Raw genomic sequence first — 57,671 nt, 5'->3', positions numbered from 1 at the left:
AAGTCGGATGATAAGCCCGAGTTCAAAGAGTTGCGCGATGTGCAACTGGCGATATTTTTGAATGGTTTAATCAATAAAAAACGCGGCAAGCGCGAAGGCGAACAGCCTGAGCCGGAAAAAAAACTCAACAACAATATTATTTTGCGCAAATTAAAAATTGCGCTGGATTTTAAAGATGAGCAAATCCTGGAGATGATGGAATTGGCCGGGTTTCCGTTAAGCAAGCACGAATTGAGCGCATTTTTCCGCAAGCCGGGTCACAACAATTATCGCGAGTGCCAATCGCAAGTGTTACGCAATTTTCTCAAGGGTCTGCAAGTTAAAATGCGTGGCAATCTCACCGATGCAACAGAGACTGCTGAGCAATAGTCTTAACTATTGATTCTGTTAAGCTCTTTTTAGGTCTAAACAAACAGCTTCTTCATAACAATTGCTTCCGTGCTTGATGAGATTGCTGGATTACACTTTGAATGTGATCCAGCAACTGCGGAGAGTTATTGGCTATGCGCACTTATATTCGTCACCCCACATCTATTCCCATTCAAGTCTGCGCCGGTGGCGATGAAGATTCGCGTGTACGGGTGCGCAATTTAAGCGCAGGCGGGCTGTGTTTTATCACTGATAGACCGGTAAAGGTGGGCACCTTGGTGGAGTTTGATATTCCTGTCATCAATCCTGATTATCACGGGCGTGGGGTGATAGTGTGGCGCCGCGAGCAGTCGTCCAAATCCTATGAGGTGGGTGTACGCTTTACCAGTGATGATGAATTTTTTCGCACGCGCATGGTGGAGCAGGTCTGCCAAATTGAGGATTATCGCCAGCGATTGGCACTAAAGGGGCGACAGTTGAGCAGTGAAGAGGCGGCGCTGGAGTGGATTGAACGCTATTCGGCAAGCTTTGATGGCACGGCGCAGCACTAGCAGTTATTGCATGAAGAAATGCAGATAAAAAAATCTCCGCCTAGTGAGCTGCACCTTACTCAGTTGGGCGGAGTGTCCAACTTTTGGGGTGCAGTTCAGAGCTTACTGCGGATTTTGCAAGCGACGATTAATGAGATCGCTTTCAATATTTTTCATGGTTTTATCGTTGAGTGGATACCAGAGCACAAACAGTGTTCCGAGCACGCCAATCAGCGCTGGAATACCACTCATTAACAGTACCATGCCGTCAAGGGAGCCGGTAATCGCCTCTTGAACGCCCGCTTGGTAGCCATAGAGCGTCAATACAATTAATACCATCGCACCCGCAAAGCCGTGGCCGGTTTTGTTGATGAAGGTTCCTGCTGAGTAAATCAAACCGGTAGCGCGACGGCCATTTTTCCACTCGGAATAATCTACGGTATCGCCCAGCATGCTGAAGAAAAGTACCGGCATCATGCCTGCGAAAAACTCACCGATAGTTGCTAGTACCATCATCGCGGTGACATCTTGCGGGCTCACAAAATAAATCGCGCCGTTAAAAATGGCGCCGAGCGAAAAGGCGGCAATCATCAGTGTGCGTTTATTGAAGCGGCTCGATAACCAGCCGGTGGCAACAGCGGCGGCAAGTGAGGCAATCAAGGTGATGGCAAAGTAGTAGCCGATTAGGTCCGGGCGATTCAGGTAGTATTTGAAATAGTAACTAGCGGCACTCGGGCGAACTACCGTAAACAAACCAAACATAATGCCAACGGCAAGTAAAATGAGCCACGGCTTATTGGTTAGCAGGTCTGCTAAATCTTTTTGCGCGTTGGTAAGTGTTTCAATCGGACGATTAATTAATCGGTTGCGCAGGAAAACCGTAAAGGCAAAGCAGCCCAGCATAAACATTGCGGCGGCGATTTTAACCGTCGCACTCCAGCCTTCCATTGCGAGGCTGATAATAAAAATACTTATCCCAAAAACCGGAATCAAAATAACCGGCAGATTGCAGAACAGATCTTTCATTTCCTCGCCGAAACTTTTATTTACTTGGACTGGCGGGGTGATGCGCTCTTTGGTGGTTTTGTAGGTGATTAGCAGGAAAATCACCAGCAAGACAGCAAAAATCCACATGGTGCGTTGGTAGCCTACCGCTTCGCTGCCATTACCCAGCTTGTCTACCAAAAAGGGCAGGGTGCTCATCACCAACAATCCACCGGAAAATGCGCCGATAAAACGGAAGCTGGATAAACTTGCGCGCTCTTTTACGCTGTCAGTCATCACGCCCATGAGTGCACCGTAGGGCACATTGTTGGCGGTGTAAGCGAGGGTTAAGCAGAAATAAATGACAAAGGCGTAAATAAGTTTGCCGGTGTAACTGAAATCGGGCGTGGTAAAAATGAGCGCGAGAAATACCGCGAGAACGGGTGTAGACCATAAAATCCAGGGGCGAAATTTACCCTGTTTGGTATTGGTGCGGTCGGCGATGGAGCCCATCATGATATCGGTAATGCCATCTGACAAGCGCACCAGCAAAATCAAAATAGTGGCATGGGCGGCGGCCAAGCCGAAAGTGTCGGTGTAAAACACCGGGATAAAAAATCCGCTGCGCCAGACAAAGTTGGCAGCGGCATCACCCATTGAATAACCAATTTTCTCTCGTAGCGAGAGTTTGTGAGTGGATTCCTGCATGGTCTTAAAACCTCGTGTTGTTGTTCTGCTCAGAATGGTTTTTATGATGGATAACTGGTTGTATTCTGATGCACTTCCCTGCGATGACGTAAGTCAATCTGGTTTTTTAACTGCTTTTGGAACAGGGGCTAGTGTTGAGCTAGCCCCTGTGATCTCTCTCACCTGATCAAGCGGTTGATACTGCTTTTTCGGTATTGTTATTGTCTGCCGTCTATGCGGCTTTTTTACAATTATTTGCCGGCGTTATAGGTTTCAGCGGCTTTCACAATTTCTGCGCGCGCTTCTTCCAGATCACCCCAACCAGCTACTTTTACCCACTTGCCTTTTTCCAGATCTTTGTAGTGCTCAAAGAAATGTTCAATTTGCTTGAGGGTAATTTCCGGCAAGTCTTGCAGGCTTTTTACATTGCTGTAAAGCGTAGTCAGTTTGTCGTGTGGAACTGCAACAATTTTTGTATCTTCACCGGCTTCATCGGTCATCTTCAGTACACCCAGTGGGCGACAGCGAATCACGGAGCCCGCTTGCACTGGTTGCGGGAACACTACCAATACGTCAGCGGCATCGCCATCACCGCACAGGGTGTTGGGAATGTAACCATAGTTGCAGGGGTAGTACATGGCCGTGCTTACCAAACGGTCAACAAATAGCGCATTGCTGTCTTTGTCGATCTCGTACTTGATACCGGAATTCATGGGGATTTCGATAACCACGTTAAAGTCATCGGGCAGGCTTTTGCCCGCAGGGACAAGTTCAAAACTCATGGTGTGTTCCTGACGTCTATGGATTAAAAATTAAAGGGTAGTTGCAGCTAATGGTTTCAAAGTGGGTGAAGCACGCATTCTTTGAGCTAATAGGCGGCGGATTCTACCACAACAAAAAGGCGGCGATAGCAGTGGCCAGTAAGGCGGCGGCGATCAGCGCCAGCCATGCGTTGCGGCGACCGCTGTTTAAATTGGGTTCAATACGATTGCCAGGTGAGGTGGGGCGAGTTTTCCAGCGTTTGGGCTCGCTGCTGGGCAGTTTGCGCTCAACCGGCTTGCTGAGCTCATCGATGGGTTTGCGAATGCGGGTCTTATTTTCTTCCAGGTCCGGTGCCACTATGCGAAAGGTGTACACGTCCAGGCGCAAACGGTCACCGTTATTAGCGGTGGCATTATCAATGCGCAGCTCGTTGAGGAAAGTGCCGTTGGCCGAGCCAAGGTCTTTGATACGCAGATGATTGCCTTCGACGCTAATCTCGGTGTGGCGGCGCGACAAATGGGTGCCCGGGATAACTATGTCGCACTGGTTGCCGCGCCCAATCACGGTGCCGCGCTCGGGCAGCAGAATAAAATGTTTACCCGCCAGCCAGCTGCTGTCGGAAACCAAGCGCCAGGGCGCAGTGTAGGTATCTTTGGTTTTATCGGGCAAACTGCGTGGATCAAGTACGATAATTTCACAGCTGCCAATTTTGATAATATCGCCGGGGAAAATTTCTTTTTGGGTGATGCGCTGGCCGTTGATAAAACAGCCGCTGGTGCTGTTGTTGTCTTTGAGAAAATATTTGGTGCCTTCTTGAACGACTTTGGCGTGTGCCGGATCTACGCCTGCTTCATCGATCACTAGATGATTGTCTGCCGATCTGCCAATTGAGAACAGTTTTTCAACAACCCACAGGGGTGGGCGTCGGTTGTCCTTAAAGTGAAGTTTGAGCATGGCAGATTCCATTTTTGTCGTATAAATAATCTTTTTTTGCCGTTATCTACCCTGAAATTGCCTATTTTGGCGCCGATCCTGTGATCTGAATGACCTTATCATCGAATTCTATTAACTCATACCCCAAAGGGCAATCAAATGACTGATATTACTGAGTATTCGCTTCCACAAGCAAAAAATAAAGTAGTTATTCATTACTGCAATATGTGCCGTTGGATGTTGCGCTCGGCTTGGTTGGCGCAGGAGCTGCTCAGCACCTTCGATGGCGAGTTGGATGAGGTGGCGCTGCACCCGGGTACAGGTGGCGTTTTTCACGTCTGGCTCAATAACGAATTGATTTGGGATAGGGTTAGCGATGGCGGCTTTCCCGAGGCCAAAGAACTAAAACAGCGGGTACGCGATCTCCTTTGCCCGGAGCGTTCGCTTGGCCATAGCGATGGGCACAGCAAGAAAGGCTGACTTTTGTAACAAATCGTTTCTGCCGCCCTGAGTTGATGGGCTTTTTACTGTTTTACCCAAGGGTGGCTGGCATAATGGCTGCCCTCTGGCCGATGCACTACTGGCGGATCCCGAGTGCGGCTTTGTCACCCAGTCTTTTTTGTTCAGGGAAATTCACCAACCGGATTTTTTCATGCAGCTATTTTTACGTTTTTATTCGTCGCTTAATCGTCTTTATCGCGCGCTTATTATTCGTCGTCCCTATCATGTGCTGACAGCATTGGCACTGCTCACTTTGCTGGCTGTAGCGGGAATGACCAACTTCAAGTTGGATGCCTCGGCCGATTCCCTCACGCTGGAGCACGATACCTCGATCGACTATCTACGTGAAATTTCCAAGCGTTACCAAAGTGGCGATTTTTTGGTGCTTACCTACGCGCCGAAAGCGGAGATGTTTTCCGATGAATCGATCAATACCCTTAAACAGCTGCGCGATGAGTTAGCGAGTGTTGATGGTGTGGCGAGTGTCTACTCCATGATTGATGTACCGCTGCTCTATAGCCCCATGCGCCCACTCGCGGAGCAAAAAGAATCGACACGCACACTGCTCACGCCCGGAGTAGATCGCGCAATGGTCAAACAGGAATTTTTAACTAGCCCGATTTATCGCGATATGTTGTTGAGCCCCGATGGAACTACCTCGGCAATCCTGCTCAATTTAAAAGTAAATAATCACTATATCCAATTGGCGCGTCAGCGCGATGCACTGCGGATGAAGCGCGACAAAGAAGGCCTGACGGAAAGCGAGCAGCAAGAGTTGCTGCAAGTGTCCGCCGAGTTTTTGGATTACCGTACTAAAACCGCAGCGCAGGATGCCGCGCGTGTAGAAATTGTGCGCGAAATAGCGGCCAAGTACCGCGATCGCGCGCAAATTTTTCTCGGCGGCGTGAGCATGATCACCACCGACATGATCGCCTATATCAAAAGTGATCTAGTGGTATTTGGCAGTGCACTGCTGGCGTTTATTGTATTTATGTTGGCATTTTTATTTCGGCAGTGGCGCTTTGTGGTATTGCCGCTCGCGGTGTGTTTGATGTCGGTCACTTTAATGCTCGGCTGGTTGAGTTGGATTGATTGGCGGCTTACGGTTATCTCCTCTAATTTTGTTGCGCTGTTATTAATTATGGTATTTGCATTCACCATTTATGTGGTGGTGCGCTATCGCGAAATTCATGCCCTCAATCCCGCCATGGAGCAGGCCGACATAGTGTTGCAAACAGTGCGCGATATGGCAGTGCCCTGTTTGTATTCTGCATTGACCACCATAGTGGCGTTTATGTCGCTGGTGATGAGTGGTATACGCCCGGTGATTGATTTCGGTTGGATGATGACGATTGGTTTGATGGTCGGTTTTGTACTGGTGTTTATAGTGCTGCCCGCAGGTTTGATGATTCTGCCTAAGGGTGAAGCAAAAGATCGCGGCGATAATTCTGCCGCACTCACCGTGCGTTTTTCCAAGTTAGCTGAGCTTCATGGCAGCAAGATTTTATTGTTCGCGTTATTCATTACTGCTATCAGTGTGTGGGGGATTAGTCGGCTGGAAGTGGAGAATCGTTTTGTCGATTATTTTAAAAGCGACAGCGAAATCCATCAGGGTCTGAGTGTGATCGATCGCCAGCTTGGCGGTACAGTAACGCTCGATATAATTCTGGATGCTGATAAAAATACCATCGATATTGTTGATGCAGAAGCGAGCGATGAAGAAGATCCCTTCGCGGAAGATGAAGATCCGTCTGCAGAAGATGCGTTTGTAGCCGACGACGAAGATCCCTTTGCGGAAGCTGGTGACGAAGACCCATTTGCTGATAATTCTAGTGCCGCCAAAAACGCACCTAGCTATTGGTTTAGTGTGGCGGGTCTGGATCAAATCAAACAACTGCACAACTATTTGGAATCCTTGCCGGAAGTGGGCAAGGTGCAATCGCTCGCCACTGTGTATCAATTGGCGCACGATATCAACAAAGGCAAGTTGAATGATTTTGAGTTGAATGTGCTGCGCAATATGCTGTCCGATGACATCAAAAACTTTTTGATCACACCTTATTTGGTAGATGAGGCACAGCAAACTCGTATCACCTTGCGTGTAATTGAAACTACGCCCAATTTAAAACGCGCAGAGCTGGTGGAAAAAATTCGTCACTACGCGCTTGCCGATGTCGGATTTAAGCCAGAGCAGGTTAATTTCACCGGCATGTTGGTGCTCTATAACAATATGTTGCAGAGTTTATTTGCCTCGCAAATCTCAACAATTGGTGTGGTGTTTATCTCCATTATGCTGATGATGATGATTTTGTTCCGCTCAGTAAAAATTGCGCTGATTGCCATTTTGCCGAATATTCTGGCGGCCGGTACGGTGCTTGGTGCTATGGGCTTGGTAGGGATTCCGCTCGATATGATGACCACTACCATCGCTGCAATTGTGGTGGGCGTAGGTGTGGATCAGGCGATTCAATATTTTTATCGCTTCCGTATTGAGTTTGCTCAAGATCAGAATTACGTTGCAGCAATGCACCGCTCTCATGCATCCATCGGGCGCGCCATGTATTACACCTCAGTCACTATTATTGTGGGCTTCTCAATTTTGATGCTGTCACAATTTATCCCATCAATTTATTTTGGCGCACTCACTGCATTTGCGATGCTGATGGCGGTAATGGGCTCATTAACTCTTTTGCCAAAATTGATTTTAATGTTGAAGCCATTTGGCGAAGGAAAGTAATTCTTTGCTGAGCCGTTGTCGGTGACAGAAAAACAAAAGGGCGCATTTTTTGCGCCCTTTTGTTTTTTCGGTAATGGCCTTACCAATCCATCAATGCTTTTAATTGCGGTGTTAAATCCTCTGCCATAGCAGCATGTTGCGCTTTGGTTGGATGAGCGTCCTGCGCATCCCCAGGATAATGTGGCGAGGTTACTTGATGCACTCGAGTGCCGTTGACGCGCGAAATGGTTTCGCGAATGTAGTCAATGAGTGCCGCCTTTTTGTCGCCATTTAAAATGGCACCCTCGGTGAGTGCGATATGCGCTTGCGGGTAATCTGTTAATAATTTATTCACTAACCTAACGTAAGTGCTGACATAGTGTTCGCGTGCGGGAATTCCCTGGCTGAAATCATTCGTGCCTATGGCGCTGATAATTAAATCAGGTTGGTAGGCCGATTTGTCCCAACTAACTGGCGCCGCTTGATCGGCAATGGTTAACGGATAAAAATCCGGCAGATTTAATTCGTCGGTTTTACCGTTCCAGCTGCGCACCAAACCCCGGCCACCGTAACAGACTAGCTGAACTTGTGCATTGAGTGCGGCGGCGGTCAGCATGCCGTATGACTCGCGCGCATTAGACCAACTGGGATTGGCTTTTTCGCCTGGGATGCGATCAATCATTTCAGCACAGGTTACCGAATCGCCCAAAAATAATAATTTTCGTTTGGGTAAGGGCGATGCGCCAAGCAGTTGGCCTTTATCGGCAATAAACCCGCTGATAGTGTTTATACCCTGCCAGGTTTCAGTGCGGTTGGTGATGCGCACTTTGTGTTTTCCCGCTTCAGAAAAACGAAATAATTCATAGGTTTGGGGTGCCGATGTTAATTGAATCCGCTTGGGTGCTGCGTCATCCACAATGACATCAATCCAGCCGTTGCCGGAATTGCTGTGCCCGGACATTTGCAAGCTTGCGCCTTCCACATTTAAAAACAGGCTGACACCTGGGTAGGCAAAACGCAGGCTGCCATCGCCCTGTTGTTGCGCGCGCCCCATCAGGCTAATGCGTGAATCATTGGCGGTTACCGATTCCGCGCACAGGCTATTGCTCATTAATATGGCTGCGATCAATACACTGAGTGAAACAAATATCTTATTCATGGTTTCACCTGTTTATTTCAATAATTGTTGAATGTCGGGCAGCATGGCATCGGCCCAAATTTGATAGCCCTTGGATGTGGGGTGTAAAAAGTCTTTCATGATTGCGGGCGAAATATTGCCGTTTTTTTGCAGCAGTAAGGGGCCGTAATCTTTATAAAAAATGGTTTTGCGGTTATCGAGCTGCGCGATAATTTGATTTACTTTTTTCACCTGCTGGCGACTTACTGATGTCGCTTGTTCATCAAAGGGAAATACGCCATTAAGCAATATTTTGCTGCTTGGCCAGGCCAGTTGTAGCTGCGCAACTACGTTGGTAACGCCGGCGGCGACTTGCTCGGGCGTTTCGTGAAGGTGACCAAAATTATTTACGCCGATCAGCAGCACAATCACTTTGGGTTGCATATTGCCGATGGCGCCGTGTTGTAAACGCCAGAGTACATTGGCGGTGTGGTCGCCACCGATGCCGAAATTGGCAGCCTTCAAGGGTTTGAAGTTTTTCTCCCAGATTTGCCAATCCCAACCTGCCGTAATCGAATCGCCGAGAAATAATACGTTGACGTCTTCATACTCGGCGATGACCTTATCTTCTGCGTGCATTTTGTCCCAAGCGGCAACAGGCATCCAATCGTATTCGATAGTGCGTTTGCTGGGGCTGGTGCCGGAGGGAGGCGTTGGGGATAGGGCGCTAGCAAATTGACAGAGCGCAGTAAGAGTGAGTGCTGCACAGGATTGGATAAGTATTTTTTTAGCCTGAATCATAGAGGGTATTCCTGCTCAATAGCGGTTGAAAAATATCTGCCATGGCTACTCATTGCAAAAAATGATTATTGGCAGAACTGTATTGCAGGCTGTGTGTTTTTTCGTTTACTTAGGTTGCGCACATTGGTGCGCTTATTATTAGTTTTTCAAGCTTAGTCGCTCATTGTGCAGATTCAAACTTTGCACTCCGGCGATATTTAAAATCAAATCTAGCAACTCATCCCAGGGTTCGGCATTGCGCATGCCTTTTACTGCTTTATCTATGCCGTTAGCTTTGCGCAGCAATTGCTGCAGTTGTGCGGGTTTTAAGCGGCGCAGTGCGGTTTGCATGAGCGGTTGACGTTTGTCCCACACACCGGCTTGTTTTGCGGCCCATTCAAAATGTTTGCCCTGCGCCACGGCTTGGGAGATTTGCACCAGCGCGCGAATTTCGCGGGTCACCGCCCAGAGGATGTTAATCGGTTCGGTGCCTTCGGTTTTTAAACCTTGCAGTGTGCGCACAGCGGCGCGGGCGTCGCCGTGCAGGGCTTTATCGGTGAGGCCAAATACATCGTAGCGGGCGCTGTCGGCAACCACCGACGCCATCAACTCATAGCTGATGCGGTTGTCAGTGGCGAGCAATTTTAATTTTTCGATTTCCTGGGCGGCGGCGAGCAAATTGCCTTCGATGCGTGAGGCGAGTAAATCGATGGCATCACTATCGGCGTGTAAACCGGATTGTTGCAAGCGCACGCCAATCCAGCGCGGCAATTGCGCGGGGGCAATCGGCCAGATTTGGATATGTTGGCCGGCATCTTCAATGGCTTTAAACCATTTGCTTTTTTGTGTGGCGCCGTCGAGTTTTTCGGTGACGATTAACAGCAAATTATCGGGGGCGGGTGACTGCGCATATTCCTGTAAAGCTTTGCCGCCTTTATCGCCGGGTTTGCCGCTGGGCATGCGCACTTCAATAATTTTTTTCTCGGCAAACAGCGAGAGACTGTTGGCGGAGGCGAGCAGTTGGTTCCAATCAAAACTTGTATCTATGTGGTACAGCTCGCGCTCGCTAAAACCATTTTTGCGCGCGGCGGCGCGAATCTGGTCGCAGCACTCTTGAATCAGCAGTGGCTCATCGCCTGAGACTAAATAAATAGGTGCCAGTTGCTTGTTGAGTGCGGCACTGAGTTGCTCGGCGCGTAGCTTGGGCATCTTATGGTGCCGCTGAGGTTGCTGGGGCTTTTACGCTGAGGTTTTTAACTCGGCGCAAAATGCTGTTGGCCAGTTCGCGGCGCATTTCGCGCAGCACTAATTCTTCTTCTTGCGCGGCACCGTTGGCATTGTTGACGTTGTAATTGTAGGTGCGCGAGATGCGTGCATTGGTGTCGCGCGGGGTGATGACGCCCTGTGCATTGCTGACGCTGTAATCCACGCGCAGGATAATTTCATAGGCGCTGGTGAGTGCGTCGCTGCCGACACCGGCGGTGCGTTTATCCAACACTTCGCGGCTTAAGTTCAGCGTAAGTGTATTGGCTGTTGCGCTGGTTAATTCATTGATTTTATAGCCGGGCAGGGATTGGCGCAGCGCATTGATCAGTGGGCTGTGATCGTCTTTGGTGGCGATCACTAAGTCTAGCGGGCTAGTCATCGCCAGTTTATCTTCGCCGGTTGCGGAGCCGCGCAAATGCCAGCCGCAGGCGGAGAGGCTAAGCACTAATAAACTGACGATAATTTTTTTCATAACTAAATCCGTAGGGCGGGTTCGCCTAGCAACCCGCCATTGATGATCAATTGGCAACAATGTTCACAAGCTTGTTGGGCACCACAATCACTTTGCGCACGGTGACACCTTCAAGGAAACGCTGCACATTTTCCTGCGCGAGCGCATCGGCTTCGAGCTGCTCTTTGGGTGCATCAACTGCCGCATCCAACTTGCCGCGCAATTTGCCGTTTACCTGAATCACTACCTCAATGGTCGAGCGCACCAGCGCACTTTCGTCAAGGGTTGGCCATTTTTCATTGAGCGGAATGCTCTGGTGGCCAAGTGCTTGCCAGAGTGAATGGCTGATGTGCGGCACGATAGGCGCAAGCAACAAAATTGCCGCTTCCAGCGCTTCGCGTTCAACGGCTAAACCCAGTGGATTAGCGCGGTCGGCGAGTTTGCTGGTTTCGTTCAGTAATTCCATGGTTGCGGCAATCGCGGTGTTAAAGGTTTGGCGACGGCCATAGTCATCGCTGACTTTTTGAATGGTTTCGTGAGTTTTGCGGCGCAGGTCTTTCTGTGCTTGCGGCAGAGCGTCTACATCCAGCTTGCCCGGTGTACCGGCATTGATGTGGCCTTCAACGGCTTTCCACAAACGGCGCAGGAAGCGGTTGGCGCCTTCAACACCCGAATCGCTCCACTCCATGCTCTGCTCTGGCGGAGCGGCAAACATAGAGAAGAGGCGTACGGTATCGGCGCCGTATTGATTGATCAGCTCTTCCGGGTCAACCGTGTTGCCCTTGGATTTACTCATCTTGGTGCCGTCTTTTAATACCATGCCCTGGCAGAGCAAACGGTCGAAGGGCTCATCGCAGCTGACCAAACCTTCATCGCGCATCAACTTGTGGAAGAAGCGCGAATAGAGCAGGTGGAGGATGGCGTGTTCGATACCGCCTACATACTGGTCAACGGGCAGCCAGTAATCGGCCGCGGCTTTGTCGAGCATGCCACCTTCAAAATTCGGGCAGGTGTAACGTGCGTAGTACCAGCTGGATTCCATAAAGGTATCGAAGGTATCGGTTTCGCGTTCCACTGCTTGGCCATCCAGCTCGGCTTTGCGCCATTCGGGATCGGCTTTAATCGGTGAGTGAACACCGTTCATTACCACATCTTCCGGCAGCAATACGGGCAGTTTGTGCGCAGGAACGGGAATTTCGCCGCCGTTGGGCAGGTTGAACATTGGGATAGGTGCGCCCCAGTAGCGCTGGCGCGATACACCCCAGTCGCGCAGGCGGTAATTCACTTTTACCTGACCCTTGTGCGCCATTTCCAAGGTGCTGGCGATAGCATCGAAGGCGGCATTAAAGTCCAGCCCGTCGTATTCACCGGAGTTCACCAGCACACCTTTTTCGGTGAATGCGGCTTTGCTCAGGTCGATAGCTTCACCATTCTGCGGCGCAATCACTTGCGAAATCGGCAGATCATATTTCTTGGCAAATTCATAATCGCGCTGGTCATGCGCCGGCACTGCCATCACCGCGCCTGAGCCGTAATCCATCAATACATAGTTGGCGATCCATACCGATACTGGCTCACCAGTGATCGGGTGCAGGGCTTTGATACCAGTATCGATACCGCGTTTTTCCATGGTCGCCATATCAGCTTCGGCAACTGATTGCACTTTGCATTCGGCGATAAATTGCGCCAGTTCAGGATTTGTCTCTGCGAGCAATTTGGCAATCGGATGCTCAGCGGCGAGGCTGACGTAAGTCACGCCCATGATGGTATCGGGGCGGGTGGTATAGATGTCGAAGCCGGTAAATTCGCCTACGGGTGCGGCTAGGCTAAAGTGCATTTCCAAGCCGCGGCTCTTGCCAATCCAGTTGCGTTGCATGGTTTTGACCTGCTCTGGCCAGTTGGGCAGCTTGTCCAGGTCATTGAGCAATTCGTCGGCATAGTCGGTGATTTTGATAAACCACTGCGGGATCTCTTTGCGCTCAACCAAAGCGCCTGAACGCCAGCCGCGGCCGTCGATCACCTGCTCGTTGGCCAGTACAGTGTGGTCAACCGGGTCCCAGTTCACGGTCGCCATACGCTTGTACACCAAACCTTTTTCGTACAGGCGGGTAAAGAACCACTGTTCCCATTTGTAGTATTCCGGCTTGCAGGTGGTCAGTTCACGCGACCAGTCAAAACCAAAGCCGAGTTGTTTCAGTTGCCCGCGCATATGGTCGGTGTTGGAGTAGGTCCAAGCGGCGGGCGCGGTCTGGTGTTTGAGTGCGGCGTTCTCCGCTGGTAGACCAAACGCGTCCCAACCCATTGGGTGCAATACATTTTTGCCCTGCATGCGCTGATAGCGGGCGATCACATCGGTGAGGGTGTAGTTGCGCACGTGCCCCATGTGTAGCTTGCCGCTTGGGTAGGGGAACATCGCTAGACAATAGAACTTTTCTTTGCTGCGATCTTCAATAACCTTGAAGCTTTGGTGTTCTTCCCAGTACTGCTGGGCTTGGGCTTCAACTTCTGCGGGAGTGTATTGTTCTTGCATGGGGCGCTCTTGCATTGGAATCTAAGGCCTATACTAAAGGTGGAGTTTTTACTGGGCGTAAAGGTTACCAAGTAAAAAGTTGCGAAAGGCGGTGATTATAGAGGCTGTACTGCCTGTGTGGGTATAAATATCTAAAACACGAGCTGGAGCTAAATTCTATGAAGCTATCTGACGATTCAGGCAGCCAGTCTGCTGCTAACCCTTTTCACACATCCAAGGCTACCTCCTCTTTGGTAGGTGATAGCCCAAGTGCATTTGGCACCCTCAAGGAGGGGCTTGAGCACGAGGTGGATGACCTGGTCAAACTTGAACTTACCGCCGAGCAAATGCTGGGTGAGGAAGTTGATCTGGCTAAGGCCTATATAAATGACGATATCCACGGTGTTTGGGCGGAGATAAGTGGTGGGCTTTCCCAGTGGGAGCTGATTACAGGCAAGTGGTTATTAAGTGCCGCAGACCCCACCCGCGTCGATTGGCAGTTGCATCACTGGTGGGGCGATGAGGAGTCGCAGTTTCGTCACTGATGCTTGGCGTGTTTATTTATATTACTAACATGCTAGACTCGTGCGCGTTTTATAACTAGCGAGAGCGAGTGACATTGCCATGTATTTATCTCCGGGTCGCACTTTGGGTGTGCTTGCTCTGTTCTTTTGCTTGCCGATTGTTGGAGTTGCCCAGCCTGTGAGTGAATTACCTATCGATCCTATCTATTTGTGGGATGAAAAGCCTTTGGTCAGCCCTGACCGCGAACATATAAAAGATCAGCGTGTTTACGCGGTGGATAATCCCGCCATGATTCCCTATTGGCCTGAGGCCGATAAGGCCAATGGCACTGCAGTGGTGATTTTCCCCGGCGGCGGTTATGTGCGTTTGGCGATTAATCACGAGGGGCACGATATCGCCAAGTGGTTCGCCGCGCGCGGCGTAGCGGCCTTTGTGGTCAAGTATCGGATGCAAGAGTACGGCTTTCCCGCGCCATTGCTAGACGGTCTGCGTGCGGTGCGTCAGGTGCGCAAACATGCAGATGAATGGGGAATTGATCCTGCCAAAGTGGGGGTGATTGGGTTTTCGGCGGGCGGGCATTTGGCGGCGAGTGTTGCAACCCGCTCCGATTTTACGTTTGCATTGGACGATCCGCTTGGCGACATCAGTGCGCATCCTGATTTTGCGATTTTGGGTTATCCGGTCATCGCACTTTATGGGCCTGATGCTCATGCTGGGTCGCGCAAAGCGCTCTTTGGTGAGCATCCCGAACCTAACAAGCTGCATGAAAACTCGCTGCAATATCAGGTGAAGGCGAACATCCCGCCGGTATTTATGCTGCATGGTATTGGCGACCAGTCGGTGCCGGTCGGCAACAGCCTCGCGTTTTTTGCCGAGGTGCAAAAGCATAATAAGCAGTCTGAGCTACATATTTACCAAACTGGAATTCACGGCGTGGGCATGATTCAGGGGCAGGGCAGTGTATCGGAATGGCCAGGTGCTCTTGAGTGGTGGCTAAAGCAAAACAACTGGATTCAGTGACTAAATGATGATTAGCGGAAGGAATATACGCGAGATCCGTTTGGAGGCTTTCGATAATGACACGTGATAGCTTTTTGGCTCACCAGCATTCGGTTGAGGTTGCGCAGCATTTAATCTGCGAAAAAGCCTCGGCAATGTATCGCCAGCTTCCCAACGTATTAATTTTTACTTTTGTCGCCGCCTCTGCTTTAGCGCTCTATTTTCAAGGTGCTGCGAGTCAGTTGTCGCTATTTCTTTGGTGGGGTGGGATGCAGCTAGTGAATGTATTGCGCCTTGGCAGTTTATGGTGGTGGCATCGAACATCGCGTCAGCAGCGTCAAAATCCTGCGCAGATGGTCCGGCTATTTATGATTGGATCGCTCGTGTCCGGTGTGGGGTGGGCAGCCTTTTCGATCGCCTATTTTCACGATGCAACAACCCCCCAGCGATTGGTGATTGCATTGGTGATGGCAACTATCGCTGCGGGCAGTATAAATGTTTTAGCGCTGGTTCCTTGGGTGAGCCGCCTCTTCATGATCATGCTTATCGGACCCTTGGTAATACTGTTTGCCACCACTGGAGCGATGAGTGATTTGGTCGTGGCTGGTTTAGGTCTTGCACTGTTCATTGGTCTTAGTGGTTTCGCCCGCGTGTCGCGCGATACTGCTTTTCATCTATTTGTTGCTGCGCGTGATAAAGATCGCATAACGGCCGACGCTGCTGGTAATTATGAAGAGCTGGCGCGCGCCAAAGATAATCTGGAGTTGCGTCTTGCGGAGCAAATAGAAACGCTGGAATTTGAAATCGCTCTCAAGGAGCGCTATGCGCAGGAGCTGGCGAGGGTGGCATCGTCCGATCCACTGACTGGATTGCTGAATCGCAGCTCCTTTGAGCGGGAGTTGTGCCAGCAGATTGAGGTGGCTCGCACCAACCGTGGATGCGTGGGGGTGTTTGCGATCGAGGTGCTGCGCTTTGATGTTATTGAGCTTCAGGGGGCTGTCGTTAGCGAGCAGATTTTGTTGGTGTTGGCAGAGCGGCTGAAAAGCGTCATGCCTCCCGGTAGTCTAATTGCCCGCTGGGGTGGTTCCGAGTTCGCTGTCACCATGACCAGCCAAGGTCGCAAATGGGCGCAGGAGGCGGCGCTCTTGCGCGGGGTGTTTCAGCAGCCGATTGAAACTGGTGCGGGTGTTATGCGCATTGATGTCATGATTGGGGTCTCCGTGTTTCCCGGTGAGGCACGCGATGCTGAACAGCTGCTTTATCAGACCTCCATTGCTCGCCACAGTTTACGTCAGCAGGGTACAGGAGGCGTTAAGCTTTTCGATTTGGCATTGGATGTAGGTATTCAGCAGCGCCAGCGTTTGCGTCGCTCTTTGCACTCAGCGTTAGAGGCTGACGAGTTATCCTTGGTGTTTCAGCCTATTGAACCATGTGGTTACTCAGTAGCGCGAAAGATGGAGGCACTGTTGCGCTGGGATGAGCCCGAGCTGGGAACCATCTCGCCTCTTCTATTTATCCCGGTGGCAGAAGAGAGTGGCTTGATTGTGCCGCTTGGGCGCTGGGTTCTTGTGTCTGCTTGCAAAGCGGCGGCGCACTGGCCTGGCGGGACAGTAGTGAGCGTCAATGTCTCAATTCACCAGATCCTGGGAGGTGATTTGTTGGCTGATGTCAAAGCTGCATTGGCGATATCTGGGTTGGCGCCCGAACGGCTGGAGATCGAAATTACGGAGAGCGTTTTCTCTCATGATATTGGTCTGGTGTGCTCGGTGCTCGAGCGAATCCGCACACTTGGCGTCAGTTTGGCTATCGATGATTTTGGTACGGGATATTCATCGCTGGCGTATTTGCGAAAGCTGCCGGTCAATATCATCAAAGTTGACCGCAGTTTTATTGCCGATCTCGATCATGATGCGCGCAAGTTGTTGTTGGCGATTGTCGGTATGGCGCGCGGACTGGGGTTTCGTATTGTGGTTGAAGGGGTCGAAACCGAGCAGCAGCGAAATCTGCTGGTAGCCATGGGGGGGGATTATTTACAGGGCTACCTTATATCCCGTCCTATTGCAGCTGGTAGCGTTGCAGATTGGTTGTCTGCACCTAATTTACTATCGAGGTGAGTGTCGCTTTTGCTTGCGATCCATTGGCCATTTGGCATACAATCGCCGCCCCTGAAAACCGGTATACGACGCTAGTCCCAAACGCCCAGGCATGTCGCCAAGCTACTTCGTGTCGTCCATGTGTTTATTGGAGCAAGGTAAAAAATGAGTGCATACGCAATTTTTGAAAGCGGTGGCAAGCAACATCGCGTAGTTGTGGGTGAAACCCTCAAACTCGAAAAAATCGATTTCACCACTGGTGGCGTTGTTGAATTCAACAAAGTGTATCTGGTTGCCAACGGCGCAGACGTCAAGATTGGCGCTCCTGTTGTTGAAGGTGCAACTGTTACTGCTGAAGTGGTTGCTCATGGCCGTGCCGACAAAGTGAAGATCATCAAATTCCGTCGTCGTAAGCACCACATGAAGCGTCAAGGTCATCGTCAGTGGTTCACCGAAGTGAAAATCACTGCTATCAAAGGTTAATTGAGGAGGCTAGAAAATGGCTCACAAGAAAGGGGTTGGTAGTTCTCGTAACGGTCGCGATTCAGAAGCGAAACGCCTTGGTGTTAAAGCCTACGGCGGCGAGTTGATTTCTGGCGGCAGCATTATTGTTCGTCAACGCGGCACCAAGTTCCACGCTGGCGTAAACGTAGGTCTGGGTAAAGACCATACTTTGTTTGCGAAAGTAGACGGTACCGTTAAGTTCGAAATTAAAGGCGCTTTTGGCCGTCAATACGTAAGCATCATTCCTGCTGCTTAATATTGCGCTAAAGTAATAGCCAAGCTTACTGCTTGCAGTGGGCAAATGAAGAACAATAAAAAAGCCCTGCCGATATCCGTCAGGGCTTTTTTATATGCAGATTAAATTTTTGTTTTTTTCCTCTGGAGTTAGCTGTGAAATTTGTTGATGAAGCACCCATTCATGTCGAGGCCGGTAATGGCGGCAACGGCTTCATGAGCTTCCGGAGGGAAAAGTTTATTTCCAAAGGCGGCCCCGACGGCGGCGATGGCGGCGATGGCGGCAGTGTGTTTTTGGTTGCCGATGAAAACCTCAATACGCTGATCGATTATCGTTTTGTGCCCAAGTATCGCGCTGAGAATGGCCAAAAGGGTGGCAGTAAAGATTGCACCGGCGCTAAGGGTGCCGATCTGTTTTTGCCCGTGCCGGTAGGTACTACCGTCATTGATACCGATACCGAAGAAGTATTTGGCGATTTAACCGAACACGGCCAAAAATTAAAAGTCGCGCAGGGCGGTTTCCACGGTTTGGGTAATACCCGCTTTAAAACCAGTACCAACCGCACGCCGCGCAAAACATCGCCCGGAACTGAAGGCGAAATGCGCAACCTGAAACTCGAACTTAAAGTGCTTGCCGATGTGGGCATGCTCGGTTTGCCCAATGCCGGTAAATCCAGTTTTATCCGCGCGGTCAGTTCCGCCAAACCCAAAGTGGCGGATTATCCATTTACAACGCTGGTACCTAATCTCGGTGTAGTAAAAGTGCAGCAGCACCGCAGTTTTGTAATCGCCGATATTCCCGGTGTAATCGAAGGTGCTGCAGAAGGTGCTGGTCTTGGTGTGCGTTTCCTCAAGCATTTGACCCGCTGCCGTGTACTCATGCACATGGTTGATATGGCGCCGGTAGATGACACTAATCCCGCCGATAATGTGCGCATCATCGCCAATGAGTTGGAAAAATTTAGCCCGACACTCGCCACGCGCGATCGCTGGTTGCTGCTCAATAAAATTGACTTGCTGCCGCCAGATGAGGTGGAAGCGCGTTGTCAGGCGGTGATTGATGATTTGGGTTGGACTGGTCCAGTATTCCGCATTTCGGCGTTGAATCGCGAAGGCACTATGCCGCTTGCAGGCAAGGCGATGGAATTGTTGGAAGCGATTTGGGAAGAAGAAAAAACCAATCCGGAAGCGCGTGAACGCGAGACCGAATTGCAAAATCAAATGGCACAGGAAGCGCGCGATCGCATTGAAGAATTGCGTTTGGCGCAGCGTGAGGCGCGTCGTGCACGCGGTGAAGATGACGATGATAATTTCAACGAAGATGATTACGACGTTGAAGTTATTTACGTTAATCACTAATACAAGTCGATTAGCGTCAAGCGCAAAATAGTGTAACCTCACGCCCGGCCCATGCTCCGGGCGTGTTGCATTAAGAGCCAAGAGTTTTGCAAAAAATCGCGAATTATCGAGCAGCAACTTCTCGCAAGAAAAAGAAAAGAGACGTGAGTAACGAGACATGAATAAAAGAGACATTATTCCCCAAGCAAAACGCTGGGTGGTAAAAATCGGCAGCGCACTGTTGACCAATGATGGCAAAGGGCTGGATGCAGAAGCTATTGCCGGTTGGGTCAAACAAATGGCCGAGTTGCGTCTGCGCGGTATTGAATTGGTATTGGTCTCGTCCGGTGCGGTTGCCGCAGGTATGCGCCGTTTAGGTTGGGCTGCGCGCCCAACGGAAATTCATCAACTGCAAGCTGCTGCTGCAGTGGGGCAGATGAGTTTGATTCAAAATTATGAAGTTGAATTCCAGCGCTACGGATTGCTCACTGCGCAAGTGCTGCTGGATCACGACGACCTTTCATCGCGCCAGCGCTATTTAAATGCGCGCTCTACTTTGAAAACCTTGATTGGTTTTAATGTGATTCCTGTCATTAACGAAAACGATACGGTTACTACCGAAGAAATCCGTTTTGGCGATAACGATACGCTCGGTGCACTGGTTGCGAATTTATTAGAGGCCGATTTGTTGGTGATTCTCACCGATCAAAAAGGCATGTACGACAGCGACCCGCGCAACAACCCCAACGCACAATTGCTCAGCGAAATTGCTGCCGGTGATTCGCGCCTCGAACAAATGGCGGGTGGCACTGGCGGTGCATTGGGTCGTGGCGGCATGATTACCAAAGTGCGCGCTGCGCGAGTTGCTGCGCGTTCCGGTGCCGATACGGTGATTGTTGGCGGTCGCATTGAAAATGCCTTGCTGCGAATTGCCGCAGGCGAAAACCTCGGTACTTTTTTGTGGGCTGAACAGCAGCCACAAGCGGCACGCAAACGCTGGATCTCCGGTCAATTGCAAACCCGCGGCACCATAGTGTTGGACGACGGCGCAGTGCGCGTAGTGCGCGAGCAGGGCAAAAGTATTTTGCCAGTCGGTGTTAAAGCCGTTCGCGGTGATTTTACTCGCGGCGATATGGTGATCTGTGAAGATTTAACCGGCAAAGAAATCGCGCGCGGATTAATTAATTATCACGCCGATGAGGCACGCAAAATTATCGGCAAACCCAGTAGTCAAATTTTCGAAATTTTGGGTTATGAAGACGATAACGAATTAATTCATCGCGATAATTTGGTATTGAGTTAAGTTATTTTTTGCTACAAAAAGCCCGGCGACCGCTAAGTCGCCGGGCTTTTTTATTCTTGTGCTTTTACTTTTGTGACTGCGACAATCTCGTACGTAAAACCAAAATAGCCAACATGCCAATTAACAATAACAAACTCGATGGTTCCGGTACTGAAATAGTGTTGATATTAATGCGGGTGCCATTGATGCTATCGAGCGCTACATTGTTGCCGTAGGCGTCACCCAGGGCGTTGGCGGTTAGGGAAAAATCGCCGCTGCCTATAGCAATGGCGTTTAGCAGGATGCTGAACAGGGTAAATTCTCCTGCTTGGTAGTTTTCCAAATCCGTCACCGCATCAAACGATAATTCAAATAGGTTTAACCAACCGCTGCCGCTGATGCTGTCTTGCAGGCTGCCAAAGCCAAGCAGGTCCAATTGATTGCCTTGCAGTGAATCGCCCCAGCTGATATTGCCAAGGCTAAACAGGCTTGCATCGTAGTTAAAATTCACATCGTAAACACCCAGTGCAGTGCTGCCATCCAAGCCGCTGATGCGGACTTGAACTTCAACGCTGTCGCCAAGGTTGATGGCATTGTTGTCGGCAATTAAATCGATGCTGATTGCATTGGCGTTGAATGATGCTGCAATGCAGACTATTGAAAATACGCGTAACAGGGTTTTCATTGTTATCTCCTTAATCTGGTGTGGTGATTAGTTAGTGGCGCAGCCGGGGCGAGTGCATTGCAGCGTGAGTGCGCGGGCATCAAGTGCATTGATAACGCCATCGCCATTTACGTCGCGCTGATCAAATGCTGTTGGTGTGGCTCCGCGGGCGCTGGTGATGATTTGCACATCGTTTTTATCCACATCGCCATCGCCATCCAAATCGATTACTAATTTCAGCGATATCAACAGCGGGTCGTGATCCGATGAACGATAGGCATCAGGCGCGTAAAAATTATTAATCTGCGCAGGGGATTTAAATTCGGTGTTGTAGTCAAGGCTGATGGGTTCGTCAGCGTTGATATGCCAATCAGATGCGAACAATACCTGCGGAGTGAGTGAATTGCTGGCGAGGCCGTGATCCAAATAGCCCGCTTGGCCATCAAACACATAAGAGTAAGCGCCGCTGCCGCCAAACAAATTGATCAAATCGCTGTAGCCCGCGTTAAGAATCTGGCGGATAGGATCTTCTTTGGCGTAAGCATTTAAATCGCCGATGATTAAGTAGTCGGAATCATTCACGCCGGTAGGGTGAGTGCTCAGCCAATTCACTAGCGCAGTGGCGGCTTGGGTGCGAGTGATATTGCAATTGCCTTGACCATCGCCGATGTCTGCATCACCCAGATCATTACAATCCGAACCTTTGGATTTGAAATGGTTGACTACGGCAGTAGCAATGGCGCGGTTGCTATTCACGCGGAAACTTTGTGCCAGTGCCGGGCGGTTTTTGGTATCGATAAATTGTGCATCCACACTGGAATCCAGAATCGCTGTTTGGCCAATGGCGGTGGTTTTATCGCTGCGATAAATAAAACCAACGGCAATTTCATCGGTGCCGATTTTGTTTACGCCTGGGTTAATAAATTTCCACACGTTGGTATTGGTCGCTGTATTTAATGCGGCGGCCAATTCTGCAATCGCACTGGTATTGCTGTAGCCATCGTTTTCAATTTCGATCAGGCCGATCACGTCAGCATTTAAACCAACCAGTGCACTGACGATTTTGGTTTTTTGGCGGGCGAATTCTGTTGTGTTGTTTGCGCCGCGTGAGGTGGGGAAGCCGCCGCCGGTGCCGTTACCATTAAAAAAGTTCAGTACATTAAAACTGGCGATTTTTAAATTCGCAGCGGAATCAGCAATAGGGGCTAAGGGGCGTGGGTTGCTGTGAATAAATTCCGGTGCGACCGTTGGCAGAATGCGATAGCTGCCAAAATCGTAAGTGATCACACCGCGCAAATTGGCCAGTGTATCGCCGCTGCGCAGAGTATTTTCAGCCGATAAACCCGGTGCCGGGAAAATAACCGGATCAGGATTTTGCAGATTGCTCCCATCATCCATCATCAATTTATTTAAATTGTTTTGCGCTTGCAGGGCGTTGGCGGCAGCGCCTGGTTCGACCACATTGGTGGGTTGTTGCAAGCGGCCATTGGCCAGCAGCAGTTGTCCGTAGCGGCCCAGCTGATAGGTTTCATTTACCGTAAGTGTTTGTGCAATCGCCACTGACATACCTTCGATGCTTTCAAATACATTCAGTGATGTGACGGGCAATGAAATAGTGGTTGGCGTTGGAAGCGGTTGATTGCTGGCGCACACTGTGACTGTAGCGGTGTTGAGTTGGGTTAGCTCAAATGTTTCTGCAACCGTTCCGTTTACGCGTACGCGATCCCCCACTGCGACCGGCGTAGTGCTGGCGATATAAATACCTTCCGATGTTGCAGGATTGCTATCACTATCTGCATCTTCTTCCTGAATAAAAAATCCGCCGAGTTGATTGGTATTTTGAAAGTCGGCGACCACGATTGCTTCGATAGTGACGTTATTGCCAACGAGTGGGCTCGCGCTGCCTGCGCCTTGAACGCTGGCGATCCGCGTGGCGCTTTCACCACATTGGCCATTAGTGCTGCCACCATTGTTGCCGCCACCATTGGTGCTGCCTTGATAGGTGCCCAAGTGGTCAAAGGTGTCTTGCGCGTAACCTTCCCATTCCAGTGCTGGATCAAAGCTGTCGTTGATGATGGTGTCGCCGCTGGTGATGGAGGTTTTGCGGCGCAGGGTGTTGTCGGCAGTGCTGGTGAGGCCTGTGCCCCATTCGCTGCCGGGGTTGTTACCAACTTGGCCGATGCTATCCAAAATAGTGCTGCCGTTTTTTAACACTATGGCATCGTTGCCGTTAAACCAGCTGGCGCTGCTGGTTTGATTGGCGACCGCCAGAATGGTCCCATTGGCGCTGCCGTGCGCCAGTACAAACACGCCTTGGGCGGGAATAGTGCCGCTCAGGTTGATGGTCAGTCCGGCGCTGTTGCTACCGTTGAAATACATCTCAACTTTGTGGCCGCTTAAATTAATTGCGTTGTCGCCGCTGTTGTAAATTTCCAGTGCTTTGTTATTGCTGCTGCCTTCGATGTATTCGGAAAAATACACGTTGGCACTGGCGGGCAATGCGCATAGGCAGCTAATGGTAAGTGCGAGTGATGTGTGGAAAAACTTCATGATTGGCTCCCTGAGCGGATGGTTCCGATATGGATGATCGGAACGCAGCTTAGGGAGTCTTTGTTACGGAGCTGTGGCGTTAAGAGGACGGTTTGGTGATGATTTGATGACGTTCGGTTTCCTGTTTCGCAATTGCAGCCTTTTTCTTTTTATTCTTTTTCAATGGTGCGATCCAGTGAGCCCAAATCCAGGTAGGGCGATGCATCTATATCTTCGGCGTCCATCATTTCGGCCAGTCGCTGTAGTGAGGCGATAATCATGTGTTGCTCCCAGCTCTGCAGCTGGTCGAACTTGCGCACAAAGCTATCTTGCAGTGGGGTGGGGGCTTGGTCGAGCAAGCGGGAGCCGGTCTCGGTCAGGCGCGGATGGATTTTGCGCTTATCGGTCTGCGAGCGAATGCGTTCCAGCAGGCCGCGATCCTCCAGTCGATCCAAAATGCTGGTCACTGTGGCCTGGCTCAGGCTCATGGCTTCAGACAGTTCGCTGGCGGTGGCATCGCCTTCGCGGCGGATCAGTTGCAACAAGCGCAATTGTGGCCCGGTGACACTGACAGTTTTTACTAATTGCTTTGAGTGCAAATCAATTGCGCGTATTACGCGACGAAGGCTGGTAAGTACTTGATCTATCTGGCTCATGAAGGATTCTGCGGATTGTCACGTAATATGGGGGTTGGATAAGGCGACAGCATGCCCGTTCTTGCGTGTCTTGTCACTTTATCGTCATTGTCCTGTCATGGACTTTTCATGAAATACTTAGTATACTAATGAAATAACTTGCATCGAGGCAATAAAAGTTGCCGCTGATGAGCCCCTACCCCGTGTTGCTGGGGGCTCTAAACATCACCCTGTTTAACTGGGTATTTTAATGGTTAGTGTTGTAATAAAAATGCCTACAGCATGATGCATTTAATAAAGACGCGCTATGGAGGTTTAATGAACACCAGAAACGATCTTTTTGAGGACAAGTTGGAGTTGCGTCATCCCCGTGCCACCGACGGTTTTCATCTCAATCAATTAGTAGCTGCTAGCCCGCCACTGGATACTAACTCGGTTTACTGCAATTTACTCCAGTGCCAGCATTTTGCCGATACCTCTGTCGCCGCTGTGATCGATGGCAAAATCATCGGTTTTATCTCTGGCTATCTAGTACCAAACGACCCTGAGACGCTGTTTATCTGGCAGGTAGTGGTCGATGCTAAATTCCGTGGCCACGGCTTGGCCAAACGTATGCTCAATTGGTTGGTTGCGCAAAGTACAACGGAAAATGCACGCCATTTGATTACCACCATCACGCCTGACAACGGCGCCTCTTGGAAGTTATTTGAAGGTCTGGCGCGGGATTGGCAAGCGCTAATGGCAAAGGATGTGTTCTTTGAGCGCGAGCGTCATTTTGCTAACCAGCATGACGACGAGTACCTGCTTCGCGTTTCCCCTCTGCCTAACCGCCCGCAGGAATCGCTCGCGCATTCCTATTCCGATCTGCGCAATAGCTTGGGCCTGTCGCCTAGTAGACGCTGGTTGGACTAAGTAACTCACTAACCCATTACATTTTCCTATCGAGCAGGCTCTCAAGCCTGCTCACGGGACACTTTTAACCAAAATGAGGAGCTGGACTATGCAAGTTTTCCAACAGATGGAGTCTGCAGTAAGGTCTTATTCACGCAATTTTCCGATTGTATTTCAACGTGCTCGCGGCAGTTACCTGTTCGACCAACAAGATAAACCTTATCTGGATTTTTTAGCCGGTGCAGGTTCATTGAACTACGGCCACAATAATCCACTGCTGAAAAAAGCCTTGCTGGATTACATTGAAGCCGATGGTGTTGCCCACGGTTTGGATATGCACACCGGCGCCAAGCAAGAATTTTTGGAAGTGCTGCGCGATGTGATTTTGCAGCCGCGTGATCTGGATTACCGCGTGCAATTTACCGGCCCTACCGGCACCAATGCGGTTGAAGCGGCAATGAAAATTGCGCGCAAAGTAAAAGGCCGCGAAAAAATTATCGCCTTCACTAATGGTTTTCACGGTGTATCGCTAGGCGCGGTAGCGGCAACCGGCAATGAGCATCATCGCAATGGCGCTGGTGTTTCACTCGGCAATATTGAGCGCATGCCTTTTTGTGGTTACCACGGTCGCGATGTTGATACGGTCAAGATGATGGACAAGTTATTGAGCGATCCATCCAGCGGTGTGGATTTGCCAGCAGCGGTTATTGTTGAAGTAGTGCAGGGTGAGGGCGGCTTAAATGTCGCAGGCGATAGCTGGCTGCAAAGTTTGCAAAAACTGTGTCGCAAACACGACATGCTGTTAATCGTCGATGACATTCAAGCGGGCTGCGGCCGTACTGGTAGCTTTTTCAGTTTTGAATCCAGTGGTATCAAACCCGACATAGTGACCTTGTCTAAATCACTCAGCGGTTTTGGTCTGCCTTTTTCGCTGGTGTTGTTAAGCCCGGCGCTGGATGTGTGGAAGCCGGGTGAGCATAACGGTACTTTCCGTGGCAATAACCATGCATTTGTTACTGCAACCGCAGCGTTAAAAACCTACTGGAGTGACGAGCGTTTTCAGCAGGATATTAAACATAAAGCCGAGATTATTACCCGCAGTTTGCAAGCCATAGTCGATGCCAATAAGCCGCTGGCGAGAATGGTGCGCGGGCGTGGTTTTATGCAGGGTATTGAATGCTCCAGCGGTGAGATTGCCGATTCGATTTCCCAGCATGCATTTGAGCGCGGCATGATTATTGAAACCGCAGGTAATCAAGGGCAAGTGGTGAAATGTTTTTGCCCGCTGACGATTAGCGAAGATGATTTGCTCAAAGGGTTGAATATTTTAGGTCGCTCTTTTAAGGCCGCACTGCAGGAATATCCATCGCTGAAAAGCGCATAACAATAATAATCTGCCGGAAAGATTTTCAGAGCTGAATGTTGGTAGTGAGAAGGCGCGCGTGTTGTAAAAAGACAAAACGCGCGAGTCACTGAAAAACAAGAAGAGGTAAGTGTACCTATGTTGATTAGACGTTTAGCGGATGCTCCGCTGCAAGGACGCAGTATTAGTGCGCCAGGTTGGGAAAGTAATCGCCTGTTATTAAAAAGTGATAATGCCGGTTTTTCATTTCATATCACCCGCATAGTAAAAGATGCCGAGTTGGCGCTGCATTACCAACACCATATTGAAGCGGTGTACTGCATCAGCGGTGTAGGTGAAATACTCGACATCGCAAAAAATGAAACCCATGAAATCAAACCGGGCACGCTTTATGTGCTGGATCAACACGACAAGCATATTTTGCGCGCGTTTGAAGAGTTGCAATTGGCCTGTGTATTCAATCCGCCGCTGAATGGGCGCGAAGTGCACAACGCTGAAGGCGCTTATGAATTAACTGCGGAAGAGATAGCATGAGGCAAGACTCCGCTTTTAAGCGGGCATTTATTTTATTGCTGATTGTATTGTTACCCCTGTTATTTGCGGCGGGCATTCAAGCTCAGCCCGTTGCAGCGCAAAGCGAAGAAACTAAAGCAGCTGCTGCCGAGCGTGCGCAACAACAGGTGGAGCAGTTGCAAGCGCCGCTTTACAGTGCGTTTACTGAACGTTATGTGTTGGATGAATTAAAAGCGCTGCGGGTGGATATGGCCGCGCAACGCGTGGAGTTTATTCAACAGATAACGGATCGCCAAATTGAAGCAGTAGATCGCAGTGTCAGTTATGCGACTAATACAGTATCCAATTTTTTCTACATCATTGCGGCGGTGAGTTCGGTATTAGTGATTGTCGGTTGGACATCGATTCGCGAAATGAAAGAAAAAATGGGCACCCTGGCCGATAAAGAATTGCGCAAATTAATTGGCGCCTATGAATATCGCCTGCGCGAAATTGAGCAACAGCTGCAAGAAAAATCCACCAATATCGATGAAAACCGCGAGGCAATCGAACGCACCAAAGATATTCACGCGCTCTGGTTGCGCGCCGCGCAAGAAAATAGTCCCGCCAATAAAATTGCGATTTACGATCAAATCCTCGCGCTTAATCCGCAAGACTGCGAAGCCATCACCTACAAAGCGGATGCCGCACTGGAAACCAATGAGCCGCAATGGGCGATCAATTTATGCCAGCGCGCACTGCAGCTCGACTCTGCCAATGCCCATGCGTTTTATCAGCTCGCTTGCGCCCATACCACACTGGGGCATTTTGATGATGCGATAAAGTTTCTTACGCAGGCGCTGATTAAGGGTGATGCGCGGCTGGATGATTTTGCCGAAGACCCCGCGCTGCAGCCGCTGCATCCGCTGCCAGCGTTTAAGCAGTTGTTGGATGAAACCATGGCCAAAACCGTTAGGCCGCATAATTAATTATGTTGATTAGTTTTGTTATTTGCCTGTTGTTATTTTTGCTGGTGGGTTTAGCTTCCAGCCGTTTACAGCGCAATAACCCGCAGGATTATTACCTCGCCAGCCGCAGTGTTCCGCCCTGGTTGGTGGGGCTATCGGCGGTGGCAACTAACAACAGTGGCTACATGTTTATCGGTGTGATCGGCTACACCTATGCGGTGGGTTTGTCGGCCGGGTTATTAATGGTCGGCTGGATTCTGGGGGATTTTCTCGCATCGCTCTGGGTGCACAAACAATTGCGCCGCGTCGCCCTGCAATATAAAGAATCGAGTTACCTCGGTGTGTTGCACCAGTGGGCGGGTTTTGGCGATAACCGCTTCCGCAAAATAGCGGCGCTGATGGCGCTGATTTTTTTACTGGCCTACGCCGCCGCACAATTAGTGGCGGGCAGTAAGGCGCTGCAAGTATTGCTGCACTGGCCCACTTGGTCGGGTGCAATTCTGGGGGCGGTGCTGGTGCTGGCCTATTGCCTGGCCGGTGGCATTCGCGCCTCCATCTGGACCGATGCCGCCCAGTCGTTGGTGATGATTGTGGCCATGGCGGTGATGCTGTTTAGCCTGGTGCCGGAGCTGGGTGGAACCGAGGTGATTATGGCGGCCTGGGCGGATATTCCCGGCTTTCTATCTCTCGCACCGGCAGAGGTGTTAATCACCGGTTATGGCGGCGTGGCCTTATTTTTTATCGGCTGGCTGGTCGCTGGTTTCTCGGTGGTCGCCCAGCCGCACATTATGGTGCGGTTTATGGCGCTGGACAGCGAAGGCGGTTTGGTGCGTACCCGCTGTTGGTACTACTTTTGGTTTATTGTGTTTTATTGCATGGCCACCGCAGTCGGTATGCTGGCGCGGCTGTATCTGCCCAATACCGCGGGCTTTGACGGTGAACTAGCGCTGCCCAGTATCGCCATGGAATTGCTGCCGCCGGTTGTGGTCGGGCTGGTGCTGGCGGGTATTTTTGCCGCGACTATCTCCACTGCCGACTCCCTGTTGCTGAGCTGTTCATCCTTCTTGAGTCAGGATTTATTCCCGCGCCAATTTGCCTCGCGCTACGGCATCAAAATCGCCACGGCGCTAGTCACTTTGGTGGCCTTGGGCTGGGCGCTGCTCAATCGCCAATCGGTATTTGCACTGGTGATTTTCTCATGGTCGGTACTGGGCGCCTGTTTTGTGCCATTGATTCTGCTCCTGCTCTGGCGTATTCGCATCTCTACCTTGCAAGCCTTAATGCTGATGCTGCTCGGTGCGGGCAGTGTATTGTTCTGGCGTTTCTTTGGTGCTGATTTGGCCTTGAACGGCGGCGATGTCTACAAGGGGTTACCGGCGTTGCTCCTGTGTCTGCTATTCATTGTTGTTTTGCTCCTGTGGCGGCGGTTAGCGCATCACCAACCGGAAGTGACTGAGCAATCGTAAAGGTAATGGCAATTTGCGTGTGAGTGGCTATAGCAATTCAATCTATTGGAGAAGATAGAATTGGGAACCTTGGCAGAGTTTGGGGAGTCGGAGTTAACCAGAATTCAATTTTGAATGGCTCCTGCTGATTGGCAGCTCTGCCCGGATGCAGGAAAGATGCGATATGGAGGTTTAGATGAACGCCAGAAACGATCTTTTGCTCGACAACATCCAATTTCGCCATCCGCTCACCAGTGATGGCGATGCCCTGCAAGCCCTGCTCGCAACCACCCCCGTACTCGATGGCAACTCAGTGCAGTGCACACTATTGCAGTGCGGTCACTTTGCCAAAACCTCGGTCGCCGCATTTTGGCAGGGGCAATTGGTCGGTTTTGTCTCCGCTTATTATCCGCCCACCGAACCCCAGACTTTGTTTGTCTGGCAAGTGGTGGTTGCACAAGAGGTGCGCCATTTAGGGCTGGGCAAAACCATGTTGCACTGGTTAGTCGATCAACCCGCCTGCGCCCAAGCCCTGCGTTTAGTCACCGCGATAGGGATTAAAAATTCCATCTCCTGGTCGATGTTTGACGGTTTTGCCCGCGACATAGGCGCGCTGCCGATTAAATCCTTTGTCACCCCTATCACCTCATCACCAGCACAGCAGCCAGAGGAATACCTGCTGCGCATTGCCCCGCTACCCAATCGCAGCCAACAAGCGGTCAGTAATTCACTCGACCATCTCAAAACCAGCGGCTCCCATATCTCGGCGATGCGACGCTGGTTGGATTGATCTTTGCCGCGCAACGATTCCACTATAGCGACAACAGAGCGCAACCCTGCGACAATTTGTCACTGTGCGGGTTGCGCTAAAACACTTAAGGTTCCACCCCTAAATTAAAATCATAAGTGGGTGGAGTGAGTGAGAAATCTGAAATCCTTGCTGGCGATTGCCATCGCCAGTGTGAGTGCAGCCGGTATGGTGCATGCGCACGACGATGTGCTGAAAAAAAAGCGCAGTAAAAATCCGCAACAAGTTGAAGAGGTAAAAGTCTGGGGCGAGGCGCGCGACAGTGCAAGCTCCGGCTATACCAATCCCACCAGTGTGTTGACGCAGGAAGATATGGTCAGCATTAACGCCACCACTACCGAAGATCTGGTCAAGTACGAGCCCAGCATCGTCATTCGCAAACGCTACATTGGTGATTCCAACGGCACCCTCGGGTTGCGCGGCTCCAATATGTTTGCCACTCCGCGCTCGATGGTATTTGCCGACGGTGTGCCCCTCCATTATTTGCTGCAAACCCGCTGGAGCGGCGCGCCCCGTTGGACCATGGTGAGTGCGAGTGAAATTGCGCAGGTTGAAATTCTGTATGGGCCTTTTTCGGCAGAGTACAGCGGCAATTCCATGGGCGGTGTGATCCTGATTGAAACCGCGATTCCACAAGAGCGCAAAGTGCATGTGGATCTGGATTATTTTGTACAGGATTTTTCTGCCTACGGTTTTAATGACACGCTTGAAGGTTACAAAACCTTTGTCTCTTATGGCGAAAAATTTGACGATTTAAGTGTGTATCTCTCCTACAACCGTTTGGAAAATAACAGCCAGCCGCAGTCTTATTATTTTGATAGCAAACGCACGCTCAATAATGCAACGCCGGTAACCGGATTAATTACCGATACCGATGTGTACGGCAATGCCGCTTACTATTTTGGCGATACGGGTGTTGAGCAAGCGGTTACCGATAATTTCAAAATCAAACTCGGTTACGATGTTGAAAATTGGTCGAGTTTATTAAATATCGCTTACGAAAATCGCAATACATTGCGCGATTCGGCCAATTCCTATTTAACCAATGCTGCGGGCGATAGTGTGTGGTCGGGCAATTTTATCCAGGATGGAATTGCAATCACTGTCCCCGCTTCGCGTTTGGGTGCGAGCGAATTGGATCGCCGCAGTTTATCCACTGGTTTGCGCATTAAAGGTGAATTAACTGAGAGCACGCATTTTGAAGCGAATATGAGCGACTTCCGTATTTTGGAAGATAACAGCCGCGCCTCCAGCCATGCGTTGCAAGACCCTTTATTTCAAGGGCGTGGTTTAACCACAAATTATGAAGATACCGGCTGGCAAACACTGGAAGGAAAATTTACCTTTTCTGAAGTGGGGGTTGATGGCCTGGAAGTAATCACCGGCGCGCGTTATGAAGCCTATGAATTAAATTTGGATACTTATAATTCTGCCGCTTGGACCAGTGGTGATTTCGCTGGTTTTACTGGCCGCAGCGGTGGCAAAACCCATATCAGCGCCGCTTTTGTGCAAATGAATTGGGATATCAACCCGCGTTGGGATCTGGCTTTGGGTGGCCGTTACGAGCGCTGGCAAAGTGAAGACGGTTATTACAGCAAAGATATTGCAGCAACGCCTGAATTCGATTTGGTCGATGTAGTTGAAGCATCCAGCAATCAATTTTCGCCCAAGTTTTCTCTCGGTTACGTGCCAGCAGAATCCTGGTTGGTACGCTACTCCCTGGCAAAGGCTTATCGCTTTCCTATTGTGGAAGAACTCTTTGCCCAGAGTGCATCTTATTCAAATGCGGTAGAAGCGCGCCCGGATTTAAAACCAGAAAACGGTTTGCATCACAACTTGATGCTGGAAAAACAATTCGAATCCGGTTACGCGCGAATTAACTTTTTCACTGAAACCATTCAGGATGCGATTGAATCGCAAACCACACTTCTGCCGAGTGGCTCGGCAGTTCCATCAATCACTACTTTTTCGGCTGTCGATGAAGTGAAAACCGATGGCGTGGAATTAATTTTAAATCGCTACGGCGTGTTAGTGCCCGAGTTGGATATTCGCTTCAATATCGCTTACACCAAATCGATTATTACCGATAACAGTACCATTGAAGATACCAATCCCAATGTCATCAGTATTGAAGGCAATGACTACCCGCGTATGCCCCGCTGGCGCGGTAATCTAATGGCGACTTATCACGCGAGTGATCGTTGGAATCTGAGTGCAAACCTGCAATACGCGGATAAAAGTTTTGGTCGCCTGCAGAACGATGACACGGCTGAAAACGTGATGGGCGCGCAAGATGGTTACACCCGCATCGGCGTAAAAACCACCTACGATCTGCGCGATAATCTGGAGTTGGGTTTTGGTATCGATAACGTCACTGATGAGATCAGTTATGTCGCTCACCCTTGGCCGGGCAGAAGTTATTATTTAAGTCTTTCTTACGATATGTAATTTATTTAATTTAGTCGGGAGTCGTCATTCCCGCTTGCGGGAATCCAGCTTTTTAATAACATGGATTCCCCTGCGGGGAATGACGGCTTGCCCTTAGCGAGCTTTGCCATGAATTCCAATCACACCATTAATATTCAAACAAATAATAAAGCTCTCTACCGCACCATTTGGCGCTGGCATTTTTACGCAGGCATTTTTTGTATCCCGTTTGTAATCATTCTGGCGCTCACCGGCGCAATTTATTTATTTAAACCCTATTACGAAAGCTGGCAAGAAAGTCAGTTTCACCAGATAAATTCAACAGCTGAACGCTTGCCAGCTAACCAACAAATTCAAGCGGCGCTGGATGCAATCCCCGGTGGAAAATTTCTCAGCTATCGCCTGCCACAAAACTCTACTGAGTCGGTGCTGATTAAGGTGCAAGCGGAATCCAATTGGCAGGTTTTTGTAAACCCTTATACGGCTGAAGTGGTTGGCAAACAAGAAACCAGCTGGCAATTAATGAATATTGTCAAAACCATTCACGGCGAATTACTGATCGGCAATGTCGGTTCTATTTTGGTTGAGCTGGCGGCTTGCTGGGCAATTGTGTTGCTGATGACCGGTTTGTATTTGTGGTGGCCGCGCAACGCAAAAGGTGTGGAGGGTGTTTTGTATCCGCGCCTGCGCGATGGCAGTAGAACATTCTGGCGAGATATTCACGCGGTTACTGGTATTTGGATTTCCGCACTCGCGTTATTTTTATTAGTGACGGGGTTACCTTGGGCGACTGTATGGGGCGCCGCCTTAAAAGAAGTGCGCGCAATCGATTTTTCCGCACAGCAAGATTGGACGCAAAGCCGTGCAGAAGAACATCAACACTGGCGCGCACAAGCCAGTGAAGTATTTGATTTAACACCGGCAATTTTAACGGCTGCGGAAACAATCCAACTGGCGCCACCGGTTGAACTAAGTATTAGCAATGCGCATCACAATAGCTGGAAAGCCTCATCGCAAAGTCAAAATCGCCCCGCGCGCGCCGATGTCTGGTTGGCGAGTGATGGCAGCATCGAAAAACAAAGTGGTTTTGCTGAGAAAAAATTATTGGATCGCGCTATTGGAATAGGCGTTGCCGCGCACGAAGGTTATTTGTTCGGGTGGTTTAATCTGCTGCTCGGCGTGCTCACCTGTGCAGGGTTAATTTTGATGAGCGTCAGCGGCTTTATTCTCTGGCGTAAACGCAAACCCGATTCGGTATTGGGTGCGCCACCGGCAATGCCAGCCCGGGTTGGTGTTGCGGTGGTGGCGATTACCCTTGGCTTGGCGGTATTTCTACCGTTATTAGCAATTTCACTGGTGGTGCTGTTAGCGCTTGAGTTTTTAGTGTTGCGGCGTATCAATTCGGTGAATCAGTGGTTGGGGCTGAGCAAATAATTGCTCAGCGTTTAACGCTCACATAATCATCTATTTCGCGATGGGGCATATCAGTCCAGTTGTCGGCGGGCAATTCGGGAATAGGAGCCGGTGTCGCCAGAGGTGGATGTTCTATTGCCAGCAATTCATCCAAATGCACCAGTACCGGATCGGCAATTGCTTCACTCGGGCTTAAAAAGATTTTATGTTCGCGGGTGCTGCGCCCCCAATCCAAACTACTGGAGTAGCGCACCAGGGCCGATGCCAAAATCAACCCGGTGATGACCGGTGTTAACCACCAAAAAAATATCGGGGCATAGGTGTAGGTCATTGCGCCCCAGACCAGCGCGGCGATGGTCATTTTAGAGGTGCGCGCAATGCATTCCCCCCAAGGTAAGAGGCGGCCTTCGCGATCTTGTGAATCCCAATTGACTTTAAAACCGAGCAAAACCGAAATCACAAAATAGGCGTGGTAGACCATCATGATCGGTGCAATCAGTACCGCAAAAATGGTTTCAATAAATGCGCCGTTGATAATCGCTTTCGCGCCGCCAAATTGTTTACGGCGATGCACCAGCGCGACCACTACGCCGAGGAATTTTGGCCCCATCAAGAGTGTGGTGGTGAGCAGAATCAAGGCTACGATCAATTCGGTTTTGGCAATCGGCCAGTTGGGGTACAACTGGTAAACCTCGGTGAAATACACATTGGAGTTGATCGCGCGCACTACGGCATCTGCGGTGCTGAGCACTAGCATCAGCAGCCAAATCAGCGAGGTGATATAGGCAATCGCACCTAATAAAAAATGCATGCGGCTGATGGGGTGTAAATCTTTGGTATCGACTATGCCCAAGTGCTGAATATTGCCTTGCACCCAGCGGCGGTCGCGGGTGGCGTAATCGATAATATTGCACGGCACTTCTTCATAACTGCCCTCCAAATCACTGAGCAGAAACACATCCCAACCGGCGCGGCGCAGCATCGCGGCTTCAACAAAATCGTGGCTGAGAATATCGCCGCCAAAGGGCGCTTTGCCGGGTAAAGTCGGCAGGCCGCAGTGATCGATAAAAGCGCGCATACGAATGATGGCGTTGTGCCCCCAGTAGTTGGCGGCATCGGTCTGCCAAAAGGCGAGGCCGGTGGCGAGCATGGGGCTGTAGAGCACGGCGGCGAACTGTACAAAGCGGCCAAAAAAAGTGGTTTGGCGCACCGGAATCGGAATGGTTTGAATCAGCCCGGTGCGCGGATTGGCCTGCATGGCGCGCACCATTTTTACTAGGCACTCACCGGTCATAATACTGTCTGCGTCCAGCACAATCATATGTTCGTAATTGGCGCCCCAGCGCTGGCAAAACTCGGCAATGTTGCCCACTTTGCGCGCGATATTTTTTTCGCGACGGCGATAAAACGCCTGCTTGCCCAACTCACCCAGACGCCCCTGCAATTGCTGCCAAGCATCGCGCTCGGCTTGAGCGATGGTCAGGTTGGTGGTATCGCTGAGCAAAAAGAAATCGAACTGGGCGAGCTCGCCGGTTTGCTCCAGTGAGCGCAAGGTCGCCTCAAAACCGGCGATCACGCGGTGGGTATCTTCGTTGTACACCGGCATCACCACTGCGGTGCGGCAGGTGATGGGCGATGTGTCGGTCAGTAGGTTTTTGGTGGATTTCAGTGTCAGCGGATCAATGCGCAACATCTGCAAGATGAAACCGAACAGGCCGCTCCAAAAGGCGAGTGCAAGCCAGGTAAAGCTGATGCCAAACAGCAGCAGAATGACGGCTTCCAGTGTGGTCAGGTCATTGGCGCGCAAGATATCGAACATGATGTACACGCCGCTGATGGCGGTGAGCACACTCAGGATCACATACACATAGCGGCGCAATGATTTGCCCGGGATGCTGATCGCATCCGCAGGCAGTTGGGTTAAATCGGCAGGGGCGCGGAATTCCTGGTTCATATTAGATTGCATCGGGGTACCAGACATAGCTCCAGACTTCACTTAAACGCTGGTCGCGCAACTTCAGGTAAAGGCGCATATCGGCCACCTTGTCCCCCTCGGGTTCCAACTTAAACGAAGCGCGCCAGGTGCGGCCATCGGGCAGTTGGCGCACTGCTAATTCGCTCACAGTACCGGCATTTTTTTGCATTTCGGCGACCAGTGGTGCATCGGCCGAGAGGTTATCCAGCTCGCCGCCGCGGAAATCAATCACAAATTTGCGTTTGCTGCGTGGTGGTGGGTTGGCCTGGCCGGGGTTTGCGCCCCAGCCAATGCGGGTGCGAATGACTTTGGCGCCGGTATTTTCGGGCAGGTGATCATCGAAGGTGCGCAGGCGATATTTAAAGGTAGCGGTGCTGCCAGCTTTCATCGCTTCTGCGGGCACCCAGTAGGCGACTATATTGTCGTTAGTTTCGCTATCGCTCGGAATCTCCACCAACTCCGCGCGGCCTTTGCCCCAGTTACCTTCGGGGATAATCCACATACTCGGGCGCTTTTCGTAACGCGCTTCCATATCCATATAGTGATCAAAATCGCGGTCGCGCTGCAGCAAGCCAAAACCGCGCGGGTTTTCATCGGACATAGATGACACGCGCAGTTGGCGGTGGTTGCTGATCGGGCGCCAGATCCACTCGCCGTTGGATGCGGCCATCAGCAGACCGTCTGAGTCGTGCACTTCGGGGCGGAAGTCATCGACAAAACGGGTGTGGTTTTCGCCCCACATATACATGCTGGTAAGCGGCGCTACGCCAACTTTTTGGATGTCTTTACGGGCGAACAAACGCGCTTCTACCGCCATTTCGGTCGGCGCGCCGGGAATTATTTCAAAGCGATAGGCACCGGTAATCGATGGGCTGTCGAGCAGGGCGTACATCACCATGCGAGTATCGCTCGGGCCGGGTTTAACCAGCCAGAATTCGCGAAATACGGGGAACTCTTCACCTTTGGGTTCGGCGGTGTCGATTGCCAAACCGCGCGCCGATAAACCGTAAGCCAAGCCCGGGCCAACCATGCGGAAATAAGAGGCGCCCTGAAAGACGATAAATTCATCTTTGTAGTCGTTGCTATTGAGCGGGTAGTGAATGCGGAAACCGGCAAAACCAATATTGCCCGGTGCGACGCCAGCGAGCGGCGCAGCAGGGCCGTCGTAGTTAAAGTATTCCTGTTTGAATTGTACAAAAGCATCTGGGCCATCGGTCGCCATATGCAGGGTTACCGGTTCGCGATACAAAAAACCAGGGTGGAATAGTTGCAGCTCGAACAATGCTTCGTTGTGCCAGAGCGATGCTTCAGGGCGGAAGCGAATGGAGCGATATTGGTCGTAATCCATTTTCGCGAGCGCTTCGGGGATGTTGGCTTGCAGCGGTTTGTATTCGCGGCGCGCAAGTAGCTTTGCGCGCGAGGCTATGGCATCAAACAGTGCGGGTTGAGCGATTTCGGTCGCCGCTGCAGGTGCAACTGCAGGTTGCGATTGCGCATGGGCAAGTCCGCTCAGCCCGACATTTAATGCGCAGCTGATTGCCAGCGCAGTTAAACCGGTACGGGTAAATAATCGACTACCAACTTTGTTGTTAAACAACATGCTCATCCACTCTTTCTCCGCGTCGAATTATTCAGATCAGTTAATTAAAAAAATGATTTATGCACACACAACCACACCCGATGACAGCGGTGATTATTCTGAAGTTCGGAATGGAGTTTGTGGTGGGCGGGATGCCTGCTCCCAGAGTGCAAAGATTGAGAACTGGCGCGCATTGTAAACTATCTGTTGCTGAAAAATAGCGGGAGCGGTAGGGCAAGCCAGTCTTTTTTTTACGCTTCTTTGCAAAGTGTCATCTAATGTTCCAGATGTTTCAAACAATTAGGTTATTCCCAAACAGTCTTTGCGATTAAACGGGTATCAGCTTAACTCAAGAGTAGTACTCAAGGAGATTCACTATGAGCAATCCAGCTATACAAACCCGTCATGCCCAACCCAATTTATTGCCTGTTGTACGGCGCGTTATCGAACAATTAAACCAGCTTTTTATCGATCATTTCGGCTTGCTGGGCAAGGGGCTAGTGGACGATGTTTTTAATCAATGGTTGCGAGCGGGTAAAACCGGGCCATCGGGTTTGCGTCACTATGTCTACGCATTGGGCGTGCAGCTGGAGGAGCCTGCAGTGCGCAACGATTTTACCGAGCGCGCCGAGCGTTTGTTGCTACATCTCCAGTCCGGTTATGTAAGCTAAGCGAAAACTTGTCTGGCCGATCGCCCTCTCTCGTGTTTGATCATGGGGACAAGCGCTTTTTGCTGCTACACTCAAGGGCATCCCTCTCTGTTCTTGCTGCGGTTGGTTGAGATGCCCAACATAAGAAGTTACATGCGTGACAACCCTATAGCGGCGCGGCTATTGGGGTTGATTATCATTAGTAGTTCGATCATCACCTTGGTTGCAATCTTGTTGCAGCTACACAGCAATTTTAATGACGATATAGCCGCGCTTGAAAAACGCCTCGATCAGGTGCGCATCAGCACGCTTGCGAGTATCACCAAAAGCTTGTGGGGTTTTGATCAGGAGCAATTGAATATCCAGATCAACAGTGTGCTGGCAGTGGATGATGTGGTGCAGGTGAAAGTGGTCTGGCACGATTGGAACAACACCGAACAGACGCTAGTGGCCAGCAATCAAGCCTATGACCCCAAAGATCTGGAAAACAAACGCAGTCAGTTTTTAGTGCGCAGCTATCCGCTGGTGTATGAAGATGCCAGCACGCCGGAACAGCAATTGGGCACCCTCACGGTGACTGCCAGCCTCAGCAGCATTTATGACAAATTGTGGGAGCGCGCGTTTTTTATTGCCTTGGTGCAGGGCACCAAAACATTGGTTATCGCCTTGTTTATCGTGTGGCTGGTGCATACCTTGTTGACTCGCCATATGAAAACGGTTGCTAATTATGCGCGCAACCTCAATCTGGAAACACTGACCAAACCGCTCAAGCTCAAGCGCTTGAAAGTCGATTCGGCTTCCGACGAATTGGATAATGTGGTCAATGCGATCAATCACATGCGCGAGACCCTGCTCGACGATATCGAACAGCGCCATGCCATCGAAATGGCACTATTGAGCGAAAAAGAGGAAAAGCTGGAAACTCGGCGACAAAAAAATGCAGCCGAAGATGCCAGCCGCGCAAAAAGCCAATTTCTTGCCACCATGAGCCATGAAATCCGCACGCCGATGAACGGTGTGATCGGCATGTTGGAAATGCTGCGCGATACTCCGCTCGATGACAATCAAAAACATTACATCGATGTCATACATCGCTCGGGTGAAACCCTGCTCGCTATCATCAACGACATTCTCGATTACTCTAAAATCGAGGCGGGAAAAATGCGCCTTGAGGAAACCACCTTTGAACTGGATGAAATGATCGAGAGCTGCGTGCAATTATTTGGCGCTACTGCGAACAAACGCCACATCGAATTATTTGGCGGGCTGGATCCCAGCGCGCCTAAGTGGGTTAAAGGTGACCCCACTCGCTTGCGTCAGATCATTATTAATTTACTCGGCAATGCATTTAAGTTTACCAGTGAGGGTTTTGTCTCTTTGCAAGTACAGTGCAGTGCGGTACTGCCGGGCGATCATGTCGAGTTGCGCTTTATCGTTCAGGATAGCGGGATTGGTATAGAGATGAGCCGCACGGGGGATTTATTTGATTCTTTTAATCAAGCCGATGCATCCACTACGCGCAAATATGGCGGCACAGGTTTGGGCTTGGCAATTTGTAAAAGTCTTGCAGAGTTAATGGGCGGTGAAATTGGTGTTGATAGTGTAAAAGGTCAGGGCTCCACTTTTTGGTTTACTGCGCGTTTGCATCATGAGTCAGTGTGCGATTGGAATCGCTCGCCGTTGGAATCCAGCAATGATTTGTTGCCCGGAAAAAAATTGCTATTAGTTGAGTCCAGTGCTCATCTGACAGAATTTATCGCGTTGCATTGCACCGCATGGGGCGTCACTTTGGAGTCAGTCGCATCGGCAAAAGCAGCGTTAACGCAACTTAAACATGCGCTGCATTCCGGTGAGCCCTATGATTTTGTCGGTTTTGATCATGCGCTGCCAGATGCCGCTGGTTTTGAGTTTGCGCAATGGCTAAGGGCGCTACCTGAATTTCGTGAGCTGCCCCTATTTATGTTTAGCGCGGGCGATGTCTATCACGATCAAGGCCAAATGCGCAGTTTGGGAATTCATGCGATTTTGCGCAAACCCGTATCGATGAAATTGTTACAGCAAGAATTAATCGCGTTGTTGGGGCACGAGCCATTACCGCAGATGGCTGCTGAGAAGCCGGTGCGCGATCTCGATAAGTTTTCGCACCTGCGGGTGCTGGTGGCAGAAGATAATCCGGTCAATCGCATGGTCATTAAGGGGCTGTTGGGCAAGTTGGGTATAGCGCCAGTCTTTGCTGAAAATGGCGTTGAAGCCTGCGATGCAGTACAGGAGGCGAGTGAGAGTTTTAATCTGATCTTGATGGATTGTGAAATGCCGGAAATGGATGGATTTGAAGCCACGCGCAGCATTCGCGACTACGAGCGACGTGAGGGTTTGCCTGCAACACCTATTATCGCGCTCACTGCTCATGCGCTTCAGGAGCATCGCGATGCTGTGTTCGCCAGTGGCATGAACTACTACCTCTCCAAGCCTATTACCTTCAATAATCTGTATTTGGCATTTGAAGCGGCGGGGTTGGTTGAGCGGGAAAATTCCCCTAATTGAGCTTTGCCCGCTGCGCGCACATAGCGTTCCCCTATAGTAATGATTAGTTTTTTCTCCTTGCCTGCATCAGAGGCAATCCTTATGATGATCGCATCTAATTGGGATGCTTCCCGCCACTAAATGACCGTCAGGTTTGGAGTTAATTATGAGTAGTGATGCCATTGTGCACGTGAGTGATGCCAGTTTTGAGCAGGAAGTAATCGGTGCTGATTTGCCGGTTTTGGTAGATTTTTGGGCGCCTTGGTGCGGCCCATGTAAGATGATTGCACCTATACTGGACGACTTGGCAGAGCAGTTTGAGGGTAAATTAAAAGTTACCAAACTCAATGTGGATGACCATAAAGAGACTGCGGCCAAGTTTAATGTGCGCGGCATTCCCACGCTGATTATCTTCAAGAACGGCGCAGCACACGCAACTAAAGTAGGTGCTGTCAGCAAACCGCAGTTGATCGATTTTATTAACTCGGCAATCTAATTGATGCAGGCCATCGCAAGATGGCCTAATTTGTTTTTGCACTGTGTGATAATTGCCGCTATACTCAGTCACATCTGATGTTTGTTCCTCCCTGAATCACCTTCTCGATTCCCATAACCAGACGAACAAACCCTAATTTCCCTGCTGTTGTTTTTGCCCCGGTACCTGATAAGTCGTTATCTGAATAACCAAATCAGCCAAGCAACCAATCAATTAGCACAAACAATACTGATAGGGTAATTAAACGCAGGCGTTAAGCCAGCAATCTTAAAATAAGCGGCTTAATAACAGCAAAAAAACGCAACCCTATTTTTTAAAATCAACACAGGCCCTGCGGCTACTAATCTGCAACAACTCACATCCATCCATAAAGTCTCTCCTATGAATTTAACCGACCTTAAAAAGAAACCGATTGAAGAATTAATTGATATCGCCCACGAAATGGGTTTGGAAAATATCGCCCGCTCGCGCAAACAGGACATTATCTTTAATATCCTCAAGCGTCATGCCAAAGGCGGAGAAGATATTTACGGCGACGGTGTACTGGAAATTTTGGTGGATGGATTCGGTTTTTTGCGTTCAGCCGATAGTTCTTATCTTGCAGGCCCTGACGATATTTATGTTTCACCCAGTCAGATTCGCCGCTTCAACTTGCGCACGGGCGATACCATCTCCGGTAAAATTCGCCCGCCAAAAGAAGGTGAACGCTATTTTGCGCTGTTAAAAGTTAATGATATTAACTTTGATAAACCGGAAAGTTCGCGCAACAAAATTCTGTTTGAAAACCTCACGCCGCTATTTCCCAATGTTCGTTTGCCCCTTGAAGCCGGTAACGGTTCTACCGAAGACCTTACTGGTCGTATCATCGATTTGATTGCTCCCATAGGTAAAGGCCAGCGCGGTTTGATTGTGGCGCCGCCCAAAGCGGGTAAAACCATCATGATGCAAAATATTGCGCAGGCCATTACGCGCAATAATCCTGAATGTCACTTGATTGTATTGCTGATCGACGAGCGCCCAGAAGAAGTAACCGAAATGCAGCGCTCGGTGCGCGGTGAAGTGGTTGCCTCTACCTTCGATGAGCCGCCCGCGCGTCACGTACAAGTGGCCGACATGGTGATCGAAAAAGCCAAGCGTTTGGTTGAGCACAAAAAAGACGTAGTGATTTTGCTCGACTCCATCACCCGTTTGGCGCGTGCGTACAACACTGTTATTCCTTCATCCGGTAAAGTCTTGACCGGTGGTGTGGATGCTCATGCACTGGAGCGCCCCAAGCGTTTCTTTGGTGCTGCACGTAATATCGAAGAGGGCGGCAGCCTGAGTATTATCGCCACCGCACTGGTAGATACCGGCTCCAAAATGGACGAAGTTATTTACGAAGAATTTAAAGGCACCGGTAACCTCGAATTGCATCTTGATCGCAAAATTGCTGAAAAGCGTATTTACCCAGCGATCAACGTGCGCCGCTCTGGTACTCGCCGCGAAGAGTTGTTAATGCGTGAAGACGAGTTGCAACGCGCGTGGATTCTGCGTCGTTTGTTAAACGATATGGAAGATGTTGCGGCAACCGAGTTTTTGCTCGACAAGCTTAAAGACTTCAAAACCAATGATGAATTCTTTATGTCGATGAAACGCAAGTAATCTCTCCCTAGCCTCCCTTAGCTACGCGCCCCGTTTCAAAGGGAGGGATAGAAAAGCTTGTAGCCCGTATGGAGCACAGCATAATGCGGGAAATTAAAATCCCGTAGTTTGCTGTACTCCATACGGGTTTTCTTTTTTATAACTTCGGTTTTTACTCTTTGGTTTTCTAAAAAATGAAATATAAAGACCTGCGCGATTTTATCGCCCTGCTTGAAAGTCGCGGTTTGTTAAAGCGCATCACACAAGAAATTGATCCCAATCTGGAAATGACAGAAATTTGCGACCGCACCTTGCGCGCCGGTGGCCCCGCGTTGTTGTTTGAAAATCCCAAAGGTTATGACATTCCCGTACTCGCCAATTTATTCGGCACAACCGAACGTGTCGCATTGGGAATGGGGCAGGAATCGGTCAGTGCTTTACGTGAGGTTGGCAAGTTGCTCGCGTTTTTAAAAGAGCCGGAGCCGCCTAAGGGTTTTAAAGATGCCTGGGATAAATTGCCGATTTTCAAACAAGTTTTGAATTTGGCTCCCAAGGTGTTGAGCAAAGCCCAGTGTCAGGATGTGGTGCTGGAAGGCGATGCGGTAAATTTGGATCTGCTGCCAATTCAAACCTGCTGGCCGGGTGATGCAGGCCCTTTAGTGACTTGGCCGTTAGTGGTTACCCGCGGGCCGCATAAAGAGCGGCAAAATCTCGGCATCTACCGCATGCAAAAAATCGGTAAAAACCGGTTGATTATGCGCTGGCTTTCCCATCGCGGCGGCGCGTTGGATTTCCGTGAATTTCAACTTCAAAATCCAGGTAAAAATTACCCTGTTGCGGTGGCGCTGGGTGCTGACCCTGCGACCATTCTCGGTGCAGTCACACCAGTTCCCGATACACTGTCGGAATACGGTTTTGCCGGATTATTGCGCGGCGATAAAACCGAAGTGGTGAAATGTATCGGCAATGATTTACAGGTGCCCGCATCCGCTGAGTTTATTTTGGAAGGTTATATTGCGCCGAATGACTTAGCGCCCGAAGGCCCGTTTGGCGACCACACCGGTTACTACAATGAGGTCGATAAGTTTCCGGTATTTACTGTGGAGCGCATCACCCATCGCCGCGACCCGATTTATCACAGCACCTACACTGGCCGTCCGCCAGATGAGCCTGCGATTCTCGGTGTCGCACTCAACGAAGTGTTTGTGCCGATCTTGCAAAAGCAATTTCCCGAGATTGTGGATTTCTATTTGCCGCCGGAAGGTTGCTCCTACCGCATGGCGGTGGTCACTATGAAAAAACAGTACCCCGGTCACGCCAAGCGGGTGATGATGGGGGTGTGGAGTTTTCTGCGGCAATTTATGTACACCAAATTTGTCATAGTCACTGACGATGATGTCAACGCGCGGGATTGGAACGATGTGATCTGGGCGATGACCACACGTATGGATCCAGCGCGTGATACGGTGATGATCGAAAACACCCCAATTGATTATCTCGACTTTGCCTCACCCGTTTCTGGCTTAGGTTCCAAAATTGGTTTTGATGCAACCAATAAATGGCCGGGCGAAACTACCCGCGAGTGGGGTACCCCGATTGTGATGGACCAGGCAGTAAAAGATCGTGTCGATCAATTGTGGGACGAGCTGGGTATAGATGTGCCCGCCGCTTATTAATTCGTAGTTGATAATGACTGGAGTTGGCAATGCATTTGCAAGAAGAATGTTTTCTCGACTGCCCTTATTGTGGTGAGCCGATCAGTGTATTGGTCGATTGTTCTTGCGAGCAGCAAACTTATATTGAGGATTGTCAGGTCTGCTGCCAACCCATGCTGCTGCACATTAGTGTCGATCAAGAGGGTATGCCTGAAGTCTATGCACAACGTGAAGATGAGTAGCTGTATCTGCGGCTTGGTTTGGTGCGATGAATAGGTTATAAAACATCGGTATTATTTTCAGCTGTGTGATTTTAAATTAGCAAAGAGGAATTGATATGAGTTTTGCAAAAGAGTTTAAAGAGTTTGCCGTGCGCGGCAATGTAGTTGATATGGCGGTGGGGATTGTGATCGGTGCTGCGTTCGGAAAAATTGTCAGCTCTTTGGTTGCCGATGTCTTTATGCCGCCGATTGGTTGGTTAATTGGTGGTGTGGATTTTAGTGACCTCGCGGTTACTCTGCCCGCGTTGATTGAAGGCCGTGAGCCAGTGTTGATCGCCTATGGTAAATTTATCCAAACCGTTTTGGATTTTACTATCGTTGCGTTTGCTATTTTTATGGTGATTAAAGGCATTAACCGCATCAAGCGCAAAGAAGAGGCAGCACCGCCACCTGCGGCAGAGCCGGTTCCCTCTAAAGAGGAATTGTTGCTTACAGAAATTCGCGATTTGTTAAAACAGAAACAATAAATCTGCGGACATTTTACTGCATAAAAAACGCGACATCTCTGTCGCGTTTTTATTATTAATCCCCTGTTTTCTGTTGATGAGTTCCTGCATTAAGTAGCGTCCAGTCCGCGACCGCAGGGTGGAAGAAACCGCTCTCGCGATAGGCTTGTTCAATAGTGCCCTGCGCGCGTAACAGCGCCATGCCTTTGGTTAGGGCCTGATAAAACTCGACTCCATAGGGGTGTTTTTGACTGATTGGCCAGTGGCGCGAACCGGCAATAATGACTTTCACTTCGGGGATGGGCACCAGTTCTATGCCGTCCACTCGAATGTGTAAATCCGGTGACATGCCAAACGGGGCAAGCGTCAGATCAACTCGTCCGACATTGAGCATACGCGCCATATTGATCCAGTTCGGAGTGTACATAATTTGGTGGAAGCCGAGTGTTTGCAGTGCCCGCAAGTCGGGTTTCCATTGGCGGCTGCTCACCGCTCGCAGCTGGGTCAGTTCGGCAAGGGTGTGGCTGCCCAGAGCCCGTTGATTATTGGGCGAGGTATAGAGGCCGACAATGAACTCACCGTCGCGCACGGTGGCGGGAGAAATAAATACCTGGTCTTTAACCTGATCCAGATCCTGCAGCCAAATTGTGCCGCTAATACTCAGTGTTTTTCCCTCGACAACATTGCGGATGCTGCGGAAATAATTCTCTTCGTTAATAAAGTTGATCTGCCGTTTAAACCCGCCCAACGCGAGTGCCTGTTGTAACAAAATCAATTCGGCTACATCGCGGCGCGCGTGGGGTCCGCCAAAAAAAGTAATCTCTTCTGGCACGCGGTTGGCCAAAAATAACAAGTAATCATGTTTGATATCGGGTAGCAGGCCAATGGGCGCCTGCTCGCTGTCATCGGCCCAGAGCATGGCCGGAACCGCAACTAACAGCCAACAGAGCGCACACAGTGCAATTTGAATTTTTACCAGCATGAAATGCACTCGCTACAAGCTTTAACACCGAGTGTCAGCCTGCTGCACAGCGGCGATCAGGTGACTTCTTTATTACTATAGTTTAGCTGGCCGATCCTGACTTGGCGCATGAAGTTTCTTTTGGCTCAATAAATGTGGGCTATAAAATTGGGTGGCCGCGGTACATGCGCACCGGTTTGGCGGCGGTGGGTGGAATGCTATTGATCAGCATCTCTTTGCGCAGGGCTGTGCCTTCTTCGGGATGGCTGGCATCCGCACTTTGAGGGGCGTCCTCCAAAATGGTTTGACCACGGTAGACCTTGACTACCTGCTTTGGAATCTCCGCTGCTTTAGGTGCCTCGGTGGTGGCGGGTTCTAGTAGCTGTGGCCATTGATCCCCGGCCATAAACAGCAGCTCTTTGATCAGGGTTTTGGTGATGGTGTCTTTGGTGCGGTGGTGATAGTCCGCTAATTCCGTCAGCAGTTCCGGGTTCGCCATTTTTACGCTTGGCTTCATGTCAGCATCTACGCGGCGGCGAATTTCGTACACCAGATCGATCATGGGCTTAGTGTATTGCATGCTGGGCTCTCCTCGGTTTTGAATACCAAACTGAGCAAATATCAGACCAAAAGCGGAATAAGGGTTATATCGCCATATTTCGAACGGTAATGAAGCAAACAGGGAGATTTTTTTGGTGCAGAGATTTTATTTTGGGGCAGATTGTCGTTCAAGTTTCAAAACGGCGCCTTGAGCCAGAGGGCGCCGCCGTGGTGGAAATTACTAGCGGATGGAGTGATCCATTTCCCGCGCCGGTTGATTGCACTGGGTTTCGCCGATGATCTGGGCTGGTACGCCCGCTACGGCGGCGCGCGGTGGAACGTCTTTGAGTACCACGCTACCTGCACCAATTTTGGCGCACTCACCTATGGTGATGTTGCCGAGAATCTTCGCGCCGGCACCGATTAACACACCTTTGCGCACTTTCGGGTGGCGGTCACCCGCTTCTTTGCCAGTGCCACCGAGGGTGACGGATTGCATGATCGACACCATATCTTCAATCACCGCGGTTTCGCCAATCACAATACCGGTGGCATGGTCGAACATAATGCCTCTGCCGATCCGCGCGGCCGGGTGTATATCCACCGCAAACACTCCTGAAATGCGATTTTGTAAAAACAGCGCCAGTGAATTGCGGCCTTGGTTCCACAGCCAGTGCGCAACACGATAGGCCTGTAGCGCGTGGAAGCCCTTGAAGAAGAGCAGGGGCGTTACCAGCGAGCAGCAGGCGGAATCGCGCTCGCTCACCGCCATCAAGTCGGCGCGCACGGATTCAATAATCGTTTTATCTGCGCTAAGTGCCTCTTCAATTACCTCGCGGATCGACATGGCCGGCAGTGCCGGGCTGTCGAGTTTATTGGCGAGATGGAAGCTCAGCGCGGCCTCCAGAGTGTCGTGATTGAGGATGGTGGAGTAGAGGAAGCTGGCCAGTACCGGTTCAGTCTCAGCTTGCTTGCGGGTTTGCAGGCGAATGGATTCCCATAGGCTATCGACAACAAGTGCGGTGTTGGTAGCGGTAACGGTGGCGTTCATGGCCAGATCCTTACTCGGTAAATAAAAAGGGTGTGAGGCATTATTGGGGGTTAATGACGGTTTTCCAACCATATTTCCTCAATAAATGACCAGCGGCGGCTCGTTCAGCGCGGCCAGCTGCTCGCGTAACTCCAGAATATGTTCGCCCCAATAGCGCTCGGTATTAAACCAGGGGAAGTGACGCGGAAAGGCGGGGTCGTTCCAACGCCGCGCCAGCCACGCACTGTAGTGCATGATACGCAGGCTGCGCAGCGCCTCGATCAGCGCCAGCTCGGCCAAATCAAAATCGCAAAATTCGCGGTAGCCTTCGAGCACTTCGGCGAGTTGCAGCGTCTGCTGCTCGCGCTCGCCCGACAGTAGCATCCACAAATCCTGAATCGCCGGCCCCATGCGCGCATCGTCAAAATCGACAAAATGCGGCACCTCTTCGCGCCATAAAATATTGCCCGGATGGCAATCGCCATGCAGGCGGATGGGGGTGTAATCCACGCGGCTAAACAGGGTTTCGCAGCGAGCGAGCAAATCCGCGCCGAGGGTGCGATAAGACTCGCGCAAACTGGCGGGGATAAAATCATTCGCCATTAAAAAATCGTAACTGTCGCGGCCAAAGGTTTGGATATCTAGTGCCGGGCGATGGGCAAAGGGGCGGGCTTGCCCCAGCGCGTGGATACGTCCGAGGGTGCGCCCGAGCGATAGCAGCGCATCAAAGTCATCCAAGTTGGGCGCATGGCCGCCCTGACGCGCATAGAGCGCAAAGCGAAAACCCTGAAATTCGCGCAGGGTTTTGCCCGCGTCATCGGCCATAGGAGGCACTACCGAAATCTCCAAGTCTTTTAGCGCTTGGGTGAATTCATGTTCTTCAATGATCTGCGCATCGCTCCAGCGCTCGGGGCGATAAAACTTGGCAATCAGCGGGTTCGCCCCCTCAATCCCCACTTGGTAGACGCGGTTCTCTGACTAACCTTAACGCTATCATACATGTACATCTGTAACTAATTGTTAATTAAAGTGTTTAGTTAAACAAAAAGTAGCATATGTATACATAACTATTCAGGGCAGATGTGTACAAATTTGGGCTGGGGGGGGAGATTGCTAATGAGTTGGCGCCAAACAAACGCGATAAAATCTGAATAAGCCTCAAAAAATGTAACCGCAAAAGCCACTCATGAGCCATTAAGCGCCATGAGTGACAGTATTATGCAAGATTCCGATTTTTTACAATAATCTGTAATGCTATACCCAAGCGAGAGATGCGTTACCCCGATTTTGCCAGCATATGAAATTACGCTGGGATCTTGAAGAGATCCGATCCAAAGAAATATATTGATGCAGCAATGGCAATAGTGTCTTCGTCTAAAAATGCGTTACGTAGAGTATTACGGCATGATTTGGTATTTCAGTTGAAGTTACGTTTAACCGATGAACTGACCCCGCAGTATGTATTTAACATTGCCGCAGAAACTTTGCTGCCGCATGACGTTACTGAAACTGTGTCTTCAGTGCGGATTGCGCAATATCAAAGCCATTCCAAATTAAACGTGGACTTCCAAACTCTAGTGGACACACCTAAGTCAACAACCTTGAGCGGGTAGTGCAATCCAATCACTATTACACTACCTGCTCAAAATCTACCCCAAAAAATTACCGACTACATTACCTTGGAGTAACGAATTGATGATGCATTATTAAGATACTCATCAACCACCATACAAATTCTCCGAATAAGCAACCGCCCCGCATTGAGAACGTCAATTCCATCATCAATCATTAGCTTTAGTTGCGATAATTCTTTAGCAAAATGAGTGCGCATATCCCGGCAAAATGCACTATCAACAGCAGCAAAATTCAAATTGAAATGACAAATTAACTGATTAATTACAAACCGCCGCAAAAGATCTTCGCTGGTTAATTCAATACCTTTATTAAAAGGAATTGCACCCGAGTCAATCGATTTTTGATAATGTTCAACGCGCTTAGCATTTTGTATATAGACATTGCCGAATGCGCCAATCTCAGAAGCTCCAAAAGAGAGCAAATCGCAATCGCCATGAGTGGGGTAGCCCTGAAAATTTCGTTGTAACTTTCCTGCTCTTTGTGCTTGTACCAAACTATCATCCGGTTTTGCGAAATGATCCATGCCAACATAAACATATCCAGCGCCCTGTAACCGCTCTATCGCCATATACAGGAGTTCAAGTTTTTGCTCTGCTGAGGGGGAGATCACGCTCGCTAATTAATTGCTGGCTCTTAAAAAGATGCGGCATATGGGCCTAATTAAATAATGACAAGCGGTCGGGGGAAAGTTCTATCACTCTATTTAATGTTTCACCGACACTGCTCAAAGTTTGCATTGGCAGGCCATAAATTAAATCCATACTGATCGAGCGATAGTCTTGTTGACGTAGTGCTTTTACCAAGGTGCTTACATCTTCAACACTGTTATAACGATTTACTGCTTTTTGAACTTGGGAATCAAAATCCTGCACACCCACTGGCCAAGCATAAAGGCTTACTCGATTTTTTTCCTACATTAAGCACAATTTTTGGTATACATCTACGCCTCTTCTAAGCGATTTTCTTTTATTCAAATCAACAAAGTACCGAGCAGACTTAAATTATAACGAATGTTCAAGTGTATTGATCATAAATTGATGGCATCGGATCTGCTCCCTAATTGTTCCAAAGTTAATGCGTGGGCCTTTAAGGTAGGTTAGCTTGGCGCTATGCGTGCCTCAGCGAAACATTCTCCGCTTCCATTTGTTCATTGCACCCTCGTATTAGTAAAGCAAAAAGGGCCCAATCGATGATCTAAGTCCAGCGGCGGCACGCCGTCTTTGGCATCTATCGGTTCGATGCGACTTAAATCTACACTTACTGACTTGAGTATCTGCATGTTATCAATCGCAGTTGTTGCACTACTGCTGCAAACCTGAATCTCATTGCTAGGGTTAGAACGATGATTGCGCCACGCGAGCGTTGTCTTTTTGATGAGGTGCGATGTAATTGGTTACTTGATTGTTTTATCTTCCTACATAAAAAGGTGTTTTGCGATACATCATACTAATGTTAACGCTATTTTTGAGATTCAATTCTGCTTATTCCTGTTGTTAGTGTAATCGATTACATGTACTCTTTAATCGCAGCATTGCATTCAGCTCTCCCTTCTCAATCAGGTGAGTTGGTCTTCAAGGGAAACATAATATTGCGCTTAGGAAGTGCGCTTAAGAGAGAAAGCAAGTTAATACATAACAATTATGCGGCTCGTGCTTTAGGGCGTGGGCTGGGTTGTGTTAGGGCAGTACTTGCGCTGGTAACGATAATTCTAAAATCAACTAGCAGGCATTCTTATGAAGAAACTTCAATTGTGTTCCTCCATTGTCGGGGTTTTTGCTATGGCGAGTGCGCTTCCCGCATTAGCCGGGCAATGCACTTCGGTGGTGTGGTCTTCCAGTACAACCTACAAAGGGGGCGAGGTGATCACCTATCAAGGTGATGAGTATAAAGCGCGCTATTGGATTAACCCGGGTAAAACACCCAATAAAGCCGATGAGTGGGATGCGTGGCAGTGGCTGCAGGCTTGTAGCTCAAGCCAGAGCTCGGCAGCTTCACTGGTACCCTCCTCAAGTGCGCAGTCTTCGTCGGTGCGTTCATCTATCGCCTTTTCATCGGCAGCACTTTCATCCCTGGCAGCCTCATCCATAGCGCCTTCGTCAGCCGCCACCTCATCTGGCACAGGCTCTTCGTTGGCAACTGCCGCCCAATGTAATTGGTACGGCAATCTTTATCCCTTATGTAAAGCCACGCCGTCGGGCTGGGGTTGGGAAGAGCAAAAAAGTTGTATTGCACGCACCACCTGTAGCGAGCAGCCCGCGCCCTATGGCGTAGTGGGTGCCGCCTCTAGCGCGGTGGCTAGCTCAATAAAAAGTTCGGTTAATAGCTCAGTTGCCAGCTCGATAAAAAGCTCGGTGACAAGTTCAGTTGCCAGTTCATTGAAAAGCTCAAGTCTTGGTACGGTGAGCTCGTCTAGCCTTAGCTCGGTCATCGGCACACCGAAAACCCCGGGCTTTGTGTACGCCACGCCCGATGGCCACTTTGGTCTGGATGGCAAATACTTTTACACCAACGGTTCCAATCAATACTTCATGTTCTACAAACATCCCAAAATGGTGTTGGATGTTTTGGGTGACATGAAAAATCTGGGCATGACCAGTTTGCGTGCTTGGGGTTTCTGCGATGGTGAATACTATGGCAGCACCGACTACACCGGTTATTGGGACCCGATTTTTGGCACTGGCACCCAGTCCGATAGTCACTGCTTCCAGCCTAACAACCCCGATAAAGTGACCGCAGCGGCACGCTTCAATGAAGTGGGCTTTAAGCAGTTGGACTTTATGCTGAAGGAGGCGGGCGATCGTGGCATCAAGTCGATTTTGCCGCTGACCAACTACTGGGGCGGTTTTGGCGGCATGTGCCAATACGCGGCCTGGTCACCTAATATCGATGTGGATGGCGATGGTCAAACCACCGATGCCGACGAAGCATTGCAATGCTATCGCGTGGAGATCAAACAGCGTTATGCCGAGCGTTTCACCGCCACTACGCCGGATGGTATCAACAAGGCAGTGGCAGATTACAACGCCGCTATAGTCAATGGCCCGCAAGGTAAAGAAGACCATGAGTTCATCGTTGAAGCGGCGGCGAAATTCTATGGTGATGCCTGGTCGCAACAGCGGTTCCGCGAATACATCAGCTATGTGTTGAATCGTACCAACCACTTGACTGGCATTAAGTACAAAGATGACCCCAGCATCATGATGTGGGAGCTGGCCAACGAGCCGCGCTGCGTCGGTTGTACGGAAGAGCAGCGCGCTGCATTTCACCGCTGGATCGACGAGACCTCACGCTATATTAAGTCTATCGATGGCAAGCATTTGGTCTCTACCGGTATGGAAGGGTTTGATGCGTCCAATCCTTGGGAAGAGCGTCAGCGCAATGAGCTAGTGGCACAGGGGCAAACTCGCGCCCAAGCCGAAGCGGCCATTCCTTTAGCCTATAAAGAGGGTACTGACTTCATTGCCGATCACAGCTATCCCGCGATTGATGCCTACTCCTTTCACCTCTACCCAGATTGGTGGGGCTTGAATGAAGCGGAAGCCAAAAGCTATATCAGCAGCCGTATCGATAAAGCCCGCGCCGGTGGCAAGCCGGTTTATTTGGGTGAGTTTGGGCGCATGGTGGAGTTTGATCAGGCGGCCATGTACGACTATCAGTTTTGGGATGGCCGTCAGGGTGTAAGCCAGGCTGAGCGCGAGCGCATTTATGGCGAGTGGTACGACCTTATGGATGCCAAGCAGTTGGATGGCGCCATGCTCTGGTTGTTGTCGGGCTTAGATTACTGGGAGCGTGACAATATGCAGCCCTGGACTTACAACGGCAAAACCGACTACGGCAACAAAACCAAATACTGTTTTGCGCCTGAGTATGAGGCCAGCCGTACGTCACACCCGGGTGCTGCCGCCAACCTGAACAGTTGGACTTGCGATGGCCTGTACAACGACTGGGACAGGTTTACCGTCTACTGCAACAGTGCGCGCACCGATGTGGTCTGCGCCAAAATCGGTGCCTACAGTAATTTGCTGCAAACCCAGAAAAACACCGTCGATGGTACAGGTATGGGCGCTGCGTCCAGCGCGCCTAATAGCAGCAGTTCTACCGCCAGCTCCGCGCCCAGCCGTCAAACTATCTATGTGAGTGGCCGCTCTATCTACCTAGCCGATGGTACGCCGCTGGTCATGCGTGGGGTGAACCTGCAATACGGTGACGACCCGGCGGTTAAGTTTGCTTCCATCGCACAAATCGCTAAAACCGGTGCCAATGTGGTGCGCTTGCAACTGCGCGCCGATACCACTGCCGCCCAGTTGCGCAGCGCGCTCGATGAGATTGTGCGCAACCGCATGCTGGCTATGCCGATGTATTGGGAGAACGGCAGCCGCGGCACCTATCAAATCACTGGTGGCAGCGATGCCAATGCGATTGATAACGGTGTGGTCGGTGGCGATGACGCCGTCAGTAAGTGGACGGAAACCTGGGGTGCGGTGATTAAAGACCCTAAATACCAACCATACTTGCTAATTAATATCGCCAATGAATGGGGTCAGGATAAAACAGTATGGCGCGACACCTACGCCAAAGCGGTAAAAACCCTGCGCGACAATGGCATCACTGCGCCCTTGGTTATAGACGCGGGCGATTGGGGGCACAACCCTTACTTCTTTGATGGTGGTGCCAGCGTGCTGGCGGCAGACCCACTGCGCAACACCATCTTCTCGGTTCATGGCTATTACGAGTGGTCAAACACGGCAGAGATAGATACGCGCATGCAGTATCTAATCAATACCCAGTTGCCGGTGGTAGTGGGCGAGTTTGGGCGTAGCAATCACACTGCGGGTGGCAAAACCACTGATCATTTCTACTTGATGCAAAAAGCGCAAAGCGTATCTATGGGATGGATCGCCTGGTCTTGGCGCGGCAATGGCGCGGGTGAAACCATGCTCGATATGTCCAACGCCTACGACAGTTATTCACTGACGCAACACGGGGTGGATATAGTCGATTCCGCAACCGGTATTAAAGCGACGGTAGTACCTTTAGCGACGAGTTATTTTGGCGGCTCGACTAGCTCGGCAGCGGCCACATCACAAGCGTCAAGTTCATCTGTGCCCAGCTCTGTGGCAGCGTCGAGCCAGCCTGCGTCGTCCCTTGTCAGTTCTAGCAGTGTGCAAACTACTAGCTCGGTCGCCACCAGTGTGGCACCTGCGGAGATGACTTGGAATTACGCCGCCAATAGCGCCAGCTTGCAGGGCGCGGCAGTGTTATCTGGCGATGCGGTGGAATTAAAAGCTGCGGGCAGTGGTGCCATCTGGACATTTAATGCACCTATGGCGGGGGAGTATCGCTTGACCCTGACCTGGAGCACGCCCAGCGGCAGTAAGGTCAATACGCTCATGGTGGACGGTGCCGGTGTTGCCACTAACTTTAATTCAGCAACCCCAGCGACCAGTGTGCGTACTCTGATGCTAAGTCAGGGCAGCCACAGCGCCGGTATTCAAGTGAACGCCGGTGATTGGGGCTACATGACTGTGCATAGCCTTAAGGTGGAGTTGTTGGGCGGCTTGCAAATTCAAAGCCCGGCGAACTTTGCGCAGCTGGCTTCGGGTAGCAATATTCAAATCAGTTACCTTAAACAAGGTGCGGGCAAACTGAGCTACAGCCTCAATGGTGCAGCGCCGGTGAGTTATAGCGGTGCTAGCCCCTTGGTTATCCCCAATCAGGGCGATGGCATTTATCGCCTGCAGTTCGGAGTTGAGGGCACTGGCCTAAGCCAAAGCCTGCGCTTGCAAGTGGGGGCATCGGCCAATAAGCAGTTTGTAGAGCGCTCGGGCACGCAGTTTGTGTTGGGCAATAAACCCTTCTACTTCAACGGCTCTAATCAGTATTACTTGATGTACAAGCCCGAGGCTATGGCTAAGGACTTCTTTGAGCGCGCCGCCCATTTAAAAATGAATGTAGTGCGCACCTGGATGTTCTGCAACGACACCAAAACCCACGACGGCGTCTGCATCAATATGAAATCCAATGGCTCGTTCATTTTGAGCAAGCCAGCGGCGCAGCGCACGGCGCAGGAGCAAGCGATTATCGACCGCAGTTTCCAACTGTTTGATAATTATGTGGCTCTGGCCGAGGAGCGCGGTATTCGCTTGGTGTTGTCGCTTGGCGATCACTGGAACTACTTCGGCAATATCGACAGCTACGGTGGTTATGCCAGTGCGCCCGGGCGCGAGATCTACAAGGCCTTTATCACCAATCTGCTCAATCACACCAACAGCATCACCGGTGTGGCCTACAAAAATGATCCAACCATCATGATGTGGGAGTTGGCCAATGAGCCGCGTATTGGCAGCGACTTGCCCGGTTTTAGCGCTTGGGTGAGCAGCATTGCCGCGCACATAAAATCCATTGCGCCACAGCAGTTGGTCTCTATCGGTATGGAGTCGTCCTTTGGTGCTGCAGGGGCGGGCGATACTTACGCCAACCTGCGCGCCGTCAATAGCGACCCAAATATCGACGCTATTAGTGCTCACCTTTATCCCACTTGGTGGGGTTTAACCGATGCCCAAACCCTCGGCAACTTTGACCTGCTGGCGGACTTGGCGCGCGATTTGGGCAAGCCAGCTTATATCGGTGAGTTCAGTTGGCCGGTTAACGAGCAGCGCACCACTGGCGCGCAAACGGTAAAACTCACCAGCTTTACTGATCAAGCACTGGTGGATAGTTTTGTGAAGGTGTCGCTGCAGCAGCGCGACCAATACTTTGCCAGCTGGTACGCCAAAGCTTGGGCCCAGCGCGATGCTATTGGCGGCATGCTTACCTGGCAGCTGTCCGGATTAGAGTGGGGTAATGGCATGACGCCCCTGGGCGGTTGTCAGTGGTGTTCTGGCCCCTATGGTGAAGCCAGCGGTGGCTGGACAGCTAATAATGACGGCTTCCAGTTCTACTGCGCAATTAATGAAGCTGAGCTCAGCCTTAGCAAGCTGGGCGCACCGGGCAACAATGTTGAAGGCAAGGTCATCCACATGACTTGGCATAAACCCAGCTGCGACATCATCAAGCAGTATTCGGAACTGTATCAGGGCTTAAATCAATAGTGATGTAACTCTGAGCGCTCTCCTCGCTCTCTCTTCCCTCGGGTCGGCTAAAGCCGCTCGGGGGCTTTTTGTTTTTATCATTCCGAGAAATTAATTGGTTGTGCCGTGCTCTATATTGCCTTCACTTCAGGCGATGACAGTGGTTCTATGCTGAGGGCTTCACAAACAGTGCGACGACAGGGTGAAAGTATACCTTTTGCGTCCCCTGATACTAGGGTCACTCAATGTAAAAAGTAACCGTGTACAAATTTTCGAGGTTACGAAGATTTAAATTTTTTCGCTATCCTTTCCTAATAAAAATCAAGTCTAGTGGCACACAATAAATTAAAGTCTTTACTAATCAGTGTTATATGAATTTTATGCACACCACAAACAATTTTAATAATAAAAAAACCTAATCTTTTTAATATATGAAATATATATGTTATCGTTAACTCGCTGGGGCATGCTCGTATATGTAAACGGTTGCACTAGGTTCACCAGTCTCTCAGAATTGAACGGTGCCTCCACGCGGTGCCAAGGTTCTGACTGAGAGCCTGTATAAGCTTAAAATACAGGGAACACACACATAAGAAGTCAAAACTAAAGGACCCACTATCGGCTATGAAAACGTCTACGAATTTTAATAAAACCCTACTCGCCACGCTTATTACCACCTGCTTCGCTACTGGTGCTTATGCACAGGGCGATTCGGTCGAAGAAGTTGTTGTCACCGGTGTGCGCGGCGCACAGGAAAGAGCGATTGATGTAAAACGCAACTCAGCACAAATCGTCGATTCAGTCGCCGCCGAAGATATAGGCAAACTGCCCGACACCACCATCGCCGACTCGCTCCAGCGTATTACCGGTATTCAAATCCAGCGCAGCGGCGGCCAGGGCAGTGTGGTGAGCGTACGTGGTATGGGGCAGGTGTTGAGCACCATGAACGGCGAATATTTTCTAACGCCCGCCAGCATGACCACTAACGGCGTGAA

At 50.3% G+C, this 57,671-nt stretch carries 47 protein-coding genes and 1 pseudogene (1 of these 48 running past the window's edge); 29 read left to right on the top strand and 19 right to left on the bottom strand.

Features of this window, described 5'->3' with window-relative positions:
- Both AWU77_RS13935 and AWU77_RS13930 read left to right on the top strand, forming a co-directional pair.
- On the top strand, positions 1–369 hold the 3' portion of the coding sequence (locus AWU77_RS13935) for a DUF1456 family protein (protein ID WP_062064520.1). The gene continues 123 nt to the left of window position 1, outside the view; only the last 369 of its 492 coding nucleotides appear in the window; the start codon falls outside the window, past its left edge; the stop codon is at positions 367–369.
- Between the two features lie 134 nt (positions 370–503).
- Positions 504–920 carry a PilZ domain-containing protein gene (locus tag AWU77_RS13930; protein ID WP_062064518.1) on the top strand — a complete coding sequence of 139 codons (417 nt, stop codon included), beginning with the start codon at positions 504–506 and terminating at the stop codon, positions 918–920.
- Between the two features lie 102 nt (positions 921–1,022).
- Here AWU77_RS13930 and AWU77_RS13925 read toward each other — a convergent pair whose 3' ends face one another.
- The 3 genes from AWU77_RS13925 to AWU77_RS13915 all read right to left on the bottom strand — a co-directional run bounded on the left by AWU77_RS13925 (position 1,023) and on the right by AWU77_RS13915 (position 4,286).
- Complete coding sequence (locus AWU77_RS13925; protein ID WP_062064516.1) at positions 1,023–2,591, bottom strand: MFS transporter; 1,569 nt, start codon at positions 2,589–2,591, stop codon at positions 1,023–1,025.
- 230 nt (positions 2,592–2,821) lie between these two features.
- Positions 2,822–3,352 carry an inorganic diphosphatase gene (ppa, locus tag AWU77_RS13920; protein WP_062064514.1) on the bottom strand — a complete coding sequence of 177 codons (531 nt, stop codon included), beginning with the start codon at positions 3,350–3,352 and terminating at the stop codon, positions 2,822–2,824.
- A gap of 103 nt (positions 3,353–3,455) precedes the next feature.
- The gene (locus AWU77_RS13915; protein ID WP_062064512.1) at positions 3,456–4,286 is read right to left on the bottom strand and encodes an FHA domain-containing protein; all 831 of its coding nucleotides are present in this window, start codon (positions 4,284–4,286) and stop codon (positions 3,456–3,458) included.
- Positions 4,287–4,424: 138 nt separating this feature from the next.
- On the opposite strand from AWU77_RS13915, the gene AWU77_RS13910 reads away from it, so the two are divergent.
- Complete coding sequence (locus AWU77_RS13910; protein WP_062064510.1) at positions 4,425–4,745, top strand: SelT/SelW/SelH family protein; 321 nt, start codon at positions 4,425–4,427, stop codon at positions 4,743–4,745.
- Between the two features lie 172 nt (positions 4,746–4,917).
- Complete coding sequence (locus AWU77_RS13905) at positions 4,918–7,503, top strand: RND family transporter (RefSeq protein WP_062064507.1); 2,586 nt, start codon at positions 4,918–4,920, stop codon at positions 7,501–7,503.
- Between the two features lie 79 nt (positions 7,504–7,582).
- Here AWU77_RS13905 and axe2C read toward each other — a convergent pair whose 3' ends face one another.
- The 5 genes from axe2C to leuS all read right to left on the bottom strand — a co-directional run bounded on the left by axe2C (position 7,583) and on the right by leuS (position 13,626).
- The gene (gene axe2C, locus AWU77_RS13900) at positions 7,583–8,641 is read right to left on the bottom strand and encodes a bifunctional acetylxylan esterase/glucomannan deacetylase AxeC2 (RefSeq protein WP_062064505.1); all 1,059 of its coding nucleotides are present in this window, start codon (positions 8,639–8,641) and stop codon (positions 7,583–7,585) included.
- Positions 8,642–8,653: 12 nt separating this feature from the next.
- Positions 8,654–9,400 carry a GDSL-type esterase/lipase family protein gene (locus AWU77_RS13895; protein WP_238582446.1) on the bottom strand — a complete coding sequence of 249 codons (747 nt, stop codon included), beginning with the start codon at positions 9,398–9,400 and terminating at the stop codon, positions 8,654–8,656.
- Positions 9,401–9,538: 138 nt separating this feature from the next.
- Entirely contained in the window at positions 9,539–10,588 is a 1,050-nt protein-coding gene (gene holA, locus AWU77_RS13890) for a DNA polymerase III subunit delta (RefSeq protein WP_062064503.1), read from the bottom strand.
- A gap of 1 nt (position 10,589) precedes the next feature.
- On the bottom strand, positions 10,590–11,117 hold the full coding sequence (gene lptE, locus AWU77_RS13885; RefSeq protein WP_062064500.1) for an LPS assembly lipoprotein LptE: 528 nt from the start codon (positions 11,115–11,117) through the stop codon (positions 10,590–10,592).
- Between the two features lie 46 nt (positions 11,118–11,163).
- Complete coding sequence (gene leuS, locus AWU77_RS13880; RefSeq protein ID WP_062064498.1) at positions 11,164–13,626, bottom strand: leucine--tRNA ligase; 2,463 nt, start codon at positions 13,624–13,626, stop codon at positions 11,164–11,166.
- A 158-nt stretch (positions 13,627–13,784) separates the two neighbouring features.
- On the opposite strand from leuS, the gene AWU77_RS13875 reads away from it, so the two are divergent.
- From AWU77_RS13875 to proB, 7 genes are all read left to right on the top strand, one after another.
- A complete protein-coding gene (locus AWU77_RS13875; protein WP_062064496.1) occupies positions 13,785–14,150 on the top strand; it encodes a hypothetical protein in 366 nt (121 codons plus the stop codon).
- A gap of 79 nt (positions 14,151–14,229) precedes the next feature.
- Positions 14,230–15,150, top strand: coding sequence for an alpha/beta hydrolase (locus tag AWU77_RS13870; RefSeq protein WP_084618403.1), 921 nt, complete (start codon positions 14,230–14,232; stop codon positions 15,148–15,150).
- Between the two features lie 56 nt (positions 15,151–15,206).
- Positions 15,207–17,243, top strand: a complete 2,037-nt coding sequence (locus AWU77_RS13865) for a bifunctional diguanylate cyclase/phosphodiesterase (protein ID WP_062064494.1) — start codon at positions 15,207–15,209, stop codon at positions 17,241–17,243.
- Between the two features lie 144 nt (positions 17,244–17,387).
- Positions 17,388–17,705, top strand: coding sequence for a 50S ribosomal protein L21 (rplU, locus tag AWU77_RS13860; RefSeq protein ID WP_062064492.1), 318 nt, complete (start codon positions 17,388–17,390; stop codon positions 17,703–17,705).
- Positions 17,706–17,721: 16 nt separating this feature from the next.
- Positions 17,722–17,982 carry a 50S ribosomal protein L27 gene (gene rpmA, locus AWU77_RS13855; protein ID WP_007640051.1) on the top strand — a complete coding sequence of 87 codons (261 nt, stop codon included), beginning with the start codon at positions 17,722–17,724 and terminating at the stop codon, positions 17,980–17,982.
- A gap of 134 nt (positions 17,983–18,116) precedes the next feature.
- Entirely contained in the window at positions 18,117–19,319 is a 1,203-nt protein-coding gene (cgtA, locus tag AWU77_RS13850) for an Obg family GTPase CgtA (protein WP_062064490.1), read from the top strand.
- Positions 19,320–19,476: 157 nt separating this feature from the next.
- On the top strand, positions 19,477–20,601 hold the full coding sequence (gene proB / locus AWU77_RS13845; protein ID WP_062064488.1) for a glutamate 5-kinase: 1,125 nt from the start codon (positions 19,477–19,479) through the stop codon (positions 20,599–20,601).
- A gap of 64 nt (positions 20,602–20,665) precedes the next feature.
- Here the strand turns inward: proB and AWU77_RS13840 are convergent, their stop codons facing one another.
- The 3 genes from AWU77_RS13840 to AWU77_RS13830 all read right to left on the bottom strand — a co-directional run bounded on the left by AWU77_RS13840 (position 20,666) and on the right by AWU77_RS13830 (position 24,429).
- The gene (locus AWU77_RS13840) at positions 20,666–21,265 is read right to left on the bottom strand and encodes a cohesin domain-containing protein (RefSeq protein ID WP_062064486.1); all 600 of its coding nucleotides are present in this window, start codon (positions 21,263–21,265) and stop codon (positions 20,666–20,668) included.
- Between the two features lie 27 nt (positions 21,266–21,292).
- The gene (locus AWU77_RS13835) at positions 21,293–23,794 is read right to left on the bottom strand and encodes an ExeM/NucH family extracellular endonuclease (protein ID WP_062064485.1); all 2,502 of its coding nucleotides are present in this window, start codon (positions 23,792–23,794) and stop codon (positions 21,293–21,295) included.
- Between the two features lie 149 nt (positions 23,795–23,943).
- On the bottom strand, positions 23,944–24,429 hold the full coding sequence (locus tag AWU77_RS13830) for a MarR family winged helix-turn-helix transcriptional regulator (protein WP_062064483.1): 486 nt from the start codon (positions 24,427–24,429) through the stop codon (positions 23,944–23,946).
- A 297-nt stretch (positions 24,430–24,726) separates the two neighbouring features.
- On the opposite strand from AWU77_RS13830, the gene ectA reads away from it, so the two are divergent.
- The 8 genes from ectA (at position 24,727) to AWU77_RS13790 (ending at position 34,236) form a co-directional block, all read left to right on the top strand.
- Positions 24,727–25,320 carry a diaminobutyrate acetyltransferase gene (gene ectA / locus AWU77_RS13825; protein WP_062064480.1) on the top strand — a complete coding sequence of 198 codons (594 nt, stop codon included), beginning with the start codon at positions 24,727–24,729 and terminating at the stop codon, positions 25,318–25,320.
- Between the two features lie 88 nt (positions 25,321–25,408).
- Positions 25,409–26,683 (top strand): diaminobutyrate--2-oxoglutarate transaminase, encoded by a 1,275-nt coding sequence (ectB, locus tag AWU77_RS13820; RefSeq protein ID WP_062064479.1) that lies wholly within the window; start codon positions 25,409–25,411, stop codon positions 26,681–26,683.
- A gap of 117 nt (positions 26,684–26,800) precedes the next feature.
- Positions 26,801–27,196, top strand: coding sequence for an ectoine synthase (locus tag AWU77_RS13815; RefSeq protein WP_062064476.1), 396 nt, complete (start codon positions 26,801–26,803; stop codon positions 27,194–27,196).
- Positions 27,193–28,143, top strand: a complete 951-nt coding sequence (locus AWU77_RS13810; RefSeq protein WP_062064475.1) for a TPR end-of-group domain-containing protein — start codon at positions 27,193–27,195, stop codon at positions 28,141–28,143. Before AWU77_RS13815 ends, AWU77_RS13810 begins: the two co-directional genes overlap by 4 nt.
- A 2-nt stretch (positions 28,144–28,145) precedes the next feature.
- Positions 28,146–29,588: a sodium/proline symporter gene (locus AWU77_RS13805; RefSeq protein ID WP_062064473.1), complete on the top strand. Its 1,443-nt coding sequence runs from the start codon at positions 28,146–28,148 to the stop codon at positions 29,586–29,588.
- 175 nt (positions 29,589–29,763) lie between these two features.
- Positions 29,764–30,357 carry a GNAT family N-acetyltransferase gene (locus AWU77_RS13800; RefSeq protein ID WP_062064471.1) on the top strand — a complete coding sequence of 198 codons (594 nt, stop codon included), beginning with the start codon at positions 29,764–29,766 and terminating at the stop codon, positions 30,355–30,357.
- 129 nt (positions 30,358–30,486) lie between these two features.
- The gene (locus AWU77_RS13795) at positions 30,487–32,823 is read left to right on the top strand and encodes a TonB-dependent receptor (protein WP_238582444.1); all 2,337 of its coding nucleotides are present in this window, start codon (positions 30,487–30,489) and stop codon (positions 32,821–32,823) included.
- Positions 32,824–32,931: 108 nt separating this feature from the next.
- Entirely contained in the window at positions 32,932–34,236 is a 1,305-nt protein-coding gene (locus AWU77_RS13790; RefSeq protein ID WP_062064800.1) for a PepSY domain-containing protein, read from the top strand.
- Positions 34,237–34,240: 4 nt separating this feature from the next.
- Here the strand turns inward: AWU77_RS13790 and mdoH are convergent, their stop codons facing one another.
- Together mdoH and AWU77_RS13780 are read right to left on the bottom strand one after the other, a co-directional pair.
- Positions 34,241–36,181 (bottom strand): glucans biosynthesis glucosyltransferase MdoH, encoded by a 1,941-nt coding sequence (mdoH, locus tag AWU77_RS13785; protein WP_238582442.1) that lies wholly within the window; start codon positions 36,179–36,181, stop codon positions 34,241–34,243.
- Positions 36,171–37,796 (bottom strand): glucan biosynthesis protein, encoded by a 1,626-nt coding sequence (locus tag AWU77_RS13780; protein ID WP_062064465.1) that lies wholly within the window; start codon positions 37,794–37,796, stop codon positions 36,171–36,173. The genes mdoH and AWU77_RS13780 overlap by 11 nt, the downstream gene beginning before the upstream one ends.
- Positions 37,797–38,146: 350 nt before the next feature.
- Here AWU77_RS13780 and AWU77_RS13775 point away from each other — a divergent pair, with 350 nt between their 5' ends.
- The 7 genes from AWU77_RS13775 (at position 38,147) to mscL (ending at position 45,461) form a co-directional block, all read left to right on the top strand.
- Positions 38,147–38,440 (top strand): hypothetical protein, encoded by a 294-nt coding sequence (locus AWU77_RS13775; protein WP_062064463.1) that lies wholly within the window; start codon positions 38,147–38,149, stop codon positions 38,438–38,440.
- 132 nt (positions 38,441–38,572) lie between these two features.
- A complete protein-coding gene (locus AWU77_RS13770; protein ID WP_084618401.1) occupies positions 38,573–40,963 on the top strand; it encodes a response regulator in 2,391 nt (796 codons plus the stop codon).
- A gap of 145 nt (positions 40,964–41,108) precedes the next feature.
- Positions 41,109–41,438, top strand: a complete 330-nt coding sequence (trxA, locus tag AWU77_RS13765) for a thioredoxin TrxA (protein WP_062064459.1) — start codon at positions 41,109–41,111, stop codon at positions 41,436–41,438.
- A 381-nt stretch (positions 41,439–41,819) separates the two neighbouring features.
- Positions 41,820–43,079 carry a transcription termination factor Rho gene (gene rho, locus AWU77_RS13760; RefSeq protein ID WP_062064458.1) on the top strand — a complete coding sequence of 420 codons (1,260 nt, stop codon included), beginning with the start codon at positions 41,820–41,822 and terminating at the stop codon, positions 43,077–43,079.
- A gap of 173 nt (positions 43,080–43,252) precedes the next feature.
- Positions 43,253–44,734: a 4-hydroxy-3-polyprenylbenzoate decarboxylase gene (ubiD, locus tag AWU77_RS13755; protein ID WP_062064455.1), complete on the top strand. Its 1,482-nt coding sequence runs from the start codon at positions 43,253–43,255 to the stop codon at positions 44,732–44,734.
- Positions 44,735–44,763: 29 nt separating this feature from the next.
- Positions 44,764–44,955, top strand: coding sequence for a CPXCG motif-containing cysteine-rich protein (locus AWU77_RS13750; protein WP_062064453.1), 192 nt, complete (start codon positions 44,764–44,766; stop codon positions 44,953–44,955).
- Between the two features lie 95 nt (positions 44,956–45,050).
- Positions 45,051–45,461 carry a large-conductance mechanosensitive channel protein MscL gene (gene mscL, locus AWU77_RS13745; protein WP_062064451.1) on the top strand — a complete coding sequence of 137 codons (411 nt, stop codon included), beginning with the start codon at positions 45,051–45,053 and terminating at the stop codon, positions 45,459–45,461.
- A gap of 55 nt (positions 45,462–45,516) precedes the next feature.
- Here mscL and AWU77_RS13740 read toward each other — a convergent pair whose 3' ends face one another.
- From AWU77_RS13740 to AWU77_RS13725, 4 genes and pseudogenes are all read right to left on the bottom strand, one after another.
- Positions 45,517–46,422: a hypothetical protein gene (locus AWU77_RS13740; protein WP_062064449.1), complete on the bottom strand. Its 906-nt coding sequence runs from the start codon at positions 46,420–46,422 to the stop codon at positions 45,517–45,519.
- A gap of 139 nt (positions 46,423–46,561) precedes the next feature.
- Positions 46,562–46,981 carry a hypothetical protein gene (locus AWU77_RS13735; protein ID WP_062064446.1) on the bottom strand — a complete coding sequence of 140 codons (420 nt, stop codon included), beginning with the start codon at positions 46,979–46,981 and terminating at the stop codon, positions 46,562–46,564.
- Between the two features lie 201 nt (positions 46,982–47,182).
- Entirely contained in the window at positions 47,183–47,992 is an 810-nt protein-coding gene (gene cysE / locus AWU77_RS13730; protein ID WP_062064444.1) for a serine O-acetyltransferase, read from the bottom strand.
- Between the two features lie 78 nt (positions 47,993–48,070).
- Positions 48,071–48,946: pseudogene (locus AWU77_RS13725) on the bottom strand (serine/threonine protein kinase); the annotation flags it as partial.
- A gap of 341 nt (positions 48,947–49,287) precedes the next feature.
- Between AWU77_RS13725 and AWU77_RS20365 the strand changes: the two are divergent.
- Positions 49,288–49,584 carry a hypothetical protein gene (locus AWU77_RS20365; protein WP_151032916.1) on the top strand — a complete coding sequence of 99 codons (297 nt, stop codon included), beginning with the start codon at positions 49,288–49,290 and terminating at the stop codon, positions 49,582–49,584.
- 56 nt (positions 49,585–49,640) lie between these two features.
- On the opposite strand, the gene AWU77_RS20150 is transcribed toward AWU77_RS20365, so the two are convergent.
- Together AWU77_RS20150 and AWU77_RS20770 are read right to left on the bottom strand one after the other, a co-directional pair.
- Positions 49,641–50,216, bottom strand: a complete 576-nt coding sequence (locus AWU77_RS20150; RefSeq protein WP_225318682.1) for a hypothetical protein — start codon at positions 50,214–50,216, stop codon at positions 49,641–49,643.
- Between the two features lie 46 nt (positions 50,217–50,262).
- On the bottom strand, positions 50,263–50,478 hold the full coding sequence (locus tag AWU77_RS20770) for a hypothetical protein (protein ID WP_225318681.1): 216 nt from the start codon (positions 50,476–50,478) through the stop codon (positions 50,263–50,265).
- Between the two features lie 861 nt (positions 50,479–51,339).
- On the opposite strand from AWU77_RS20770, the gene AWU77_RS13710 reads away from it, so the two are divergent.
- Entirely contained in the window at positions 51,340–56,697 is a 5,358-nt protein-coding gene (locus AWU77_RS13710) for a cellulase family glycosylhydrolase (RefSeq protein ID WP_062064441.1), read from the top strand.
- A 603-nt stretch (positions 56,698–57,300) separates the two neighbouring features.
- Positions 57,301–57,671 (top strand): TonB-dependent receptor plug domain-containing protein (locus tag AWU77_RS13705; RefSeq protein WP_152625359.1); only part of this gene is annotated, 371 nt, incomplete at its 3' end.

The sequence above is a fragment of the Cellvibrio sp. OA-2007 genome (genome assembly GCF_000953825.1).
Lineage (GTDB): Bacteria > Pseudomonadota > Gammaproteobacteria > Pseudomonadales > Cellvibrionaceae > Cellvibrio.
Note: the sequence above shows the minus strand (reverse complement) of the source record. Positions and strands in the feature narration are given on the sequence as shown.

Coding starts and splice junctions, on each gene's coding strand:
- AWU77_RS13930 (WP_062064518.1), top strand. CDS start 504: ATGCGCACTTATATTCGTCACCCCACATCTATTCCCATTCAAGTCTGC.
- AWU77_RS13925 (WP_062064516.1), bottom strand. CDS start 2,591: ATGCAGGAATCCACTCACAAACTCTCGCTACGAGAGAAAATTGGTTAT.
- ppa (WP_062064514.1), bottom strand. CDS start 3,352: ATGAGTTTTGAACTTGTCCCTGCGGGCAAAAGCCTGCCCGATGACTTT.
- AWU77_RS13915 (WP_062064512.1), bottom strand. CDS start 4,286: ATGCTCAAACTTCACTTTAAGGACAACCGACGCCCACCCCTGTGGGTT.
- AWU77_RS13910 (WP_062064510.1), top strand. CDS start 4,425: ATGACTGATATTACTGAGTATTCGCTTCCACAAGCAAAAAATAAAGTA.
- AWU77_RS13905 (WP_062064507.1), top strand. CDS start 4,918: ATGCAGCTATTTTTACGTTTTTATTCGTCGCTTAATCGTCTTTATCGC.
- axe2C (WP_062064505.1), bottom strand. CDS start 8,641: ATGAATAAGATATTTGTTTCACTCAGTGTATTGATCGCAGCCATATTA.
- AWU77_RS13895 (WP_238582446.1), bottom strand. CDS start 9,400: ATGATTCAGGCTAAAAAAATACTTATCCAATCCTGTGCAGCACTCACT.
- holA (WP_062064503.1), bottom strand. CDS start 10,588: ATGCCCAAGCTACGCGCCGAGCAACTCAGTGCCGCACTCAACAAGCAA.
- lptE (WP_062064500.1), bottom strand. CDS start 11,117: ATGAAAAAAATTATCGTCAGTTTATTAGTGCTTAGCCTCTCCGCCTGC.
- leuS (WP_062064498.1), bottom strand. CDS start 13,626: ATGCAAGAACAATACACTCCCGCAGAAGTTGAAGCCCAAGCCCAGCAG.
- AWU77_RS13875 (WP_062064496.1), top strand. CDS start 13,785: ATGAAGCTATCTGACGATTCAGGCAGCCAGTCTGCTGCTAACCCTTTT.
- AWU77_RS13870 (WP_084618403.1), top strand. CDS start 14,230: ATGTATTTATCTCCGGGTCGCACTTTGGGTGTGCTTGCTCTGTTCTTT.
- AWU77_RS13865 (WP_062064494.1), top strand. CDS start 15,207: ATGACACGTGATAGCTTTTTGGCTCACCAGCATTCGGTTGAGGTTGCG.
- rplU (WP_062064492.1), top strand. CDS start 17,388: ATGAGTGCATACGCAATTTTTGAAAGCGGTGGCAAGCAACATCGCGTA.
- rpmA (WP_007640051.1), top strand. CDS start 17,722: ATGGCTCACAAGAAAGGGGTTGGTAGTTCTCGTAACGGTCGCGATTCA.
- proB (WP_062064488.1), top strand. CDS start 19,477: ATGAATAAAAGAGACATTATTCCCCAAGCAAAACGCTGGGTGGTAAAA.
- AWU77_RS13840 (WP_062064486.1), bottom strand. CDS start 21,265: ATGAAAACCCTGTTACGCGTATTTTCAATAGTCTGCATTGCAGCATCA.
- AWU77_RS13835 (WP_062064485.1), bottom strand. CDS start 23,794: ATGAAGTTTTTCCACACATCACTCGCACTTACCATTAGCTGCCTATGC.
- AWU77_RS13830 (WP_062064483.1), bottom strand. CDS start 24,429: ATGAGCCAGATAGATCAAGTACTTACCAGCCTTCGTCGCGTAATACGC.
- ectA (WP_062064480.1), top strand. CDS start 24,727: ATGAACACCAGAAACGATCTTTTTGAGGACAAGTTGGAGTTGCGTCAT.
- ectB (WP_062064479.1), top strand. CDS start 25,409: ATGCAAGTTTTCCAACAGATGGAGTCTGCAGTAAGGTCTTATTCACGC.
- AWU77_RS13815 (WP_062064476.1), top strand. CDS start 26,801: ATGTTGATTAGACGTTTAGCGGATGCTCCGCTGCAAGGACGCAGTATT.
- AWU77_RS13810 (WP_062064475.1), top strand. CDS start 27,193: ATGAGGCAAGACTCCGCTTTTAAGCGGGCATTTATTTTATTGCTGATT.
- AWU77_RS13805 (WP_062064473.1), top strand. CDS start 28,146: ATGTTGATTAGTTTTGTTATTTGCCTGTTGTTATTTTTGCTGGTGGGT.
- AWU77_RS13800 (WP_062064471.1), top strand. CDS start 29,764: ATGAACGCCAGAAACGATCTTTTGCTCGACAACATCCAATTTCGCCAT.
- AWU77_RS13790 (WP_062064800.1), top strand. CDS start 32,932: ATGAATTCCAATCACACCATTAATATTCAAACAAATAATAAAGCTCTC.
- mdoH (WP_238582442.1), bottom strand. CDS start 36,181: ATGCAATCTAATATGAACCAGGAATTCCGCGCCCCTGCCGATTTAACC.
- AWU77_RS13780 (WP_062064465.1), bottom strand. CDS start 37,796: ATGAGCATGTTGTTTAACAACAAAGTTGGTAGTCGATTATTTACCCGT.
- AWU77_RS13775 (WP_062064463.1), top strand. CDS start 38,147: ATGAGCAATCCAGCTATACAAACCCGTCATGCCCAACCCAATTTATTG.
- AWU77_RS13770 (WP_084618401.1), top strand. CDS start 38,573: ATGCGTGACAACCCTATAGCGGCGCGGCTATTGGGGTTGATTATCATT.
- trxA (WP_062064459.1), top strand. CDS start 41,109: ATGAGTAGTGATGCCATTGTGCACGTGAGTGATGCCAGTTTTGAGCAG.
- rho (WP_062064458.1), top strand. CDS start 41,820: ATGAATTTAACCGACCTTAAAAAGAAACCGATTGAAGAATTAATTGAT.
- ubiD (WP_062064455.1), top strand. CDS start 43,253: ATGAAATATAAAGACCTGCGCGATTTTATCGCCCTGCTTGAAAGTCGC.
- AWU77_RS13750 (WP_062064453.1), top strand. CDS start 44,764: ATGCATTTGCAAGAAGAATGTTTTCTCGACTGCCCTTATTGTGGTGAG.
- mscL (WP_062064451.1), top strand. CDS start 45,051: ATGAGTTTTGCAAAAGAGTTTAAAGAGTTTGCCGTGCGCGGCAATGTA.
- AWU77_RS13740 (WP_062064449.1), bottom strand. CDS start 46,422: ATGCTGGTAAAAATTCAAATTGCACTGTGTGCGCTCTGTTGGCTGTTA.
- AWU77_RS13735 (WP_062064446.1), bottom strand. CDS start 46,981: ATGCAATACACTAAGCCCATGATCGATCTGGTGTACGAAATTCGCCGC.
- cysE (WP_062064444.1), bottom strand. CDS start 47,992: ATGAACGCCACCGTTACCGCTACCAACACCGCACTTGTTGTCGATAGC.
- AWU77_RS13710 (WP_062064441.1), top strand. CDS start 51,340: ATGAAGAAACTTCAATTGTGTTCCTCCATTGTCGGGGTTTTTGCTATG.